We start from the raw sequence: 55,660 nt of genomic DNA on the forward strand, positions 1-55,660 counted from the left end.
TTCCGGGGATCGAGCCCAATCCGGCCTCCTTCAGCGCCGACAACCAGTCGTGGATGCTCTGGCCGCCACGGGAGGCACCGTTGACGATCTCCATCGGGCTGAACGCGTGGACATGCATCGACGGCACCCGCGCCTTGATGGCGCGGACCAGGTCGGCGTAGCCGGTGACGGGGAGTTCGGGGTCGATGCCGCCCTGCATGCAGATCTCGGTGGCGCCGTCGACGTGGGCTTCCCACGCGCGGTCGGCGACCTCGTCGGTGCTGAGGGTGAAGGCGTCCGCGTCGCCCTTGCGCTGGGCGAAAGCGCAGAAGCGGCAGCCGGTGTAGCAGATATTGGTGAAGTTGATATTGCGGTTCACCACGTAGGTGACCTCGTCGCCGGAGACCTCACGTCGCAGCGAGTCGGCCAGTGCGGCAACGGCTTCCATGTTCGCGCCGTCAGCGGTGGCCAGGGCCAGGTACTGATCGTCGGTAAGACCCGCCGGGTCCTTCTCGGCGGCGCGCAGCGCGTCGAGCACCTCGGAATCGAGCCGCTCGGGCGCGACGACGGCCAGGTCGCGGGCGTGTTCGCGAATCGTCTCCCAGTCGCCGAACGCGCCGACGACTTCCTGACCGAGCCCGGAATCGCTGCGGCTGTCGGTGTTGCGTCCCTCGGTGTCGATGGCGGTGTTCAGGTCGACGCGGCCGACCGAATCCCATGACTCGTCGGGTTCCTGCCACGGCAGGCCGACCGGCATGGCCTCGGGCCTGGCCAGGCCAGTCGCGGGGTCGGTGAGCGCGTCGACGTGCGCGCCGATCCGGGGATCGATCCAAGGATGGCCCGCGCGAACGTATTTCGGGTGCGCGGAGGTGCGCTCGACGAGGGTGAACCCGGCCGCCTCGGTGATCTCGCGCAGGGTGTCCAGATTCGGCCACGGGCGTTCGGGGTTGACGTGGTCGACCGTCACCGGCGACACCCCACCCCAGTCGTCGATACCGGCGTCGATCAGCGCCCGGCAATCACTGTGCGACACCAGGTTCGGCGGTGCCTGCACCGGAACATCGGGGCCGAGCAGCAATCTCGTCACCGCGACGGTCGCCAGGAACTCCGCCACGCCCGCATCGGGAACATCGCGCATGGCGGTGTCGTCCTTGGCGCGGAAGTTCTGCACGATCACCTCCTGGATGTGCCCGAACTCCCTGTGCTGCTTGCGAATCGCCATGATCGACTCGGCGCGTTCGGTGAGATTCTCACCGATGCCCACCAGGATGCCGGTGGTGTAGGGCACCGAGAGCCTGCCCGCGTCGGTGATCGAGCGCAGCCGGACCGCGGGATCCTTGTCGGGGCTGCCGTAGTGGCATTCGCCCTTGTCGGTGAACAGCCTGGTGGCGGTGGTTTCGAGCATCATGCCCATGGACTGGGCCACGGGCTTGAGGCGGGAGATCTCGTTCCAGCTCATCACGCCGGGGTTCAGGTGCGGCAGCAGGCCGGTCTCCTCCAGCACGAGGATCGAGACGGCACGCAGATAGTCGAGGGTGGAGTCGTAGCCGCGTTCGTCGAGCCACTGCGCGGCCTCGGGCCAGCGGTCCTCCGGCCGGTCACCGAGGGTGAACAGCGCTTCCTTGCACCCCAGCGCGGCCCCCTGGCGGGCGATCTCGAGCACCTCGTCGGGTTCGAGGAACATGCCCTTGCCCTCGGCGCGCAGCTTGCCGGGCACGGTGACGAACGTGCAGTAGTGGCACTTGTCCCGGCACAGCTTGGTGAGGGGGATGAACACATTGCGCGAATAGCTGATCGTGCGTGGGCGGCCCGCCGATTCCAGGCCCGCGTCGCGGACTCTGGCGGCGCTGGCACACAGGTCGACGAGGTCGTCGCCGGTGGCATAGAGCAGGACGGTGGCCTCGTCGACGTTCAACGTGACGCCGTCGCGGGCTCGGCGCAGGGCCCGGCGCATCGCTGCGGGACTCGGCGGCGACATCGGAACGCTCGGCTTCGGAAGGTCGGTCACCCCGTCGATCATGCGCTACTTCTTCCCCGGACGTGTGGTCGGCTGGTCACGGGCCCACGGCGGGCGCGGCGTGGTCGTCCTTGTCCGACGACAACCTCCACCGTGACCACGCGTATTCCCGACAGGGTGAACTCGTCGCACGCGCATGGAACCATGGGCAGCATGTCACTGCCGCGTTCCACCATCCTGGCCGAACCGGCCTGGCGTCCGAGTTCCAAGGCCAAGCTGCTGTGGGCGTTGGAAAACGCGATCGGCGTGGTGGTGTTGTTCATCGCGCTCGGAGTGTGGGCGGTGCTCGACGGGGACCGTCGGGGCTGGCAGGTGCTCGCCGGGCTGGCGCTCGTGGTGCTCGCGGTGGTCGCCGTCGTGGTGATCCCGGTGTGGCGGTACGCGGTGCATCGGTGGGAGGTCACCGACGAGGCCGTGTACACGCGGGTGGGGTGGCTGAATCAGGAGTCACGGGTCGCGCCGATCTCGCGGGTGCAGACCGTGGACACCGAGCGTGGGCCGCTGGAACGGATCCTGGGGCTGGCGACGGTCACCGTGACCACCGCGTCGTCGGCGGGGGCGGTGAAGATCAGTGCGCTCGACCTGCCGGTGGCCGAGGAGACGGTGCTGCGGCTGACCGCGATCGCCGCGCAGCACCGCGGGGACGCGACGTGATCCAGCCCGTCGAATGGCAGCGCCTCGACCCGCGCATGCTGCTGGTGTATCCGGTCAACGAGATCATGAAATACATTCCGGTGCTGCTCGGTTCGATCATCGTCGGCACGACCAGCGGTAATCCGCTGTGGAGCCTCATCCCGGTGGTGCTGGTCGCGGCGTTCGGTATCGCGCGCTGGTTCACCACGTCGTATCGGATCGACGCCGATCACGTGCAGTTGCGCAGTGGGATCGTGGCACGCCGGACCTTGTCGGTGCCGAGGCCGCGCATCCGGTCGGTGGACGTGGAAGCCGATCTGCTGCACCGGGTGCTGGGGCTGGCGGTGCTGGCGATCGGCACCGGAAAGCAGACCGACAAGGGCGAGGAGTTCAAGCTCGACGCGCTCGATACGAGCCAGATCCCGGCGCTGCGGGCCGAATTGCTCTCGCACACCGGGCAACACGCGCCCGACCACGTCGACGCGGCCGGGGCGCCGCATGTCTCGCGCCCTGACGCGCTCGCCGAGTCCGGGGTGGAGATCGGGCACTGGCGGGCGGCGTGGGTGCGCTACGCGCCGCTGTCGCTCACCGGACTGGCTGTCGTGGCACCCATCGCGGGGCTCGGCGCGCAGTACGGGGTGATCGACGTGCTGTCGAAAAGCGCTGTCGTCCAACATCTCGACGACGACACCGCGGCGATCGTCGCGATCACCATCGCCGGGCTGACCGTGCTGACGTTGGCGCTGGTGAACCTCGCCGCGTGCGCCCAGTACCTCGCCACCTGGTTCGGCCTGCGCGTGCTCGACAACGGCGCCACCCTGCACCTGCGCCACGGACTGTTCACCACCCGCCAGATCACCCTCGACCTGGCCCGCTTCCGTGGCGCCACCCTCAACGAACCGCTCCTGCTGCGCGCCGCCCGCGCCGCCCAGCTGGAAATGATCATGACCGGCGAGAACCCGCGCCAGAAGATCCTTCCGCAGGCGCCCCGCGTCGCCGTCGAACGCACCCTCGACGAACTGCTCCGCAGCCGCCGAGGCCCGCACGACCGAGCTTCGGCCGCACCGGGTTCGACCGCACCACAACCGATCACCGGTTCCGCCCTTGGCACCGTCGAGCTGCGCAGCCACGGACCCGCCGCCCGCCGTCGCCGCTACACCCGCGCCGCGTGGCCCGTCGGGATCGTTGTCGTCGCCATGCTCGCCGTCGTGCTCACGGGTGGTCACCTGGCACCGTGGGCCTGGCCCTTCCCGGTGGTGTTCGCCGTCGTCATGGCCCTGCTCGCCGAGGACCGCTACCGCGGCCTCGGTCACCGCGTGCTCCCCGGTACCACCGGCCCGACCTGGCTGATCACCCGCCGGGGCAGCCTCGATCGCAATCGGGACTGCCTCGAAGCGCCGGGCATCATCGGATGGACGGTGCGACAGACCTTCTGGCAGCGCCGTGCCGGACTCGCCACCGTCGTCGCGGCCACCGCCGCGGGCAAGAAGTCCTATCTGGTGGTCGACATCCCGATCGATCAGGCCGCGGCCCTGATCGAAGAAGTGGACCCGGGCCGACTCGGCACGGCACGCAGACCCGCCGCGCCCGATAGCCGCGCGGGCGACGCCGACTCGGCGTAGCGTTCGATTCGATCGCCGTGCCGCTGACGCTAGGGGTGATTCGTGCAGTTCACCGAGGTTATCGAGACCGCGGGCCAGGTGCTGGACGGGGCGGGGGTCGCCGCCATCGTTATCGGCGGGTTCGTCGGCACGGTCCGGTTCCTGCGGCAGTTGGCCATGCGCGAGGAGTTCGAACTCGCCTATCGCACCTATCGCCGGGGCCTCGGCCGGGCGATCCTGCTCGGACTGGAATTCCTGGTCGCGGCCGACATCATCCGCACGGTCGCCATCGCACCGACGTTCACCAGCGTGGGCGTGCTGGCCTTGATCGTGCTGGTGCGGACGTTCCTGAGCTACTCGCTCGAACTCGAACTGACCGGGCAGTGGCCGTGGCAGAAGCCGAAAGCTACCGGCTGAGGTTCGACCGGTAGTACAGGTACCCCGCGGGCGCGAGCACACCACAGGCGAACAGCAACAGGGTGCGGCCGTCGCTGCCGAGCATGATGTCGCCGCCCGGCCCGCGTGAGGCGCAGACCAGGAACCCGAAGACCCACACCACGATCGGGGCGAAGGTGAAGCCGATCCGGTCGGTCACCGATTCCATGCCGTAGACCAGCGCGATGTTGATGGGCGCGGCGAACAGCGCCACCACCGGAAACGCCAGCGAGCCGATGTAGAGGGGCAGGAACAGCACTTCGACGGCCAGGGTGATCAGCGCGTCGACGAACAGCAACACGACGATGAGTCCCGAGATCAGCGGATCCGCCACGCCGGAGATACGCGCGGACCGCAGCACGGCGGTGGGCTGATCGCGATCGGTCACCATACGCGTGAGTCTATTCGGCCGAAGCGCTCTGCTGTGCCGCGCGCGCCCCGGAGAACCGCCAGCCGATCAGCAGGGCGGGCACGATCACCAGCAGGCTCGCCACCGTCCAGGTCCCTACCGGGCGGTCGATCGCCATCAGGACCAGCACGGTGCACAGGAAGGCCAGCGTCGCCCAGCCGGTGTACGGCGCGCCCATCATCCGGAACGCGGGACGCTCGAGCTGCCCCCGCTTCCACAGGTGCCACATCCGCAGCTGACACAGCACGATGGTGGCCCACGACGCCAGGATGCCGAGCGAGGCCATGTTCAAGACGATCTCGAAGGCCTGATCCGGAACGAACCCGTTGAGCACCACCCCGAGCAGCGCGATGCCGAAGGTGAGCAGGATCCCGCCGTAGGGCACGCCGTGGCCGCTCATCACCGAGGTGAACCGAGGGGCGCTGCCGCGCATCGACATCGAACGCAGGATGCGCCCGGTCGAATACAGCCCCGCGTTGAGACTGGAGAACGCCGCGGTGAGCACGACGATATTCATCAGCGATCCGATGCCGGGCACGCCGAGCGCGGCGAAGAACGTGACGAACGGGCTCTCCCCCGCGTGATAGGCCGTGTACGGCAGCAGGAGTCCGAGCAACAGTAGCGATCCGACGTAGAACACCGCGATCCGCAGGATCACGGAGTTGATCGCCCGCGGCATCAGCTTCTCGGGATCCTTGGTCTCCCCCGCCGCCGTACCGACCAATTCGACGGCGGCATAGGCGAAGATCACGCCCGAGGTGACGAGCACCAGCGGCAGGATGCCGGTCGGGAACATGCCACCGTGCTCGGAGATCATCGTCGGGCCGGTCTGTTCGCCACGAATGGTGAAGCGCCCCAGCAGGAACACCGTGCCGATCACCAGGAAGGCACACAGCGCGGTCACCTTCACCAGCGCGGCCCAGAACTCCAGCTCACCGAATGCCTTGACGCTCACCAGGTTCACGATCAGCACGAGCACCAACGCGATCAGCGCCAGCACCCACTGCGGCACCGAGGTCATCGGCTGCCAGTAGTGGAAGTACAGCGCGATGGCGGTGGAGTCGGCGATGCCGGTCATCGACCAGTTCAGGAAGTACATCCAGCCCGCGACGAAAGCGGCCTTCTCCCCGAGGAATTCGCGCGCGTAGGAGACGAACGAACCGGAGGTCGGGCGGTGCAGCACCAGCTCGCCCAGTGCGCGCAGGATGAAGAACACGAACACGCCACAGACCGCGTAGACGACCCACAGCATGGGCCCCGCACTGGCCAGCCTGCCGCCGGAACTCAGGAACAGGCCGGTGCCGATCGCGCCGCCGATGGCGATCATCATCAGCTGACGTTTGCCGAGGGACTTGTGATACCCGGCGTCCTCGGCGTCGAGGTCCGATCGATCACCCACAGCGGTCATGACACGCCACCCATCGTGCGAGAACACCCGAGAACGCGGACACCGGAACGGTACCGGCAAGCGCCCCGAGCCGCGATGGCAACCCTGTGGCTAGCGACTCAATCGAGACCGGCGAACAGGTCGTGCTCGAAGCCGTCGGCGCCCACCTGGCCACAAATGCCACGTACCAGCCGGAAGTGCTCCTCCGGCAGCACCGGCAGCGCGATGTTGTTCGACAGAGCGAATTCCCGGCCACTCGGCGCGACGGTGACCTGGGTGGCGTGCGCGCGCATGGCGGCGCGCTTGGCCGAGACCGCGTCGGAGACGTCGACCACGGTGGTCACCCCGCTCGTCGACATGGCGGCCAGCTCGGCCTCGACCGGCAGACGCCAGCCCGCGGGCAGCGCGCCGGGCAGTTCGTCGACGGTGCGGCGAGCCAGCGCGGCGGTGTGCTGGCGCAGCAGATCGCCGTCGGTGACGGTCCAATAGAACTTGGGGACGTCCCATCCCTGCTCGGCAGCGGCCGCGACCGCCGCGGTGGTGATCTCGTGCGCGCGGATGTGGTCGGGATGGCCGTAGCCGCCGCGTGGGTCGTAGGTGACGACGACCCGGGGCCGCAGTTCGAGGATCACCGCGACGAGCGCGTCGACGGCGGCGTCACCGGAATTCACGAAGGCCCGCGGATTCGCCGCCGACGGCGTGCCCGCCATGCCGGAATCGCGCCACCGGCCGGGGCCGCCGAGGAACCACGGCTCGCCCGCGTCGAGGGCCGACAGCGCGGCGGTGAGTTCGCCGATGCGGTAACCGCCGAGCTGGTCGGCTTCGGCGGCGATCAGGCGTGACCACCGTTCACCGATGACCTCACCCTCCTCGCCGAGCGTGCAGGTCACCACGGTCACCGGGACGCCGCGGCGGCGGTAGTGCGCGATAGTGCCGCCCGTGGTGAGGGTTTCGTCATCGGGATGGGCGTGGACGAGGAGCAGGCCGCCGGTCTCGGTCACGGGATCCTCCGCCACTGTGCTGTATCACCGAAGATGCCGACCTGGATGGCGCCCGACAGCGACACACCGTCGACGCGCGGACCGGCCGCGGCGACGACGTTGTCCTGCACGATCGGCAACACGGTCGCCAGTTCCCACAGCCGTGGCTCGGATTCGGCCAGGATCCGCGGCACCTCGAACCCCCGCAGCGCTTCGTCGATCGAGGGTTGCAGGGTCGGATCGCACACACCGCCGATATTGCTGGGCGCCTTGCGATACGCCTCGGCCGCGGCCAATGCGGGACCTTCGGCACCTGCCGGTTCGACGGGCGGACAGCCGTAACGTGAGGCGAGCGCGGTGGCGGGGTCCCCGCCCGCGAGCTCCCAGCCGACGATGGCGTCGATCGAGGATTCGGTGAGGTCCTTGCCGTACAGCTCATCGGCGGCCAGGCCGCGAACGGTGGCATCGATACCGGCGCTGCGCAATTGGTCGGCGGCGGTATTGGCGACGGCCAGCGCCGACGCGTCCTCGGTGACGGCGCCGATCCGCACCGACAGTCCCTTGCCGTTGCGCGCCACCGAGCGCGGACGCGGCGCGGGCGAGGTGGGCGAGCCGGTCTGCGGCGTCTCCGGCGCACGGCCGTAACCGGCCTCGGCCAGCAGGGCGAACGCCTCCTCGGCGGTCATCCGCGGCGGCGCGGTGGGCACATAGCCCGGACTCGACGGCGAAAGTACTTGGGCGCGAGCGGGTTCCACCCAGCCACCGGTCTGCGCGCCGACGGTCGCCAACAGTGCGGGGTCGAGCAGCGCGAGCACGGCCTTGCGGACCCGGCCATCGGCGAGGTCGCCGGAGCGGCCGTTGAGCGCGAGTTGCAGTTCCCGAGCCTGCGGCATGATCGTGGTCCGCACCGACGGGATCGCGGCCAGTTGCGCCTGGGTCGCCACGCCGCCGTGCACGAGCGCCATCTGCGCGTCACCGGTGCGCAGCGATTCGGCCAGCTGCGAGGGCGTGCCGCCACGACGGAACTGGATCTGATCCGGGGACGCGGGCGTACCCCAGAACCGGTCGTTGCGTTCGAGCAGGATCTCGTCGCGTCCGCGATCGACCGATTTGATGGTGAAATTGCCGCCCGAGACCGGGATCTTGTCGACCAGCCCGCTGGTGAACCCGCCCGGTGAGTCCTTCACCAGGTGCGAGGGCAGCAGATTCGAGAACAGCTCACGCCAGGCCGGATAGGGCTGGGTCATGGTGACCGTGACCGTCTTGCCGCCGCCCGACGAGGCCACATCGGAGATAAGCCGGTAGCCGGCCGGGTCCACCACGCCGGGCTGGCTGATCATCTGCTGCCAGAGGAACCGGAAGTCCTCGGCGGCGATCGGAGCGCCATCGGACCAATTGGCCTGATTACGCAGGGTGTAGGTGATGGTGAACGGCTCCTGGGCCGTCACGTCGGCCGAGACGATCAGCGAGGTATCGGGCACCCAGTCGACCAGACCGGGATGCACGGGGCTCGGTGCGGCACGGAACGGGCTGGGCAGCACCATCGAACTCACCGCACTGGTCACCGGCGACTGATCCGAGCGCAGATGCGGGTTGAACCCGATTCCGATGTCGTCGATCGCCACGACGACGGTGTTCTTGCCCGGCTTGGCCTGGGTGGTCTTGGGCGAGTCGGAAGACTCGATCGGCGGTGGCGGATTCGCCGTGCAACCGGCCACGACCGCCGTCGAGGCAATCATCGCCAGCACCATCACGCGCCACCTTGCGCGCCGCCCCGAACTCACCTTGCGCACTCTACCCAACCCCTCGATCCACTGCCGTTCGGCCATATCAGGCCAACGAAAAGGCGTCGGCCGGGTCCGTTTCCGGTACCCGGCCGACGCCGTTCGACACTACTGCCGACTAGTTCGCGGCGGCCTTGTCGCGAGCCTTGCGACGCGACAGGTCGCGGGCCCGCTCGTTGGCGCCCAGCACCAGCTTGCGCACGCGGACCACCTCGGGGGTGACCTCCACGCACTCGTCCTCGGTGCAGAACTCCATCGCGAGCTCGAGGTCGAGCTGCAACGGCTTGGCCATGGTCTCGAAGGTGTCCGCGTTGGCGCTGCGCATGTTGGTCAGCTTCTTCTCGCGGGTCACGTTGATATCGAGATCCTCGGCACGCGGGTTGATACCGACGACCATGCCCTCGTAGGTGTCGGCGCCCGGCTCGACGAAGAACTGACCACGGTCGGCCAGCTGGATCATCGCGAACGGGGTGACGGTGCCCGCGCGGTCCGACACCAGCGAACCGGTGTGGCGAGCGCGGATCTCACCGGCCCACGGGGCGTAACCGTGGGCGACGGCGTTGGCGATGCCGGTACCGCGGGTCTCGGTGAGGAACACGGTGCGGAAGCCGATCAGGCCACGCGAGGGGACGATGAACTCCATGCGCACCCAGCCGGCGGCGTGGTTGCTCATCTGCACCATCTTGCCCTTGCGGGCGGCCAGCAACTGGGTGATCGCGCCCAGGTACTCGTCGGGGCAGTCGATGGTCAGCTCTTCGAACGGCTCGTGGGTCTTGCCGTCGACCTGCTTGGTGACCACCTGCGGCTTACCGACGGTGAGCTCGAAGCCCTCACGGCGCATCTGCTCGACCAGGATGGCCAGCGCCAGCTCACCACGACCCTGCACCTCCCAGGCGTCGGGACGGCCGATGTCGAGCACGCGCAGCGAGACGTTACCGATGAGCTCGGAATCCAGGCGCGACTTGAGCATGCGGGCGGTGAGCTTGTGGCCCTGCACCCGGCCGACCAGCGGCGAGGTGTTGGTGCCGATGACCACCGAGATGGCGGGCTCGTCGACGGTGATGCGCGGCAGCGCGACCGGGTTCTCCGGATCGGCGAGGGTGTCGCCGATCATGATGTCGGGGATACCGGCGATGGCGACGATGTCACCGGCCTCGGCGACCTCGCCGGGCTGACGCTCCACACCGATCGTCTGGAGCAGCTCGGTGATCTTGACCGTCTTGGCGCCGTCGGCGTTGATCCAGGTGACGTTCTGCCCCTTGCGCAGCTCGCCCGCGTAGATGCGGACCAGGGCCAGACGGCCGAGGAACGCCGACGCGTCGAGGTTGGTGACGTGGGCCTGCAGCGGCGCGTCCTTGTTGCTCTTCGGTGCCGGGATGTAGTCCATCAGCACCTCGAACAGGGCGTCGAGGTTCTCGGCGTCGGGAGCGGAACCGTTTTCCGGCTCGACCTTCGACGCCTTGCCCTCACGGCCCGAGGCGTAGAGGACCGGCAGGTCCAGCGCCAGCTCGGCGGCTTCGGCGGCCTCGTCGTCGAGGTCGGAGGCCAAGTCGAGCAGCAGGTCGTGCGACTCGGAGACGACCTCGGCGATGCGGGCGTCGGGACGGTCGGTCTTGTTGACGACCAGGATGACCGGCAGCTTGGCCGCGAGGGCCTTGCGCAGCACGAAACGGGTCTGGGGCAGCGGGCCCTCGGACGCGTCGACGAGCAGCACGACACCGTCGACCATGGACAGGCCGCGCTCGACCTCGCCACCGAAGTCGGCGTGGCCGGGGGTGTCGATCACGTTGATGACGGTGAGAGAACCGTCGGGGTTATGGCGATGGACGGCGGTGTTCTTCGCGAGAATGGTGATGCCCTTCTCGCGCTCGAGATCACCGGAGTCCATGACTCGGTCGACCAGCTCGGCTCGCTCAGCGAACGCGCCCGACTGACGAAGCATGGCGTCAACCAGCGTCGTCTTGCCGTGGTCGACGTGGGCCACGATGGCGACGTTGCGAAAATCGCGTGAAGACGACACGCCTCAATCCTCCTGCTGTTGATGTATTTGGCGCGCATTCATCTGGCATCGCGGCCTGTTACACCCTACCGGTACCGGAGCGGCGACCTCGTGTCAGGCTTTGTACTTAGGCTACGCTAACTCCCATGGGCAAGGTGAAGGCGAAGAAGGTCTCGAGCCTGAAGCCGAAGAAAAAGTGCTGTAGGAAGAAGACCCGCTGCTTCAAATGCCCCGTCGTCATCATGCGAATGAAGAAGGCCGAGGCCGCCGGAACGTGCGGCAAAGATCTCAAAAAAGCGCTGAAGCTGGCGCGCGCCAAGTAGGCGAGGCGTACAACCGAGGTATGGGTACTCCGTTGCTCTCCGCTCCCGAGCTCACCATCGCCATGGCCACTCTGCCGGAGTGGTCCCACGACGGTGACGCGATCACCCGCACCGTGCAGGCACCGAGCTTCCTCGCGGGAATCGAGACGGTACGAAAGGTCGCCGCGGCGGCCGAAGCGGCCGATCATCATCCCGATATCGATATCCGTTGGCGCACACTGCGTTTCACGCTGAGTACGCATTCTGCGGGTGGGCTCACCTCGCTCGATACGGCGATGGCGCACACCATCGACGACCTACTCGGCTGAGCCTGCGCTCGCGGGCACCTCGGCCGTGCGACGGCCGGGGAGTCGGTCGCGCAAAGTGTCGCGACCGCGCCAGATCAGCCAGCCGAGCAGTACGAACACGCCGATCACGTCGACCGCGCCGAGCCAGGCCAGCGGCCACGGGCGCGGGATGGTCCAGATCGTCGGCTGCGCGAACGAGAGCACCCACGGCACGCCCACCAGCATCGTCAGCACCCAGAACCCGGCGATGATCCGCGCCACGCGCTCGTCCCGCAACGGCCCGTAGAGCAGCCACAGCGCGGTCGGGATCAGCCAGACCCAGTGGTGTGACCAGGAGATCGGCGAGATCATCAGCCCGAACAGCTGCACCAGCACCAGGGTGCCGAGCCGGTCGTCGGGGCCGAGGGTGCGCCACGCGCAGAACGCCAGCACCGCCGTGACCGCGACCGCGGCCAGCCACCACGGCCCGGACTGCACGTCGTAGCCCAGAATGCGGCTCAGCGCGCCGCGCAGCGACTGGTTCCACACCGAGCCCACCGGGCCGATCCGGTCGGCGTCGCCGAGCAGGGTGCCGAAATAACGCTTCGCCTCGTGGGCATTGATGAGAAAGCTCACAGCGACAGTCAGCCCGAAGGCCCCCGCCGACCACAGCACCGTCGCCCAGCGCCGCCGCGCCACGAAGTACAGACCGGTGATGGCCGGGGTCAGCTTGATGCCGGCGATCACGCCGACGAGGGTGCCCGAGATCCACCACCGCGCACTGCGCACGGCCAGCATCGCGCCGAGCACCAGGAACACATTGACCTGGCCGTAGTCGATCGTGGTTCGCACCGGCTCCAGCCACACCCCGAGCGCGGTCCAGCCGACGGCCGCGGTGATCCACGGCGTCTGCTTCGCCTTCACCTCGCCGAGGAGCAGTTCGAAGCTGATCCGGATCACGCCGTAGAGCGCGGCGACGGTGGCCAGCATCCAGCCGACCGCCACCAGCGTGAACGGCAGATAGTGCAGCGGGAAGAACACCAGCGCCGCGAACGGTGGATAGGTGAACGGCAGCGGGAAGTCCGGCGTCACCTCGGAGTAGGTGAAGTCGTAGAGCCGATCGGTGAGCAGTGCGGCCGAGCCGTCCACGTAGACGTGCAGATCGACGACGTTGAGGCCGTTGGGGGCGAAGAGCATCCAGGCCAGCCTGGCGAGCACGGACAGTCCGAGCAGCGCGAGAGCCCATCGGAGGTGTCGGTTCAAGGCCAGGCTTTCGGTCGGATGGGTGGCGTCGCGCGCCATTTCGCGGTGCTCCGCTACTTTAACCAGGCGGCCGCGAGCCACCGGCGGCCACCGGCCACCCCGACACCATGGGTAACAGTTGCATCAACATCCCCAGGTGTAACACCGCTCAGGGCTAGCGTCGATGAACATGGTTTCGGCCGGTGAACCACTCCGGGCCCGGCGGCTGTACAACACGGCAGCGTTGTCCTTAGAGTGACCCCCGACATGTTGGGCTCGACAACCCTCGCCCATCGCAAAACCGAGGTAAGGACGGCTAGACAAGTGCTTCGTAGCCGAGGATCGCGGATCGCAACGACCGCTCTCGCCATCGCAGCAGGCGCAATGCTCGCCGCGCCTGCATCTATTGCCGCGCCCGCGCCTGCCCCACAGGCGGCGCCGGTCAGCGTCCCGATGGTGCCGGAGGGCGTCCCTGTCGACGCGCTAGCCGCCTTCGCCCCCGCCGTGGCGGGCCTGGTCGCAGGCCCCGCCGACGTCGCCAGCCCGCAGACCGCCCTGCTGGATCAGGCGCGCGTACTGCTCGCCACGCTGAACCTGCCGCCCGCCATCAAGGCCACCCTCGAGCGGATCATCACCTTCCTCGACGGCAGCGGCGGCGGCGGTCCCGAGCTCCCGCAGGACGGCCCGGCCATCGCGCAGTTCCTGTACCCGACGATCGGCAAGGGCTGCATCGGCGACGGCGCCGATTCGGTCGGCACCGCGCTCGCGGTCGCCGGTCCGGCGCAGCTGCCCCCGCCCGGCCCCGCCGCCGGACAGGCCGGTTTCGTGTTCACCGCGCTCGGCACCAAGGCCCCGACCGGCGAGCAGAACCCGCCGATGACGGTGCAGTGGCTCAACCTCGACACCCGCCAGTCCGCGATCCAGACGCTGACCGACGAGGCCAAGATCAACCCTGGCGGTCCGGCCACCCTGTCGGCCGTCGCTAACACCGGCCACGGCCGCGTGGTCGCGGTGATCTCGGGTTCGCTCACCACCGCCGCCGAGGGCGCCGCACCGCGCACCTGCACGTTCATGCCGACCCTTGGCTTCTTCACCGTCTAGGCTCCCCCGCCTCCCCGCGACTTCAGGCAGACCTGAGGTGCGGGGAGGTTTGCGTTGGCGGCTCGCGCAGGGTTCCCGCTGGATGAGCGGTGTGGTAGACCGAGACGATGGCGACCACGCACGATTCTTCCCGGAATGTTCGGTCGATCCGGAGCAGCCGCTCGATTCTCTCCTATCGATCCGAGGGGTCGATCCTGTCGATCGGATCGGCCTATTCGGTGTTGTCGATCGGCAGTGTCGGATCGGTACTGTCCATCGGCTCGATCGGGTCGTTCGGGTCCGCGATCTCATCGCTGTCGTTCGCCAGCGTCGGGTCGGCGCTGTCGGGCCTGTCGCGGTGGTCACTGATGTCGTGGCTCGGGAACCACTCCGCACCCGACACCAGGGCGCCGCTGTGCGTGATGCCCGACGATGAGCCCGACCTGCGTCACGGGTCGACGTGCCACTGCCAGACGTAACTCACCACTGGCCGTAGTCCTCGGCCAGCACCCGGTTCAGATCGACACCGATGCCGTCGATCGCGCGCTTGTCGATCTCGAATTGGTGCAGGTGCGCGGAGCCGTGCACGAATCCTCGCTCGGTGCCCCAATTGTGCTGCCAGAACCAGGAACCCAGGCCCGCGTCGAGTGCGCGGTCGATGGTCGGCGCGTTGGCGTAGATGCCGACGAGGTCGGGTCCGAGCACCGACTGCCAGCCCTCGATATAGGGCGCGATCATCTCCTCGAACTCCTCGTCCGAGGGATTGTCGTCGATCGAGGCGTAGATCGGCGCGGTATCGGGTCCGCCCGCGGCGGTGTGGATGGCCCAGCCGCGTTCGGCGTGCTCCTTGCCCGCTTCGAGGCCACCGCGCCAGTCGGCCGTCGGACCCTTGCCGAACTGGTAGTTCGACACGATCGACAGGCCGTGCGTCCACAGGTCCTCGACCTCGGCGGCGAGCAACGGTTTACCTTCCATCCACTCCGCGCCGGGCCTGCGCTCGGAGACGTAGCGGATGACGCCGATGTGCCCCTCGGCCGCGATCGACGCGGCGGAGGGAACCCCCGCGGCGTAGTCGACCATGGTGCCGAAGGACTGGGCGCGGGCAGGTGCGGCGGCGAGGCCGGCACCGATCGTGGCCGCGGCGGCGGCGAAGCCGAAGAACTTCCGCCGGGTCACCGGAACAGAACGCATCGCAGGACTCCTTCGCGCAACCCGACCTTCAACCGGTAAGCGAACCCGGCGCGCCTTCCCCGAATCTCGCGCGCCGGGAGTCTAGAACGTGCGACTCATTGCACCACAACCCCAGGCGCAACGCCAGAACCAACGGCAACATTCGCCCCACGAGTCACACGACTCAGGTAGCGCCGTCGATCGCCGCGCCCACATCGATGGTGCGGCCGGTCGGATCGGCCAGCTCGGTGCTGACCACCGCGACGACTTGCGCCACGACCTGCTTCTTGATCCCGGCCAGTCGGGCCAGGGTGGCCGCGCGCAGGCCCTTCGCGGTGAATTCCATCGAGATGTCCTCGAGCGCGGGCGGCGGCACCTCGATCACGATCTGGAGCGGCTCGGCGGCCCTTGCCGTGAGAACGAGCGGGATCTCCAGGTCGGCACGGTAGTGGTTGGCCTTGAGCACGTCGACGGTGATGTCGAGCCCCACCGGCAGCGTCATATCGAAGATCCGCAGGTCACCCGGCTCGCCGAGGCCACGGTCGATCACCCGTGGCTGCTCGATCGCCCCGCGCACGGTCACCGTGGCCGCGCCACGCGGGCCCTCCGACAGCGGTCCCACCTCGATCTCGCTGCCCGCCATCTGGCCGACCACGCCGTGCACACGATCCCTGGTGACGATGGTGGTGAAGAAGCGCAGACCGAATTCGCGGTAGTCGATCCATTCGAAGACGGTGTCGTTGCGATGCGGTGAGCGGTAGCCGTCCAGGATCGCCTCGATGTCGAAGACGCGCTCCGAACGGACCTTCGGATCACCCACGATGGCGTTGACCCGGTTGGCGACCTCGCGCTGCACCAGGCCCGCGATCGGGTCGAGCAGCATCTCCCACGCACCGTCGATGGCCTCGGCGCGCAACGTGAAGCTGACGTCCTTGGCCGTCACCGGGGCGACATCGATCACGACCAGCAGCGGGGCGGCGGTGCGGGCGTGCAGCGTGAGCCCGATCTCCACCACGGCGGCCAGGCGCAGTTTGCGTCCGCCGAGAACCAGGTTCACGGCCAGGGTCAGCGGGACCCGCACGCCGAAGCTCAGCGCGTCACCGGGCGTGCGGGTGACCACGGGGGTGCCCAGCGTGCCCTCGGCGACGAAACCGGCCAGTCCGGCGGGCCCGAGCGAGAACGGTCCGATCTTCACGCCACGCCCGGTCATCCCCGACACGGCGGCGGCGATGCGCTCCTCGGTCACCGCGTAGGTGACGAACCGTTCGCCGAAATCGGCGTACTCGATCCACATCGGGTCACGACGTGGCTCTTCGTCCACCTTCACACGCACATCGAACACGGTACGTGACGTCGGCGAACCCGCTGCTGGTGGCACAACTCCCCCGTCCTGCCGATGAGGGGGAAGCAGGACGGAGGAGCCGGCAACGGCGCTGCCGGGCGCCGCGAGTTCCATGGTACGGGTATCAGCGTGGTACCGCCGTCCAGGATCATCGCAGTTGTCTTGAGCGCCAATCGATTTCAGAATCGCCCGTAACCGACCAGATCAGCGGTTTCGGCCGGGGTGATGGTACGCACCCGAACCCCGCCCAGTTCGTTGCCGCCGATGGTGGTGATCGTGTCCCCTTCGGCCTTCAGCACGATGTTGGTGTGCTGACCGAGTGGGCTGTCGGGACCGTAGAGCACCACGTCGCCGGTGCGTGGGCGGTAGCCGACGTCGGGGCGGGTGAATCGGCCGACCTGCTGGTAGTACTCCTGCAGCGTGTACACGCCGGGGATGCGCCAGGACCCGGAGTTCGGGTTCGCCAGCGGCCTGCCCGCCTCGCGCATCGTCCAGCTCACGAAGTCGGCGCACCAGGCCTCCTGGACGCCCTCGGCGTACTTCGGGCCGTCGCCGGGCTGCTCGTATTCGCGGCGCAACACGTCCACGAGCACGATCTGCTGCTCGTCGAGACTTTCGCTGTCGAGCGCGGGGAACTGATCGCCCCAATCGTGCTGCCACCACACCAGTCCGACAGCCACGACCGTCGCGGCCGCCAGCAGCCCGGAGATTCCGACGATCCAGGACGTGCGCCGTCCAGGTCGTTCGGCTTGAATCTGCGTCATCGCCCCCCGCTCTCGTTCATCCTTCTGACCTATTGGACGAATCACGAGCGCTTTCGGTTCCCGATCACGCGTGTTTTCCGAAGCGGACGGGCGACGACCGGATGGACCCCTGCGCCACCCGGGTATCAGCCCGGCAATCGCTCTCGGCGCGCGCCATCGAGTGCGCGCCGTCCCCTCCGGCGATATTCGTCCGCGCAGAGGTGGAATCGAACACTATCCGCTCCGGAAAACACTGGCCCGACCAGCACTGAACCGATAATCGGCCTGGTGTGCGTCGGTCGGACGGCCACGCGCTGTCCCGCCCGGCTGTGATGAGTTTTGCGAAACCTTTACCCTCGGTCAAGCTGAACGACTGTCCCAATTTGTCCCACCGCTCCGAAAGAGGTCACCCGCGTGGAGAACCCGCATCCACCGATCGCGCGCTACCTGCGTGAACGCCGCGAGTCGGCAGGACTGACCCGTGCCGCTCTCAGCACCCTCGCAGGCATCTCCCCAGGACTCATCCAGAAGATCGAACAGGGCACGCGCACACCGACGCTGGAGGCCCTCACCGCACTGTTCGACGCACTGGAAGTGCCCGACCTGTTTCGCGACCACCTCGTGGCCCTCTCGCTGTCGGATCGCTACGACAACTCGGTGCCGGTGCCGACTATCGATGTGCCTGCCGCCGACCGCGTCCTGCTCGACGCGATCCCCTACCCCGCCAGCCTGCAGGACTATTCGACCTTCGACATCCTGGCCGCGAATGCGGCGTGGACACGCTTCTTTCCCGGCCTCGTCCCCGGCACGACCCTGCTCGAATGGATGCTGCTCGATCCGCGGGCACGTATCGCGATGATCGACTGGCACCTGCAGGTTCACCTGTGTGTCTACGGTTTTCGGGTGATGAGCCCCGGCGTCGTTCCGCAGAAACGCATCGACGAACTCATCGCGGCCTGCTCGCAAGCGCCGGAATGGACCGAGTTCTGGACCACGGAACCGATCGCGCCGACCCACCTCGACCGACCGGTGCAGCGGATCCGCGAGCCGGACACGAACAAGGTCGTGACGATGATCATGCACGCCCTCGAACCGATGATTCCGCGCCGAGACTGGGCCCTTGTCGCGTTCTGCCCGGTGCCCGACGAGAATTAGTCGCGCTTGCCCATCGGGATGCACACGGTCAAGGCGATCGCCGCGACCGCACCCGCCATCGCGATGAAGAACGCGGTGTGGAACGCCGACCGGGTCGGCACCATGTGCGGGCCGAGCTGCATGGTCATGTGCGCGAGCACGACGCCCATCACCGCCGCCGAGGTCGAGGTGCCGATGGAACGCATCAGCGAGTTGAGGCCGTTGGCGGCGCCGGTCTCGCTCAGCGGCACCGCACCCATGATCAGCGCGGGCATGGCCGCGTACGCCAGGCCGACGCCACCGGCGACGATGACCGCCGACAGCATGATCTGCCACACGGTGTCCATCATCACGACCGCGCACAGGTAGCCGATTCCGATCACGGCCGAGCCGAGCGCCAGCGTGAACTTCGGGCCCTTCTTCGCCGACAGCCGCGCCGAGACCGGCGAGAGCAGCATCATCACCAGACCGGTCGGCGCCATCGCCAGGCCCGCGACCACCATCGACAGACCGAACCCGTAGCCGGTCTGCTCGGGAGCCATGAGCAGCTGCGGGAACGTCAGCGACATGCCGTAGAGCGAGAAGCCGACCGCGATCGAGGCCATATTGGTGAACAGCACACGCGGGCGGGCCGACACACGCAGGTCGACGAGCGGCGCGGTGCGGCGCAGTTCATAGGCGCCCCAGCCGAGGAAACTCACCAGCGACAGACCGAACAGCGCGAGGATCGAGCCGCTGGCCCAGCCCCAGTCGGCGCCCTTGGTGATGCCGATCAGCAAGGTGAGCAGGGCGATCGAGAGCCCGATCGCACCACCGAAGTCGAAGCGTGAGGGCGTGCGCACCGGCGATTCCGGCACGAACACGAAAACCAGCACCGCGCACACCACACCGAGTCCGGCCGCGGTCCAGAACAGCATGTGCCAGTTCGCGTTCTGCGCGATCAGCGCCGAGAACGGCATGCCGACGGCACCGCCGACACCGAGGGTCGCGCTCATCACGGCCATCGCGCCGCCGACCTTCTCGGGCGGGAGTTCGTCGCGCATGATGCTGATCCCCAGCGGGATCGCGCCCACCGCGATGCCCTGCAGGGACCGGCCGATCACCTCGGGCAGCAGTGAGCTCGCGGTCGCGCAGACCACCGAGCCGACGATCATGAAGCCGAGATTGGTGACGAGGATGCGCCGCTTTCCGAACATGTCGCCGAGTCGTCCGGCGATCGGCGTCGACACCGCGCCGGCCAGCAGGGTGGCGGTGACCACCCAGGAGGCATTGGACGCCGACGTGTTCAGCAGGGTCGGCAGCGACGGAATGATCGGGATGACCAGCGTCTGCATGAGTGAGACGACGATGCCGACCGTACTGAGCACCGCGATCAGCACGGCCGGGGCCGGGCGTCGGGCTTCGGAGGTGGCCGGTGCGGCCTCGGCGGTTACAGACACGAAATTGCACAGTACACAGCATGTGCATAGTACACAATTTGGTTCCGCGGTGACCCACACGACATAGTTGGCACATGCCCGATTCCGGCCCCGCCGACGACACCCCCTTCACCCGCCTGGTGTTCGAGCTGAACCTGATCTCGCGGCACTTCCCCACGACCACCCGCAGACGTCCCGGTTTCCTGCTCGACCGATCGGCGTTCCTCATCCTGACCCGGCTCGATCTCGGCGAACCGCTGAGCCTGCGCGAGTTGTCGGAGGCCTTTCAGCTCGACATCTCCACCATCAACCGCCAGGTCGGCGCGATGCTGAAGCAGGAACTGGTGCAACGGGTTCCCGATCCCGACGGCGGTGTCGCCCGCAAGGTCACGATGACCGCCGACGGCAAGGCCGCGCTCGAAGCCGACCGACGCCACCGCAGCAGCGATATCGGCAAGGTCGTCGCCGACTGGGACGCCGACGATGTCACCGAGCTCAGCAGGCTGATGCGCAAGTTCAACCGGTCGGTCGAACAGCTGGAGGAAAACCCGTGGCCCAGACCGCCGCACAGCGACAGCTGAGCGCGATAGGCTGCGCGGCGTGGTCACTCACCGGTCTACCCGCCCGAGCTGGCTTTCCTGGGACAACTACTTCGTCGGCGTCGGCGGACTGGTCCTCGGCCTGTGTTTCGGCACCTGCGCCGCGCTGATCGCCGGGCCAGGACACAATCTCGCGGCGATCGTCCTCGTCGCGCTCGCCGCGCTCTGCGTCCTGCCCGCGCTGCTGCGCGCCCTCGGCGAACTCAGCGTGTGGGTGCGCCTGGCGATCCTGCTGATCGGCTTCGCGCTGCTGCTGCCCGCGATTCTGCTCAGCGGCGAGGTGCGCGACTGGGCAGCGGAGCGCTGGGAAAAAGCCTGGAACTAGCTGTTGCGCAGCGGGACCGAGAGCAGCATGCGCAGCGTGTTGTGGATGAACTGCGTCGACTGCCAGGTGAGGTAGGCGCCCGCCGCGGTGGCCGGACCGATCGACGCCGAACCGGACGCCGACCCCGATGCCAAGTCCGCGGAACCGCTGGCCGAACCGGAGGCCGACCCCGAACCCGGAAGTGCCGCAGCGGTTCCCGCTGAACCGAGCAGTCCGATCAGCACCGTTGCTCCCACCACTGCAACTCGAACGGCGTACGGCTTGGACGTTTCACGACCGGACAACATCAGATGAATCCCACTCTGTCGAAAAGCATTGCGAATGCCCAGTATTCACACCAGAACTCACCGCCAAACCTAATTCGCCGGGATTGCCCCGTTATCAGGTTCGCGCGGTGAGTTCGTCGGTATGCCCGACCCCGGATTTATGGTGCGCCACAGCAGGTGGGAGCGCCAGACCACGATTTTCGGGGCATTGCGAACAGACCGGCCGGATCGGTCACGTCACCGTCGGCTCGGCCTGCCTCGGCAGATTCGGGTTCTATCGCCTCGACCACCGGCGTGTGGGAGCTGCGATCTCCTCACGCTCTCGTGCCGCCGCGGCCAATTCCGAACCACGTTCGCGCGCCGTATCGACCAGATACGTGCCTCGTTCGCGCGCGGCTTCGGCCAGCTCGGGCCCCTTCTCCTTGGCGACGTCGGCAATCTGGGCACCACGGGTGCGCGCCGCCTCGGCCACCTCGGGGCCACGATCCTTGGCCACCTCGACCAGATGGGCGCCACGGCTGCGCACGGCCTCGGCCACCTCGGGGCCACGATCCTTGGCCACCTCGACCAGATGGGCACCGCGGCTGCGCACCGCGTCGGCCAGCTGCGGCCCACGTTCCCGGGCGATCTCGGCCAGCGCGGTGCCACGCTCGTTCGCGACCTCCGCCAGATGGGCGCCCTGCTCGTGGGCGACATCGGCGAGATGCGCGCCACGAACCTTGGCCGCGGCCGCGATGGCAGCGCCTTCGGCCGCGATGCGTGGCTCCTCACGCGAGAACGCCCGCCGTGCCCGCCAGCCCAGTGACGGCTTGCCCTCGGTGTCGGCCGCCGCGATCATCAGCCCGCCGAGCAACCCGAGGTCCTTCAAGAACCCCACCCGCTTGGCCGCCCTGCGGTCCGGGTCGCTCTCGGCCCAGAAGTCCTGCTCGGTGACGGTTCCCGGCACCACGGTCGCGGCCAGCACAAGGGCCGCGGGCCGCGGCGCGCGGCCGCTGGCGAGCAGCAACCCACCAACCACCTGCGCCGCGGAGTTCACGCGCACGAATTGACTCGGATCGTCGGGCACCCGTGCCGCCAGTGCGTCGGGCAGGCCGGTCCTGCCCTTCTCGGCCAGCGCGTTGGCGGCGGCGGCGCGGGGCTTCTGATTCATCAACCCGTTCACTCCGGCGGCCACGAATGTGGTCCCCAGCAGTGCGCGAGCAATGCGTCGAACTGGCTTGATCGGCATCGTCGATCCCTTCGTGTCTACGACTGGGAAAACGGCTCCCTACATTCGACTACCCGGGTCTTCCCATCACAAACGATGGACGCAACCGGGCATGCCCTGTTCAGTGACTAGCGTCGACCGGGTGCCCGACAACACCGTCCAAGCCGCCTACACCGCCATCCACGCCCTCTACATCGACCTCTTCGGCTCCCCTTCCGACCTCGCTCCCGACGACGCGGCCTTCGCCCTGACCCACCTGGCTCCCGGCCCCGTCCTCGACCTCGGCTGCGGCCCCGGCCACTTCACGAAATTCCTCACCGACGCGGGTGTCCCCGCCACCGGCATGGACCTGGTCCCCGAATTCATCGCCTACGCGCGAGCCGCCTACCCGGACATCCCGTTCGAACTCGGCTCGATCCGCGAACTCGATGTCCCCACCGCCTCCGTCCCGGGCATCCTCGCCTGGTTCTCGCTCATCCACATGACCCCCGCCGAACTCCCCACCGTGCTGGCGGAATTCCACCGGGTGCTCACCCCGAACGGCCGCCTGGTGATCGGCTTCTTCGAGTCCACCGACACCGTCGAACCCTTCCCCCACAAAGTCACTACCGCCTACCGCTACCCCACCGATCAGCTCTCCGAAATCCTGCGCGAGGCCGGATTCACCGAGGTCGACCGCCTCCATCACCCCGCGGAGGGAGACGTCCGGCCCCACTCCGCCCTGGCGGTCGTCAAGTCGTGAAACCACGCCACCGGCGCCTGGGTGACACGGATCGCCATTCTTGACTAAATTTTCAGTCAGGATATACGGTTCTCGACAACGGAAGGAGAACCCGATGCGACGACGCACGTTCGTCCAGGCCACGATGGCCGCGTTCAGCGCACTGGTGGCCGGCTGCGACGACAGTGGAGACAGCGACGAAAGGACCTGGCTCATGCCGGAGGAGGGGCAGCCGCACGAGCGCACCTGGATGGCTTTCGTGGCCGACGAACAGATCTGGGGCGCGAAGCTGGTGCCGGAGGTGCAGCGCAACCTGGCCACCATCGCCACCACGATCGCCCGCTTCGAACCGGTCTCGATGCTGGTGCGCCCCGGCGATCTGGCGCGGGCGCAGAGCCTGATCGGCAACGCGAACGTGGAGCTGATCGCCACCGACCTCGACGACCTGTGGATGCGCGACACCGGCCCGGTGTTCGTGCGAAACGGAAACGCCAGGGCCGGTGTGGATTTCAACTTCAACGGCTGGGGTGAGAAGCAGGATTACGGCGCCGATGCGAAGGTGGCGCAGTTCGTCACCGGCCGCGCGGGCGTCGAGACTCTGCACACCGATCTGGTGCTCGAAGGCGGCGCGCTCGAGGTCGACGGGGAGGGCACGGCGATCATCACCGAGAGCTGCGTGATCAACAACAATCGCAACCCCGGCTGGAAAAAGGTCGATGTCGAAGAGGAACTCGAGCACCTGCTCGGTATCGAGAAGGTGATCTGGCTTCCCGGCATCGCGGGCGAGGACATCACCGACGGGCACACCGATTTCTACGCCCGCTTCGCCGGACCCGGCGTGGTCGTCGCCGGACTCGACAACGACCCGGATTCCTTCGACTACGACGTCACCCGTCGCCATCTCGACATCCTGCGCTCGGCGACCGACGCGCACGGTCGCCCGCTGCGAGTCGAGGTGCTCGAAGGTCCGGCCACGGTGCGCGAGCAGTTCGCGGACGACGACTTCGCCGCGGGCTACATCAACTTCTACGTCTGCAACGGCGCCGTCGTCGGCCCCGAATTCGGTGATCCGGTGACCGACGCCGCCACGAAATCCACCCTGGAGCGGCTGTTTCCCGGCCGGGAGGTGGTGCAGATCAACATCGACGGCATCGCCGCTGGTGGCGGCGGTATCCACTGCACCACCCAGCAGGAACCCGTCGGCTGAGCCCGGCAGCGGCCCCACCGCCGCGATCACGTGCGCCTACTGTGAGGAATCGTGTCGGACCGTCGTACCCAGATCATGGAAGCCGCCGTCCGCGTCATCGCCGAGGACGGCGTACGCGGCCTGCGCGTGGAGAAACTCGCCGCCGCGGCCGAAGTGTCCACCGCGTTGATCTACTACCACTTCAAGGATCGCGCGGGCATCCTGCGAGCCGCGCTCGAACACATCAACCACCGCGCCCAGACCTACACCGACGCCGCCGACACCACGGATCCACGCGCACAGGTCGAGCACATGCTGCTGCTCGAACTCCAAGACACCGACCGAGTCCGCGAAACCAGCGTCGCCTGGGGCGAACTGCGCGCCAGCGCGGTCTTCCACCCCGACCTCCGCGCGCCGCTGTGCGCCACCACCGAAGCCTGGAACGCCGACGTGGAAACCCTCATCCGCCGGGCCCAACAATCCGGCGCCGTCGCCCCCACCGTCGACGCCGCCCTCACCGCGGAACGCCTCACCACGCTGGTGGAAGGCCTCAGCGAACGCTGGCACAGCGGCTCTCTGCCCCTCCCCCGAGCTCGCGAAATCCTTATCAGCGCAATAGAGCTCGAATTCGGCAGGGCCTAGCCGGCTGCGCAAGGAGTCCTCGCTCGATCGGCCGAGGACACGTCACTCGTTGACGGCGTCCGCGATCCGCTGAGCAGCCTCACCAGGGGTGAGCAGTGTGGTGTCGATGACCTCGGCCTCGCTGTGCAGCCACGTACGGGCAGCCTCCGCGTAGGGCTCGAGATACGCGAGACGGAATGCCGAAGGACCGAGAACGGTGTCGCCCTGGATGCGTCCACGGAGGGTGTCCTGGTCCGCGTGGAGGACGAAGTGCCGTACCGGGATCGCATGCCGCGCGAGCCCGGTACTGATCTCGCGCCAGTACTGCTCGACCAGCACGGTCATCGGCATCACCAGCGTGCCGCCGGTGTAGTCGAGAATGTGCCGGGCGGTCTCGACCACGAGCGGCCGCCACGGTGGCCAATGCTGGAAGTTGTTCGTCGCGGGCAGCCCCGGCGTGACGTCCATGAGCGTCTCGCCGACCTTCTCCGCATCGAACACCCGCGACTCCGGAATCAGCTGTTGCACAAGCCCACTGGTCGTCGTCTTACCCGCGCCATGGGTCCCGTTTAGCCAAACGATCACAGCATCGGACCGTAGCAGCTACCTCCTGATATCATTGATATCAGGAGGTAGCGACCATGACAGATATCCTCATTCGGGACGTCCCGGAAGCCTCGATCCGCGAAGTCGACCGCCGCGCCGAAGAGTTGGGAATCTCTCGGGGGGAGTTCTTGCGGCGTTGGCTCGCGCGGGACTTTCAGCGAACTGTGCCTGTCACCGTCGGCGACCTGAATCGTGTCGCCGAGCTCGCACAGGACCTGGACAACCCCGAGGTCATGAGGCGCGCGTGGTCGTGAGTCCACGCCCGTGGCTGATCGACAAATCCGCCCTCGTCCGCATCGGCGCCGCGCCGGACGCGCACGTATGGGCCGACCGCATCGAACGTGGGATGGTTCGCATCGCCACGGTCACCCTGCTGGAAACCGGCTACTCCGCACGCACCGCGACAGATCTCGCCCAGCTGCTGGATATGCCCCCGCTCGCGAACATGCCGGTCGAATACCAGACGCCCACGGCGGAAGACCGCGCGCTGGAAGTACTCCGAGAACTCGCCGTACGTGGTCATCACCGGGCGCCTTCGATCCCTGATCTCCTGATCGCCGCGATTGCCGAACGCTCGAAACTCACCGTCCTCCACGCCGACAAGGACTTCGAGCTCATCGCCGACGTCACCGGCCAATCCGTCCAGCGTCTCCAGTTCGACGAGAGCTGATACGGCGGCGGTGGCCGGCTGACTCAGGCTGCGAGGGCCAGCTGGGCGCGGGCGGGCTGGTCGGCGCGGGCGACCAGGCGGGCGATGGCCTGGGCGACCTGGGCGGGCTGTTCGAGGATGACCGAGTGACCCGCGCCGTCGATCTGGACGAAGTCGGCGTAGTCGACGGCGGCGGCCATGGCGACCGAATGCGACGGCGGCGTCATCAGGTCGGCGGAGCCGCACAGGATCATGGTGGGGATGGTCGAGAGGGTGGCCAGTGCGGCGGTGCGGTCGAAGGTCTTGAAGGCGCTCAGGAAGGTGGCCATGGTCACGATCGACGTCGCGTTGTGCATCGCTTCCGCGAGCGCGAGCACGCGCTGGCTGACCTTGCGATCACCGAACTCGGCGGTGCGCACGACCGGGGCGAAGACCTTGCAGGCCAGTACCTTCGCGTGCTGCATCAGACGCGGTGCGCGCCGCACCGCGGCCTGGAAAACCGGGACGATCGGGTTGTGCAGCAGTCGGCCGAAACCCGCGTCGGCGAGCCCGCTCGCGGCGGTGGCGACGAGACCGACACCGACGATGCGGGTCCCGACCTCGTGCCGGTACTGGTCGACGTAGGTCAGCACGGTCATCCCACCCATAGAATGCCCGACCAGCACGACCGGCCCGGTCAACGCGACAACGTCGAGCACGTCGTGCAGATCATGACCGAGCTGTTCGATGTTGTAGGTCTTCCTCGACGCGATAGCGGAGTCGCCGTGCCCGCGATGGTCGTAGCAGACGACCTTGGCACCGGAGTGCTCGCGCAGCAGCGCGTCCCGCACATCCGTCCACGATTCGGTCCGCAGGCAATGCCCGTGAATCAGGACAACCGTCAGGTCCGCATGCCGTTCGCCGTACTCACGAACCGCGAGCTCCACCCCGTCACCGGTCGACACCGCGACACGACGCTCCGCCGAGTGGGCGATTGTGCTGATGTTCGACATCGGAGCCTCCGGGTTCGCGGGGTGGTGACAACATCCACTCTGCGCCGAATCGGGGCCCCTCATCAGGGCCCCGAGTACTGAGCCGGCTCCCCCGAGGGTGCACAGAACACCACCTTGGTGCCGCGGCCGCGTCAGCTCCGTTCGACGGCGAGCCACAACTCGCACGTCGCGGTGCTGAAGTCGTCGGCCCGTTCGAGCACCGAGACGATGGACGGACCGGGACGCAGTCGCCACGGGTTCGAGGGGAACCACTCCGTCGCTGTCGACCGTCATCCGTCGCCGACGGATGTAGTCGGACAACGGCATCGCCGCCAAAGACGAGAACATCCGTCGCAGGTGGTACTCGGTAGTTCCCGATCGCGAGGCGAACGCATCGACGTCGACCTCCGCACCGAGGTGCTCTTCCACCACAGTGACGAGGTGGTTCGTTCAGAACGAGGTCACACGCGGGTCAGCCGATGGGCGAGTGGCTGCGGACGCGCGGGCCGGTGTGCGCGGGAAGGTGCTGATAACCGTGCAGGGTGAACAGCGGCCGGCGGGTGGGCGGATCGGTCAATCGCAGGTCCGGAAACGTCTCGAACAGCGCGCGCAGGGCATGCGCCGCTTCCATCCGGGCCAGACCGGCGCCGAGGCACACATGGCTGCCGCTGCTGAAGGACAGATGATTCTTGGCGTTGTCCCTGCTTATGTCGAACCGGGACGGGTCGGTGAACACGGCGGGGTCGCGGTTCGCGCCGGCCAGCGACAGCACCACGGTCGACCCCTCGCGCAACCGGACACCACCGACCTCCAGCGCCGTCCTGGTGGTGCGAGCGGTGGACTGCACCGGCGGATCGATCCGGAGGATCTCCTCCACCGCGTTGGGCCAGAGTTCCGGCTCGGCACGCAACCGGGCCAGCTGTTCGGGGTGCTGGAGCAGCCAGACGATGCCCTTGCCGATCAGGTTGACCGTGGTCTCGAAGCCCGCGGCCATCAGCAGGGTCGCCGACGCGCACAGTTCGTAGGTGGACAGATCACCCGAGGTGACCATGCTGCTGAGGATATCGTCGCCGGGCTCGGCGCGGAGTCGCCCGAGGTGCTCGACGAGGTACCCGTGCAGTCGCTCCGAGGATTCCATCGCCCGCTGGTGGGTCTGCCACGAGATCCCGAGGTCGAGCAACGGACTGATCTCGTCACCCCAGTGCAGGAACATCTCGCGGTCGGCGTCCGGGAAGCCGAGCATCTCGGAGATGATGGCGATGGGCACCTGCGCCGCGTACCGCGTCACCAGGTCGGTTGGCCCGTCCTCGGGCAGCGCCGAGAGCAGTTCCCCGGTGACCGTCTCGATCCTGTCGCGCAGCCGGGCGATGGCACGCGGGGTGAACGCCGCGGAGACCGGTTTGCGCATCCGGCTGTGCTCGGGCTCGTCGACCACCAGCATCGACGGCGGATCCATCAGATTCGGGGGAAGGGGCCGATGCTCCAGCGCGCGCATCACCGGCCCCGGCACGCCGAACACAGTCGGTATACCGACACCGAAACGGTTGTCGCGCAGGATTTCCCGGACCATATCGTGATCGAAGGTGATCCATACCGGAAGGGCCCGGATCAACCCGCCCTCCCCGCGCATCTCCTCGATCAGTGCGTACGGATTCTCGATACCCTCCGCGCCACCGATCAATCGAGCGAACGGATTGCCACGACGGAGCAGAATCTTCTTGAACAGCAGAACCAACCCGTGATTGTTGAACCACCGATACATGTAATGCGGTTTCATCGAGCCCTCCGTCGTTGAGCCGGCGCATCCTGTGGGTGCAACGAATATCACACGGATGTAACGAACATCACAGGCCACGCGGGGCCGACGGAATGGGATCTCGAGACGACGAGGAGGTAGCACGGTGTCCGACGAGCGACCGAGGTCGAGCAGCACGGGACAGCGCTGATCAAGACCTCACCGAAGGCAGATCATGCGCCTGCAGCTTCGCCGATTGACCGCAGGCGCAAGGGATTACACGTTGAAGCGGAAGTCGCAGACGTCGCCGTCGTGCATGACATATTCCTTGCCTTCCATGCGGACCTTGCCCGCGGCCTTGGCAGCGGCCATGGAACCTGCTTCGACCAGGTCGTCGAAGGCGACGAGTTCGACCTTGATGAACCCGCGTTCGAAATCGGTGTGGATGACGCCGGCTGCCTTGGGGGCGGTGTCGCCCTGGTGGATGGTCCAGGCTCGGGATTCCTTGGGGCCTGCGGTGAGGTAGGTCTGCAGTCCGAGGGTGTGGAAACCGGCGCGGGCGAGGGCGTGCAGGCCGGGTTCGGTCTGGCCGATGGATTCCAGGAGTTCGAGGGCGGACTCGTCGTCGAGTTCGAGGAGTTCGGCTTCGACCTTGGCGTCGAGGAAGACGGCGTCGGCGGGGGCGACGGAGGCCTTCAGCTCAGCGATCTTGGCTTCGTCGGTGAGGACGGACTCGTCGGCGTTGAAGACGTAGAGGAACGGCTTGATGGTGAGCAGGGAGAGCTCACGCAGCAGGTCGGCGTCGATCTTCTTGCCCGCGGCGAACAGCGTGGTGCCCTCGTTGAGGAAACCCTCGGCGACCTTGGCCGCGTCGAGCAGGGGCTTGCGGTCCTTCTTGACCCTGGCTTCCTTCTCGAGGCGCGGGATGGCCTTCTCGAGGGTTTGCAGATCGGCGAGGATGAGCTCGGTTTCGATGACCTCGATGTCGGCGGCGGCGTCGACCCGGCCGTCGACGTGGATCACGTCGTCGTCGGCGAACACGCGCACGACCTGGCAGATCGCGTCGGCCTCACGGATATTGGCGAGGAACTTGTTGCCGAGTCCGGCGCCTTCGGAGGCGCCCTTCACGATGCCGGCGATGTCGACGAACGACACCACCGCGGGGACGATCTTCTCGGAACCGAAGATCTCGGCGAGCTTGTTCAGGCGCGGGTCGGGCAGCGGGACCACGCCGACGTTGGGCTCGATGGTCGCGAACGGGTAGTTCGCGGCCAGCACGTCGTTCTTGGTCAGCGCGTTGAACAGCGTCGACTTTCCGACATTGGGCAGGCCGACGATTCCGAGGGTGAGGCTCACTGTGTTTATCTTGCCGCACCTGCGGCGCGGCGGGTTCGCGGCCCCCTTGTGGCCCGCTGGTCAGGCACCTGACCAGCGAGCCGGACCGCGAACGGCCCTCCCGAAGGATCTGTCAGGGAACGAGGACGACCTTGCCCAGGTTGGCGCGCTGCTCGATGACCGCGTGCGCGGCAGCGGCGTCGTCGAGGGCGAACTCGGCATGCACGACCGGGTGCAGCAGGCCGGAGGCGTAGTACTGCCAGACCTCCTGGCGCAGGTCCTCGTAGCGAGCCGGGTCGCGCTGGGCGAGACGGCCGATCCGGAAACCGGTGAGGGATTTGCCGCCCGCGAGGAGATCTTCGGTGTCGATGAGGCCGCCGCCGGTGCCGTAGGTGACCGCGCGACCTCCTTCGGCGAGACCGGCGAGGGTGCCGCCGAGGCCGGTGCCACCGACACCGTCGAGGGCGTAATCGGCCTGCTTGCCGCAGTGCAGCTGGTCGTAGGTGAACACCTCGTCGGCGCCGAGTTCACGCACGAAATCGACCTTCGACTCGTCGGAGACCGCGCCGACCACCCAGCTCGCGCCACGCACGCGGGCCAGCTGCACCGCGAGGTGGCCGACACCACCCGCGGCGGCGGTGACCAGGGCGGTTTCGCCCTCGCGCGGTACGGCGGTGCCCAGTGCGCCGAGAGCGACGAGACCGCTGCGCATCAGGGCGACGGCGTCGACGGCGGACGCGCCGTCAGGGATAGCCGAGACCTGGTCGATCGCGAGGACGACGTACTCGGCGTACGCGTCAGCCGTGCACAGGCCGACCACGCGGTATCCGGCGCTGTAGCCGTCGACCCCGTCACCGACCGCGACGACCTCACCGGCCACCTCGGCGCGGACCTGCTCAGCGTCGCCACTGATCCGACGAATCGCCGACAGGGTCACCCCGATCGCCTCGACCCGCACCAGCAGCTCACCGGCACCGGGCACCGGCACCTCGGCCGCGACGACTTCGAGCGCCTCCGAACCACTGCCGCGCTCGTATTGAACCCGCCGCATGACACCTCCTACGTAAATTGAGCGAAGGCGCAAGATTAACCGGCTGACCTCGCGTTTCCACAGACCGTGAGCCCGTGAGTGCGAAATCTCACCGCCTCCGCCGCGCTGCGGAGAGCACCTTCACGGTCCGGTTACCCCGCGGCGATGCCCGAGATGCGTGGGCAATCCCACACGCCCGGCGTAGCGTTGCCGTATGGAGGCGACCACGGAGGTGGTGACCGCGGCCCCCGCGCCGGTGCTGGCAGCGTTCATCGACCGGTACGTGGGCTATCGACTCGCGGGTTTCGAGCCGGGCTTGCATCGCGGCCTCCCCTCACGGCACATGACGTTCATCGTCGCCATCGGCCCGACCATCGACGTCGTCGAGCAGACCGACCCGCACCAGGCCCCCGGCAGCTACCGCTGTGTCTTGAGCGGCCTGCAGGCGAGCCCGGCGATGATCGCGCACACCGGCTTTCAGGAAGGTGTCGCGATCGAGCTGACCCCGCTGGGGTGCCGGGTGCTGTTCGGCATGCCCGCGAGCGAACTGTGGGACATGTCGATCGAATGCTCCCAAGCACAAAGCACTCTGGGCGATCAACTCGCCGATGCCGTGCAGTCGCACCAGGATTGGCCGAGCCGGTTCGCCGCGTGCGATCGAGCCTTGACCGCCGCGGCACGCACCGACACGCTGGCCGGACCCGAATTGACGTGGGCCTGGCACGCTCTCGTGAAAACCGGCGGCACCTGCTCGATCACCCCGCTCGCCGATCGGATCGGCTGGACCCGCCAGCACCTGACCCGCAAGTTCACCGCCGAATTCGGCGCGAGCCCCAAGCTGGCCGCGCGGATCATCCGATTCGAGCGAGCCAAGCGCATGCTGGCAGGCACCCCCTCCTATGTCTCCATCGCCCAGATCGCGACTACCTGTGGCTACTACGACCAGGCGCACCTGAACCGCGACTTCGCCGAGCTGGCGGGCGTGGCCCCCACCGCCTGGCTCGCCGAGGAGATTCCATCCGTCCAAGACCCGAACGGCCCATAAGCGCGAGGCTGAACACATGGACACCACAGCTGACAACCGGACCACCATCTGGCCGTGCCTCGCCTTCGACGACGCCCGCGCCATGATCGAGTTCCTCACCACCGCCTTCGGTTTCGAAGCGACCGCGGTCTACGCCAGGGAAAACGACGACTCGGTCGTCGAACACGGTGAACTGCGTTGGCCGGGCGGCGGCGGCATCATGTTCGGCTCCACCGGCCGCGACGACACCCCGTTCGGCACCCGGCCACCGGGCGTCGCCAATCTCTACCTCGTCACCGACAACCCCGACGCGCTCTACGACAGGGCGAAGGCCGCCGGCGCGACGATCATCCGCGACCTGCGCGACGAGGACTACGGCTCCCGCGGCTTCAGTGCCGCCGACCCGGAAGGCAACCTCTGGAGCTTCGGAACGTACCGAGGCGAATGACCTGCTGAACAAAATTTCATTCTGCGCACGATCGTGTGCGAACCTCTCCGTCGCAGTTCGGCGATCGGCTACGTTGTCGATTGCTTCACCCGAGGCTCTGCGCGTTATACAGGAGAGTTGAGTCAATGGCGACCATCGAACATCTGCGGACCGACCCGGACTTGCCTCCGGTCGGTGTCGTCGATCGCACGCCGATCACGCCCGCCAAGAAGGCCGTGTTCGCGGGGATCGCCGTTCTCGGCGCCGTCGCGTGGGCGATCATCGCGTTCGTGCGCGGCGAGTCCGTGAACGCGGTGTGGATCGTGATCGCGGCGGTCTGTACCTACATCATCGCCTACCGCTTCTACGCGCGGTTCATCGAGTGGAAGATCACCAAGCCACGCGACGACGTGGCCACGCCCGCCGAAATCTATGACAACGGCAAAGATTTCATGCCGATGGACCGGCGGGTGCTCTACGGGCACCACTTCGCCGCCATCGCGGGCGCAGGCCCGCTGGTCGGTCCGGTACTGGCCGCGCAGATGGGCTATCTGCCCGGCACCATCTGGATCGTCGTCGGCGTGGTGTTCGCCGGCGCGGTGCAGGACTACCTGGTGCTGTGGGCCTCGACCCGTCGACGCGGCCGCAGCCTCGGCCAGATGGCGCGTGACGAGCTCGGCGTCGTCGGCGGTGTCGCGGCGATCGTGGCGATCCTGGTGATCATGACGATCCTGCTGGCGGTGCTGGCGCTGGTGGTGGTGAACGCGCTCGGTGAGAGCCCGTGGGGTGTGTTCTCCATCGCGATGACCGTCCCGATCGCCCTGTTCATGGGCGTCTATCTGCGGTATCTGCGCCCGGGTGCGGTCGGCGAGGTCTCCGCGATCGGCATCGTGTTGCTGCTGGCCGCGATCATCGGCGGCGGCTGGGTATCCGAAACCGAGTGGGGCGCTGACTGGTTCACCCTGTCGCGCACCACCATCGCGTGGTGCCTGATCGCCTACGGCTTCATCGCCTCGGTGCTGCCGGTGTGGCTGCTGCTCGCCCCGCGCGACTACCTGTCGACGTTCATGAAGGTCGGCACGATCGTGCTGCTCGCCGTCGGCATCCTGATCACGATGCCGGTGCTGAAGGCGCCCGCCGTCTCCGAATTCGCGCACACCGGCAACGGTCCCGCGTTCGCGGGCAGTCTGTTCCCGTTCCTGTTCATCACCATCGCCTGCGGTGCGCTTTCGGGTTTCCACGCGCTGGTCTCCTCCGGCACGACGCCGAAACTGATGGCCAAGGAATCCAACGCCAGGATGATCGGCTACGGCGGCATGCTGATGGAGTCGTTCGTCGCGATCATGGCGATCATCACCGCCTCGATCATCGACCAGCACCTGTACTTCGGCATGAACGCCTCGGCCGGACTCACCGGCGGCACGGCCGAAGGCGCCGCCAAGTTCACGAATTCGCTCGGCCTGTCCGGTCCGCCCGCCACGCCGGAACTGTTCACCGACGCGGCCGCCGAAGTGGGCGAGAAGTCGATCGTCTCGCGCACCGGTGGCGCACCGACCCTGGCGGTCGGCATCTCCGAGGTCTTCTCCCAGTTCCTCGGCGGCTCGACGATGAAGGCCTTCTGGTACCACTTCGCGATCATGTTCGAGGCGCTGTTCATCCTCACCACCATCGACGCGGGCACGCGTGTGGCGCGCTTCCTGGTCTCGGACGCGCTCGGCAACTTCGGCGGCGGATTCAAGAAGTTCCGTGATCCGTCGTGGCGGATCGGCGCCTGGCTGTGCTCGCTGATCGTGGTCGCGGGCTGGGGTGGGGTGCTGCTGATGGGCGTCAACGACCCGTTCGGTGGCATCAACGCGCTGTATCCGCTGTTCGGCATCGCCAACCAGCTGCTCGCCGCGATCGCGCTCACCGTGGTGCTCACGATCATTGTCAAGCGCGGGCAGTGGAAGTGGGCGTGGATTCCCGGTGTTCCGCTGGCCTGGGATCTGCTGGTCACGATGACCGCGTCCTGGCAGAAGATCTTCTCCGACGATCCCAAGCTCGGTTACTGGAAGCAGCACAGCCTGTGCCAGGCGGCCAAGGACGCGGGCAAGGCCTGCCTGACGGCCAAGACGCCCGAGCAGGTCGACATCGCGATCCGCAACACCTTCATCCAGGGCACGCTGTCGATCGTGTTCGCGGTGCTGGTGCTGATCGTCACCGTCGTCGGTGTGCTGGTGTGCGCGAAGGCGATTCGTACGGGCACGGTGACCAGCACCGAGTCCGAGGAACAGCCGTCGAAGATCTTCGCTCCGAGCGGTTTTGTCGCCACCTCCGCCGAGAAGGACGTGCAGAAGGAGTGGGACGTGCTGATCGCCGAGGGCAAGGTGAGCGCGCCCGGATCGGCGCACGTCTCTTGAGTGTGATCAGGGACGCGGACGGCCGGTTCAGTGGATCGGCCGTCCGCGCCCCGGCGGTCCCCGCGGCCACTGGGCCCCGCGAGATTCTCCGACGCGTCTGGGCGGCGATGCGTGGCGTCGCCCGCTGGTACAGCGCGATCAACGGCGGCCAGGATTACCAGCGCTATGTCGACCACTTTCGTCGCACGCACCCGGGGGCCCCGGTGCCGTCCGTGCGCGACTACTGGCGCGAACGCTATGCCGAAGCCGAGCGCAATCCCACCAATCGCTGCTGCTGATCGCGGTTCGAGGCACGCGGGATCGGTGGCCGATTTCCGCTAGCACCCCGTTCCGATGGGTGCCATTGTGGAACTCGTGACCATCACTGCTTTGGACTTCGAGGGCTGCTACCGGGCGGTCTCCACCCGCGACTCCCGCTTCGACGGGCAGTTCTTCACCGCGGTGCGCACGACCGGCATCTACTGCAGGCCCTCGTGCCCGGCGATCACACCCAAGCGGGCCAATGTGTCGTTCCTGCCCACCGCGGCGGCGGCTCAGCAGGCCGGCTATCGCGCCTGCCGCCGGTGCCTGCCCGATGCCGCGCCCGGGTCTCCCCTGTGGAATGTGCGGGCCGACCTGGCCGCGCGCGCCATGCGGCTGATCGGCGACGGGGTGATCGAGCGCGGTGGGGTGCCCGGGCTGGCCGCCACCCTCGGCTATTCGCAGCGCCAGCTCACGCGCGTGCTCACCACCGAACTCGGGGCCGGGCCGCTCGCGCTGGCCAGGGCGCATCGCGCGCACACCGCTCGGCTGCTCATCCAGACCACCGAGATGCCGATGTCGGATATCGCGTTCGCGGCGGGGTTCGCCAGCATTCGGCAATTCAACGACACCGTGCGCGAGGTCTTCGCGGTGAGTCCGACGACGATGCGGACCGAATTACGCCGGTCGCCGCGCGCCGATGTCGTCGCGCCCGGCACGCCCGGATTGCTGACGTTGCGGCTGCCGTACCGCGAGCCGCTCGACACCGGGTGGCTGACCTGGTTCCTCTCGGCGCACGCGGTGCCCGGGATGGAACTGTGGGAGGACGGCGTGTACACGCGCAGCCTGCGTACTCCGCACGGGCACGCGACGATTCGGCTGTCGTTCCAGCCGGGGCATGTGCGGGCGGAGTTGGCGTTGCGGGATATGCGAGATCTGGCGCCGACCGTGGCGCGGGTGCGGCATCTGCTCGATCTGGACGCGGATCCGATGGGGATCGACGGCGCGCTCGGCATCGATCGGTCGGCGGGAGCCGGTGAACACGGTGGTGAGCGCGAGTTCACGCCGGGCATCCGGGTGCCGGGATGCCTCGAGGGCTCGGAATTGTTGTTGTGCACCATGATCGGGCAGCAGATCTCCGTGCGGGCGGCCCGAACGCATATCGCGCGGCTGGTGGATGCGCTCGGTGAGCCTATCGACGGGCCGGTGCCGCGACTGTTTCCCACGGCTGAGGCGGTCGCCGAACACGGCGCCGAGGTGCTGACCGGGCCCGCGCGCCGGGTAAGGGCGATCGTGGCGGCGGCGCGAGCGATCGCGGACGGCGAACTGGTCCTGCATTCCGGGCGTACCGCCGACGACCTGCGGCGGGACCTGCTCGCACTCGAGGGGGTCGGGCCGTGGACGGCCGACTACGTCACCATGCGATCGCTGGCCGATCCCGACATCCTGCTCGACACCGACCTGGTCCTGCGCCAAGGAGCCGCGCAGGCCGGGATCGACCTCGCCGACACCACCCGCTGGGCGCCGTGGCGCTCCTATCTGTCCATGCACTTGTGGAAGACCGCGCTCGAACATCGTGGCGCGCTTGTCCGTGAACCTTCTCCTCAGGAAGCGAAAAACCATGACTGACACTGCTCTTCGTCTCGCCGATGTCGCCACCGTCAGCACGCCGATCGGCCCGTTCACCACCATCGTCGATGCCGACGGCGCCGTGCTCGCCTCGGGCTGGACCGGCGACCCGACCACACTGACCGGCTTGATCCACGCGACATTGCGCCCGGCCGAACTGCGGCAACGGGATTCGCTCGGCGCGGTGACCAAGGCAGTCGTCGGCTATCACGCAGGTGATCTCACCGCGATCGACGCGATCGCGGTGCGTCAACAGTCCGGCGAATTCCTCGTCCATGCCTGGGAAGTCCTGCGCAAGGTACCGGCCGGTGAACCGGTCACCTACACGGAGTTCGCCGGACTCTCCGGGCGTCCGGCAGCCACGCGGGCCGCGGCCAACGCCTGCGCGCGCAACTCCGCCGCGCTGTTCGTGCCGTGCCATCGTGTGCTGCGGATCGGCGGGGCGCTCGGCGGGTTCCGATGGGGGCTGGAAGCCAAGGCCTGGTTGCTCGCGCACGAAAGCTAGCATCGGCGGGCAATCAGGCCAGTGATCGACGATTGGCTCTTTTTTTCAGGTCCAGTAGGCCGGATTCTGTTACCTATGCTCACTCGTCGATTGGTCGCGCTGTACGTCGGTTTGTGGTTGTACGGCACCTCGATGGCAGTGATGATCCGAGCAGGACTCGGGCTCGACCCGTGGGACGTGTTCCACCAAGGGGTCGCAGGGCACGTGCCGTTGAGTTTCGGTGTGGTGACCGCGCTGACCGGGATCGCCGTGCTGCTCGCGTGGATTCCGCTGCGGCAGCGGCCGGGGCTGGGGACCGTCAGCAATGTGGTGGTGATCGCGATCGCGGTCGACGCCGGGCTGTGGTTGATCCCCGCCGTGGACGGCTTGTGGCTGCGGGTGCTGGCCATGCTCGCCGCCGTGGTGGTGAACGCGGCGGCGACGGTGCTCTACATCGGCGCGGGAATGGGTCCAGGTCCGCGTGATGGACTGATGACTGGACTGGTCGCACGGACCGGTTGGCCGGTGTGGTCGGTTCGGACCGGGATCGAGGTCTCGGTGTTGACCACCGGGTGGTTCCTCGGCGGCAGCGTGGGAATCGGCACGCTGGTCTATGCCTTCGGAATCGGTCCGCTGGTCCAGCTGATGATCCCGTTCGCCGACGGCAAGCTTCCCGGATTCACACCGCTCGCGCGTCACGAAAAGGTGCCATCCGTGGAGCTTCCACAGGCTCCCGCCGCGCCGTGACAGCGCGGTGGTGACGGCATCTCCGGGCGGGCTAGGCGACGGTGGCTTCCAGTCGCGATCCTGCCCGGCCGCGCACCACGTGGAGGCGGCTGGGGATGCGCTGGCGCATTTCGTCTACGTGGCTGACGACGCCGACCACCCGGCCGTTCGCGCGCAGTTCGTCGAGGACACCCATGACGGCGTCGAGGGTGTCGGCATCGAGGCTGCCGAAGCCTTCGTCGATGAACAGGGTGTCCAGGACCAGCCCGCCGGTTTCGGCGGCGACCACGTCGGCGAGGCCGAGCGCCAATGCCAGGGAGGCCATGAAGGTTTCGCCGCCGGACAGCGTTTTCGCCGAGCGGATCGCGCCGGTGTAGTCGTCGCGGACATCGAGCCCGAGGCCGCCGCGCCTGCCCCGTGGGCCCGCCTTGTCCGAGTGGACGAATTCGTAACGGCCACCGGACATCCGGCGCAGACGCAGTGATCCCGCGACCGCGACCTCTTCGAGCCGTGCGGCGAGAACATAGGAGCGCAACGACATTCGCCGGTTGTTCTCGCCCCTGCCCGCGACCACTTCCGCCAGGCCCGCCAGCTCGTCGAAGACACGCTGCTCGGGCGCGATCCGCTCGACCTCACCCCACAGCTGCGTCCCCAGCTGCTCGAGCTGGGCGACTCGCTCGGTCGCCGCCGACCGGTCCGCCACCGCCGCGGTGAGCGCGCTCTGCGCTTCGGTGAAGCGCTGCTCGAGCGCGTTCAGATCGCCCGGCGTCTGCTCGGCGACAGCCTGGATCCGCGGCTCGGCGAGCACCGTCTCGGCATGTGCGCGGGCCCGGTCCGCGGCGGTGAGTTCGGCTTCGATCGCGGCCTGCTGCTGCGCCGTCCGCGCGACGGCGGTGACGACCTGGGCGTAGGCAGTCAGCAGGGCGATGTCGTCGCGAGGTGGTGCCGGTTCGACCGCCGGGACATCATGGACCGGCTCGTCGTCGACTTGCTCGGCATCGAGGGGTTCGTCATCGAAAAGATCGAACAGGCTGGGCATTTCGGGCTCGCTACGGATCGCCCGAGCTCGGCCGCCACTCGCCTCTTCGCGGCCCGTACTCGCCGACTCCTCGGTGCCGCGCTCGCCTGCAGCGGCCGGCTGGGCCTCAACATCCGAATCCACGGTCGAATCCGCACCAACACCGGTCTCGGCAACGACGCCCGTCCCGGTGACGACAACCGCCTCCGAGACAACGCCCGGCTCGGGAATGACGCCCGTATCTGCGTCGGTATCGGCGGCATCGACCGCAGTTCGGCCGGCGGTACGACTCGTCGATTCGTGTGCCTCTCGCTGCGCACTCTCCTCGTATCCCTCCGGGACGAGACCTGCTGTGCGGGCGAGGTTTTCCACGCGGGTGGCGATGGTGCGAACGGCGTCGCGGGCGGTGGCTTCCTCGGTGCGGGCGGCGCGGAGGGTGGTGGCGGCGGTGATGAGGGATTCGAGGCGGGTGGTGCGGGCATCGACGGTGGTGTCGGCGCCCGCGGCGGCACGCAGGCGGGTGGTGAGTTCTTCGAGGCGCGTGCGGGTGGCGGCGATGTTGGCCGTGGTGGTGCCGAGGCGGGCGTCCAAGTCGCGGGACTGGTCGTGCAGGGCGGCTTCCTCGGTGCGCAGGGCCTCGAGGCGGCTGGTGAGGGCGGGGGCGCGCTCGGCGGCTTCGGCCGTGTCGTCGAAGCGGTGGGTGGCGGTGCGGACCGCGTCGGCGAGGGCGACGGGGTCGGCGTCGCCACCGCGCGCGGTCAGCGCCTCGATCTCGCGTTCGATGGCGCTGATGCGTTCGGCGATGCGATCCCGCGCGGCCTCTGCGACCTGTTCGGCCGCCAGCGCGGCGTCCTCGGCCTCCTTGGACACCGCGTCGTCGGTGGGCTGGGCGGGCTCCGGGTGGTCGGCGGACCCGCAGACCGTGCACGGCGCACCCTCGGTGAGCGCGCCCGCGAGTTCGGCGGCCATGCCCGCAAGGCGGCGGGTGCGCAGGTCGAGAACACGCTCCCTGGCGTCGAGGTGGGTGCGCCAGGCGGAGTCGTGTTCACCGCGCGCGGTGTCCAAAGCCGGTCGGCGACGGGCGATCTCGACAGCGGCGGCCGCCGAGTCCTGCCATTTGGTCAGCTCGTTACGAACCCCGGGCAGTGCGGCGGCCGCGTCGGTGGCCTCACGGAGCTGTTCCTGAACAGAACCGATCGCTGTCGGCAGTTCGACCCGGCGCTGCGCCAAGTCCGCCGCACGCCGCGTGAGCTGGGCGGATTCTCGCTCGTGAACGGCGAGATCGTCGGCGAGCCTGCGTGCGATCACCGCATCCGCGCGCACCTCACCGAGCACACCGAGCAGCGCGTTCCACTGACTGATCGCCGCATCGAGATCACCATGGACCTCCACGGCGCCGCCGGCGCTGTTCGGCTCGTCCAGCCCGACGGTCAGCAGGCCCACACCCGCGATATCGGCTGCCGCCGGGGCCCTCAGACGATCGGCCAGATCAGCTGCGGCGCCGCGGGTGGCGGCTTCCGAGCGACGCAGGCCACGGACCGCGGAGCGCGCCTCGTCGATGGCATGGACGACGGGTTCGGCCAGGCGGGCTCGATCGAGTTCGCGTTCGAGTTCGGCGCGGCGAGGAGCGGACGCGGTGTAGGCGGCCAGTTCGGTGTGGGCCGCGGCCATGCGGGTGCGCAGCTCGGTGACGCGGCGTTGCTCTTCGGCTTCGGTGCGGGCCTCGGCCGATTCTTTGTGGCGCAGTTCGGCATTCGTGGTCGCCTCGGCGAGGGCGGTACGCGCGGTGGCCAGCAGTTCCTGAGACCACGTCACCGAGTCCTGGATGCCGATCGATTCCGCGCCGCCGTAACCCGCCGCCATGCCGACCTTGGTGATCAGGCGGTCGATGCCCTGCCTGCGCGTGGTGAGTTCGCTGTCGGCCGCGCGTCGCCGATCCGACAACCATTTCTCGGCGGTACCGAAACGTTGGGTGTCGAAGAGCTTTTCGAGCAGTTTCTCGCGGTCCTCGTTCTCCGCCCGCAGGAATTTGGCGAAGTCACCCTGTGGGAGCAGCACCACCTGGAAGAACTGGTCGGCGCTCATGCCGAGCAGGCGCAGCACCTCGTCGCCGATATCGGTGATGCGCGAGAGGTTCTCACCGCTGCCGTCGAGCCAGGTGAGCGTGGCCTGGGGTTGCAGGAGGCGGGTTCCGGTGCCGTTCTTCTTCGGACGCTCGAATTCGGGCGAGCGGGTCAGGCGCAGCAGGCGGCCGCCGAGCGTGGCCTCGAGCACGACGCTCGGTGGTGTCTGCGGATCGGCGTGGTCGGAGTGCAGGCGCTTGCTCTCACCGCGCGCCCCCGGCACCTTGCCGTAGAGGGCGAAGGCGATGGCGTCGAGGATGGTCGTCTTGCCCGCGCCCGTGTGCCCGTGGAGCAGGAACAGCCCGTCGGCGCCGAGTGCGTCGAAATCGACGACGGTGGTCTCGGCGAACGGTCCGAACGCGGTGAGTTCGAGCCGGTGCAGCCTCACGCGATGCTCCCGGCGACGAGCGCCGACGTCACGAACCCGGCGCGTGGTCTCACGCAGTCAGCTCCGACGGCACCGACTCCTGGGCGGATTCGGCTCGGCCCGAGTCGGTTTCGCGAACCGCCGCGGCCAGCGCCCGCTCCACCCATGCCATCTCCCCCTTGCTCGGTGTGCCACGCACGTCGGTCAGGAAGCTCGCCGCGACCTCGGTGTCGCGACGACCGTGCACCCGCTCGCGGTAGTGCAACTCCGGATTGCCTTCCGGTCGTGCCCATTCCACGTGTACCGCGTGCGGGAACCGCTCGCGCAGCTTACGCATCGGGTCCACCGGACGGGTGGTGTCGGTGATCGTGGCCGACACGTAATGCTCCTCGGCCGCTGCGTATTCGGCGTCGGTGAGCAGGGAATCGATGGTGCCGGTGAGCCTGCTGAGCCCGCGCACCAGCGGCAGCTCGTGACGGTGCACCGCCGCGAGGCCTTTCGCGTCGAGGTCGACGATCCACACCGCCTTGCGATGTGAGCTCTCACCGAACGAATACGGCAGCGGGGATCCGCAGTAGCGCACCGACTCCGAGAGCGTCTGCGGCGAATGCAGGTGTCCCAGCGCCACATAGTCGATGCCGTCGAAGGCCGACATCGACACCGTCTCCACCCCGCCCACCGAGATGGACCGTTCCGAACCCGTCGCCTCGCCGCCGATCACGAACGCGTGTGCCAGGACCACCGTGCGCGTACCGGATCTGGCGGCGATGTCCGCGCGAATCCGGCCCATCGCGGCATCGAGGATCTCCGCGTGTGAGTGCGCCTGGGGCACACCGAGTTCGGTCCGGGTGATCTCCGGTTCCAGGTACGGGATGCCGTAGAAGGCCACGTCGCCGTCGTCGTCGGACAGCACGATCGGCCGGTGCGCGTCGGCGACCCTGGTGCACAGGTGCAAGCCACCGGCCGCGGCGAAGCTCGCGCCCGCGCCGAGCCTGGCAGGCGAGTCGTGATTGCCCGAGGTGGCCACGATCGTCGCGCCCGCCGCCCGGATCGCCTCGAATCCACGATTGCAGACCCCGATGGCATCGGCATTGGGGATGGAGCGGTCGTAGATGTCGCCGGGCACCACCACCACATCGACCGATTCGGCCGCGACCAGCTCCGCGACGGCCGACAGCACCCGCGCCTGATCGGCCAGCAGGTCGACACCGTGAAAGGTGCGCCCGATGTGCCAGTCGGAGGTGTGCAGGATCCGCATGTCGCGAACCGTAGGGCACACCCCCGACAGAATTCAATCGACGCACCACACGCGTGTAATTCATCGGCGTGGCGCGCGAGGCCGCGCACACACCGCCGGGATGTCCGGGGATCCGCCGCCGCCATGCCCGGTTTGCCGGGGAATTGCGAACTTGTCGGTGGCCTCGGGCAGTATCGCCTCCCATGACCGCTTCGATGCTCGTCGCGCTCGTCTTCGTCTTCGCCGCGGGCTTCGGCCTCGGCTGGTTGGGGCATTCCGCCCGGGGTGGCCAACGCGCCGCCACCGCGGAGGCCCGGCTCGCCGCGGCCGGAGACAATCAACGGTTGCTGCAGCAGTCGCTGCACTCGGCCAACGAGGATGCGGCGCGCAGGCATTCGGCCGCGATCGGCGCGATGGTCGATCCGCTGCGTGACGCGGTCGGCGCATTGGAACAGCAGATCCGGCAGGTCGAACACCATCGGATCGACGCGTATTCGGGATTGCGCGAGCAGGTCGCGGGCATGCAACGCACCTCGCATCGGCTCTCCGATCAGACCGGTCAGCTGGTCGCCGCGCTGCGGGCGCCGCAGGTGCGCGGTCGGTGGGGTGAGATCCAACTGGAACGCGTGGTCGAACTCGCCGGCATGACCCGGCACTGCGACTTCGATACCCAGGTCTCCCGGCCCGGCGGCGACGATCGGGGTGTGGTCCGGCCCGACATGGTGGTGCGGCTGGCAGGCGGCAGGCACATCGTCGTCGACGCGAAGGTGCCCTTCTCGGCGTACCTGGACGCGGCGACCACCGACGATCCCGGCGCACGCACCCAATTGCTGGCCCGCCACGCCAAGCACCTGCGCGCCCACGTCGACCAATTGGCCGACAAGGCGTACTGGGCGGCCTTCGATCCGGCGCCCGAGTTCGTCGTGCTGTTCGTGCCCGGCGACCCGTTCCTCGATGCCGCGCTCACCACCGATGCCGACCTCTTGGAGTACGCGTTCGGCCGGAACGTGATCCTGGCAACCCCCACTACATTGATCGCGCTGCTACGGACGGTGGCGTTCAGCTGGCGGCAGGAAGCGCTCTCGCGCGATATGGCAACGGTGCAGCAACTGGGCAAGGAGCTCTACACCCGGTTGGGCAAGGTCGCCGAGCATCTGGACAATCTGGGCGTGAATCTCGGTAAGGCCGTAGCGGCTTTCAACGCGACAGTGGGTTCGGTGGAGTCGCGGGTCATGGTCACCGCGCGCCGGATGCACGATCTCGGCATCGCCGATCAGGAGCTCCCGGCAATCCGGCTCACCGAGACCCGACCACGCGTCGTCGCGTTCGCCGACGTCGAGGATCGCGTCTGAGATCCCCGTGCCGTGGCGCCCACAGGGCCGATGTGCAGTTAGTGTCATAGTGTGGCTGCTTCCCAACGTGCGCGACCCCGGGTGCCCGCGCCGCAACGTTCGATCGTGCCCTCGGTACCCGGCATCCCCGCCTGGGCCGCGATTCTGCTCGCCGCGGGTGCGACAGGTCTCGGGTTCCTGATCGACGGACTCGGCGGCGAGACCTATCCGACCGGCACGTTCTCGGCGCTGTATGTGCTCGGCTGCGTGCTCGCTGTCTGCGCGGTGCGCTTTCGCGGCCTCTTCTCCACCATGGTGATGCCGCCCCTGCTGCTGTTCGTCGCGGTGCCCCTGGCCTGCCAGCTGCTGGGTGGGCGCGCCACCACGTCGATCAAAGACGTGCTGATGAACCTGATCATCCCGCTTGTGGAGCGCTTCCCCACGATGGCGCTGGCCACCGTGCTGGTGCTGGCGATCGGCGGAGCCAGGATCGCGATCGCCAAGCGCGCACCCCAGACCGCTCGCCCCACCCCGGAGCGCCGGACCGAACGCAAGCCGGTCAAGCGCCGTCGCCCCGAGTCGACCCCCGACCTCGCCACCGCCGCCCGCAAGCGCCCGCGCCGCGGCACCGCGGTACTGGACGAGCCCGACACCGAGGTCGATATGGCGAGCCCGGCTCGCCGACCCCCCAGGCCCACCGAACCGAAACGGGCGCCCGCCGCTGCCAGGCCCCGCGAGCCCCGCGCCGCCCGCGGTGAACCACGCGCCGCCCGCGCGTCCGCCGCGCCGCGCGAAGCCGAACCGGCCCGCGTCCCGCGCCGCCGCGGCGAAGCACCCCCGCACCCGCAGCCGAACGTGCGCTATCGCGACCGGGCCGACTCCGCCCGCACGGAACGACGTCGCCCCGACAGCGTCTGAGAACGAAGAATCCCCGCCGAGATCGATCGGCGGGGATTTTCTTTGTTCAGATCAGGGGGTGTCAGCTCTGCGAAGGCGCGTCCCGGCGGGCCGGGCGGAGCTCACGGGGCAGGGAGAACACGAGCGTCTCGTTGGCCGTGGTCACCGGCTGGACCTCGCCGAAACCGTGCTCGGCCAGCAGGTCGAGGACCCCGGTCACCAGGATCTCCGGCACCGAAGCGCCGGAGGTGATGCCGATGGTCTGCACACCGTCGAGCCAGGCCAGATCGACCTCGCGCGCGTAGTCGACCAGATACGCCGCCTTCGCGCCCGCGCCGAGCGCCACCTCGACCAGTCGCACCGAGTTCGACGAGTTGCGCGAACCGACCACGATCACCAGGTCGCATTCGGGCGCCATCGCCTTGACCGCGGTCTGCCGGTTGGAGGTGGCGTAGCAGATGTCGTCGCTGGGCGGGTCCTGCAGCGTCGGGAAACGTTCGCGCAGCCGCTCGACGGTCTCCATGGTCTCGTCGACCGAGAGGGTGGTCTGCGACAACCAGATCACCTTCGACGGGTCGCGCACGGTCACCTTGTCCACCGAGTCGGGCCCGTCGACCAGCTGCACGTGCTCGGGCGCCTCACCGGCGGTGCCCTCGACTTCCTCGTGGCCTTCGTGGCCGATCAGCAGGATGTCGAAGTCGTCGCGGGCGAAACGCTTGGCTTCCTGGTGCACCTTGGTGACCAGCGGACAGGTGGCGTCGATGGTGCGCAGGTTCCGTTCGGCGGCTGTCTCGTGCACAATCGGCGCGACCCCGTGGGCGGAGAACACGACCAGCGCGCCCTCGGGCACCTCGTCGGTCTCGTCGACGAAGATCACGCCCTGCTCACGTAGCGTTTCCACGACGTGGCGGTTGTGCACGATCTCCTTGCGCACATAGATCGGGGCGCCGTGTTTCTCGAGAGCCTTCTCCACGGTCTCAACGGCACGGTCGACGCCTGCGCAGTAGCCGCGCGGCTCGGCCAGCAGCACGCGCTTGCCACCGGCAGCATTCGCGCCCGCGGAGCGCGTGATACCGACGTTCAAGGGGATTGCCGAGGTCATAGTCCACAGCTTACGTGCGCGCGACAGGCTCGATCAGGTCGGATCAAGGGGCGAAAGTCACACAACACGGGCCTGGACCTTTGCATCACACCCGGTTTGCGGCAGGCTGGAGTCATGTTTCGTCCTCCGTTCCTGGCCAGGGTGGCCGCCGGCGCCGCCGTGTATGCCTTAGAAGAGACCCGGCGACTGCCCGTCGCCGCGGTCAATTTCCCGATCACCGCGCTCAGTCGCGTGCTGCAGACCACGATGCATCTGCAGCAGTTCGTCACCAGCCTCGCGCTCAAGGGTGACGGTGTGTTCGAGCGGCTGGGTTCGGCTCCGGCCGAGCAGCCCGCGTGGGCCACCTTCGACGAGGACCTCGAGCCCGCGCCCGCCACCAACGGCCACACCAGCCGCTTCGACCTGTTCGAAGCGGCGGAGGCCCCGCAGACCAACGGCAAGGTCGTGCCCGCGTCCCTGCTGCTGCTCGAGACCGAGGACGAGGTCATCGAGCCCGCCGAGGAGCCCGCCGCGGAGGAGGTCGTCGCCCCCGAGGTCGCGATCCGCTACGACTACCCCGCGATGACGCTGGCCCAGCTGCGCGCCCGGCTGCGGATGCTGACCGTCGAGGAGCTGGCGCAGCTGCTGGCCTTCGAACAGCAGACCCGCGCCCGCGCCCCCTTCGTCACGATGCTCACCAACCGCATCGCCACCGTCCAGGCGCAGTAACAGACTGTCCGTCGAAGCGGCCGCCATCCGACACCTCGGATGCGGCCGCTTTTTGGTTGTGTCGGTGGCCGCGCGTAGAACTGACCTATGACTCAGGACGGCGTCGCGCAGACCGGCGCTCCGGCGAATTCGGCGGAGCAGCCGTATCCGGTGCGCTCGGTCGCGGTGAAGGTCGCCCAGTGGATCGAGCGGCTCGGCAGCATCTGGGTGGAGGGGCAGGTCACCCAGATCAATCTGCGCCCCGGCACCCGCACCGCGTTTCTGGTGCTGCGTGATGCGTCGGTGGACATGTCGCTGTCGCTGACCTGCGACCCCGACCTGTTGCGCAGGCTGCCGGTGCCGTTGACCGAGGGCAGCCGCGTGGTCGTCTACGGCAAGCTGCACTTCTTCACCGGCCGTGGCACGGTCTCGTTGCGGGTCACCGAGATTCGCGCGGTCGGCATCGGTGAGCTACTGGCGCGGATCGAGCGGTTGAAAGCCCTCTTGACGGCCGAGGGCCTGTTCGATGCCCGGCTCAAGCGGCCGCTGCCGTTCCTGCCCGCGACGATCGGGCTGATCACCGGGCGGGCGAGCGCGGCCGAACGCGATGTCCTGTCCGTGGCCCAGAACCGGTGGCCCGCAGTCCGATTCGTCATCCGCAATACCGCGGTGCAGGGTCCGACCGCGGTGCCGCAGATGCTCGAAGCGCTGGCCGAACTCGATCGCGACCCCGACGTCGAGGTGATCGTGCTGGCGCGCGGCGGTGGCAGCGTCGAAGATCTGCTGGCCTTCTCCGACGAAGCACTGTGCCGCGCGGTCGCCGCCGCCCGCACCCCGATCGTCAGCGCCATCGGCCACGAACCCGACAACCCCCTGCTCGACCTGGTCGCCGACCTGCGCGCGGCCACCCCCACCGACGCCGCCAAACGCATCGTCCCCGATGCCGCCGCCGAACTGGCCGGGGTCCGTGAGATGCGGGCGCGCTCGGCGGCCGCGTTGCGCGGCTGGGTCCAGCGCGAGGAACACACCATCGCGCAGTTGCGATCGCGCCCCGTCCTCGCCGATCCCCTGCGCGAGCTGAATCACCGTCACGACGAGCTGGAACGCTTGCGCACGGCCGCGAGACGCACCGTCGACCAGCTGCTGCGCAGCGAGTCGACGACCACCCTGCACCTGCGCGAGAAGCTGACCGCGGTGGGTCCGGCCGCCACCCTGGCCCGTGGTTACGCTGTCGTGCAGCGCGTCGCCGGTCCCGAACGGCATGTCGTGCGTTCGATCGATGACTCCCCCGCGGGCAGCCAGCTCCGCATCAGGGTCGCCGACGGAGCCGTCACCGCCGCGGCACTGGGCACCCAGCGACTGACGCCAGAGACCACCGACGAGAAGAGGACGTGACCGTGGCCGACGCCGGTTCCGAGAACACCGCTGCCGACACCCTGGCCGAGATCGCGGCCTTCGGCTACGAACGCGCCCGCGACGAGCTCATCAACGTGGTGAAGATGCTCGAACAGGGCGGCCTCGACCTGGACGACTCGCTGGGGTTGTGGGAGCGCGGCGAAGCCCTGGCCACCCGCTGCGAACAGCATCTCGCCGGTGCGCGCCGCCGCGTGGAAGACGCCCTGTCCCGCGCCGACCTCGACACCGCCGACTGAGTACGCGCACCGACATTCCGCTTTTACCGCCGCGAAACACCGGCCGGGCACGCTGTTGCTCGGTCGGTCCGACGAGGGATCGCCCTCCGCGCGACGCACGGAGAGTTCGAATGACGGAGTACGGCCGATGTCACCCACCGATTCGCTGACGAGCCTGCGCGCCGACCTGGGTCCCATCACGTTTTCCACCGACACGCGCAAGCTGCGCACCAAGAGCCGTGACCGGTTCGCGCAGAGTCCGGTCCTGCGAGACCTGTTGCGCGGGCGCAATGCCGAGATCTTCATCGCGCCGCGCGACAAGGACGAGTTGCGTACCGCGGTGGCCGCCTGCGCGCGTCATCGCATCCCGGTCACCGTGCGTGGGGCCGGTTCCGGGCAGTTCGGTCAGGGTGTGCCGCTGCGTGGTGGCGCGGTGATCGATGTCACCGCCCTCACCGGCGTCATCGGCTGGCACGGCGAACCCGGCAGGCGCGTGCCGACCACGGTCCGGGCGCTCGCAGGCACCGTCGTGGCCGATATCGACGCCGCGATCCGCCCGTCCGGCTGGGAGCTGCGGATGCATCCATCGACGGCGCACCAGGCCACTGTCGGCGGCTACATCGCGGGTGGGCACGCGGGTATCGGCAGCTGTCGCTGGGGCATCCTGCGCGATACCGGCAACATCACCGCGCTGGAAGTGATGACGGTCGAGGAGCACCCGCGGCTGATCGAGTTGCGCGGGCGCGATGTGAACACCGTGCACCACGCGTACGGCGCGAACGGGATCATCACCGAGGTCGAACTGCCGGTGGCCCCGGCCTGGGAGTGGCACGAACTGGTCGTCTCGTTCCCGGATTTCGCGCAGGCGGCCCGCTTCTCGGTCGACATCTGCCGCAGCGACGGTGTGCTCACGAAAGTGGTTTCGCCCCATGCGCATCCGCTCCCGCAGTACTTCCCCGAACTCGCCGGGTTGATTCCCGACGGCGAGTCGATGGTGCTGCTGATGGCCGCCGTCCAGTCGGTGCCGAATGTGGAGGATCTGGTGCAGGACAACGGCGGCCGGATCCGGTACCGCTGCCTCGAGGGCAAGGGCAGCTACGGTTCGCCCCTCTACGAGTTCACCTGGGGCCATTCGATGCTGCGCTACCAGCGGCACAACAACGAGCTCACCGGGCTGATGGCCCTGTTCCCGCAGCGGGATCTGTACGAGTCGATCGTCGGCGTCCACCGTGAATTCGCGGAGTTGGGGCCGTTGCATGTGGAGATGAAGCGGATCGACGGCGGTCTGTCGTGTCAGGGCTCACCGGTCTTCGCCTTCGAGAGCCAGGAGCACTTGGCGGCGACCACCGAGCGGTTGCAGCGGGCGGGGTTGTTCATCGCAAACTCGCACACGCCCGTCCTCGGCGCGGGCGGCATGAAGCCGTGGGGCCCGAAAGAGGCTGCCGCCAAACGTGAATTCGACCCTTACGGCCTCCTGGCCCAGGGCAAGTCCGACGATGCCGAGGACACCATCACCACCTCGACCGCGCTACCCAACAGCGGCTGGTCCTACCGACTCAGCTGAGGCTACTTCTTCGCCAGCGGTTGAGCTGTCGTGATCGCCGTCGCGAGCGTGGTGAAGGCGGCCTCGTTGCCCGCGCCGGTGATCAGGATCCGTACGCCGCCGAGGTCGGCGATCCAGCCGGTTTCCTCGGTCGGTTCGGAGTAGACGACCCATTTCTGCCCGGCCACTTCCTGCGTTCCGGTCGGATAGCGGGAGCCGAGTTGCTGCCGCGACAGCGCCTCCTCGGAGGCGTCGGTCTGCGAATACCGCATGTAGGTGCCCTGCGGCGTGATGTAGCCGACCGTGCTCACGGCACCGCCACCCGCGGTGGCGATGGTGTCGCGGCTGCCCGAGTTCGACACCCAGCCCTGCGGCAACGCCGGCTTGCGGATCGGGAACGACAGGGTCTTCGCGTCGGAGGTCAGCGCGGCGTCGGCGTCGAAATGCGGGATCTGACCCTGCGTCGGGCCGTTCGTCGCCACCGTGCACTGGCTCGCCACCCCGGCCAATACCACCGCGGCCAGCACCAACGGGATCAACGACCAGAACAGATCGCGGTAGTCGTTGAAAATGCGGTGCTTGGTCTGTGCCACGGCTACCAGTATCCACTCGAGCCCTGACCAGGCCGCCCAGGGGTCGTCGCAGGAGGTCGTGCACGAGCGTGCCGTTTCGAAATGCGACAATGCCCCCGTATCACCAACGCCAAGGAGGCACTCCGCAATGACGCCCACCTCGCCCGTCCCCAGCCGCCGCGAGGCACCCGATCGCAACCTCGCACTGGAGCTGGTCCGCGTCACCGAGGCAGGCGCGATGGCGAGTGGCCGTTGGGTCGGCCGTGGCGACAAGGAAGGTGGCGACGGCGCGGCGGTCGACGCCATGCGTCAGCTCGTCAGCTCGGTGTCCATGAAGGGCATCGTCGTCATCGGCGAGGGCGAGAAGGACGAAGCGCCGATGCTCTACAACGGTGAGCTCGTGGGCGACGGCACCGGTCCCGAGGTCGACTTCGCGGTCGACCCGGTCGACGGCACCACCCTGATGTCGAAGGGCTCCCCCGGCGCCATCTCGGTGCTCGCGGTCGCCGAGCGCGGCGCCATGTTCGACCCGTCCGCGGTGTTCTACATGCACAAGATCGCCGTCGGCCCCGATGCCGCGGGCTCGATCGACATCACCGCCCCGATCGGCGAGAACATCCGCCGCGTGGCCAAGGCCAAGCGGCTGTCGGTGTCCGACCTGACCGTCTGCATCCTGGACCGTCCCCGCCACGAGGACACCATCCAGCAGGCACGCGACGCGGGCGCCCGCATCCGCCTCATCTCCGACGGTGACGTCGCCGGCGCCATCGCCGCCGCGCGTCCCGAGTCCGGCGTCGACATCCTGGTCGGTATCGGTGGCACCCCCGAGGGCATCATCGCCGCGGCCGCGCTGCGCTGTCTCGGCGGCGAGCTGCAGGGCATGCTCGCGCCGAAGGACGACGAAGAGCGTCAGAAGGCGATCGACGCTGGCCACGATCTGGACCGCGTGCTCTCGACCACCGACCTGGTCTCCGGCGACAACGTGTTCTTCTGCGCCACCGGCGTCACCGACGGCGACCTGCTGCGCGGCGTGCGCTACTACGGCGGCGGCGCGTCGACCCAGTCGATCGTGATGCGGTCCAAGTCGGGCACCGTCCGCATGATCGACGCCTACCACCGTCTGACGAAGCTGCGCGAGTACTCCTCGGTCGACTTCGACGGCGACGACAGCGCGAACCCGCCGCTACCGTGATCCGGGGCTGGGCGTCCCTATAGTCGAACTATGGCAGCGCCCAGCACCGCCCTGGTCCTCGGCAACGGCGGAATCGCCGGTATCGGCTGGCAGATCGGCATGATCGCCGGACTGGCCGAGGCCGGGGTGGACCTGCGGTCGGCCGATCTCGTGATCGGCACCTCCGCGGGCGCGGTCGTCGGGGCGCAAATCCGCAGCAAGCTCTCGACCGACGAGCTCTACAAGCGGCAGCTGGGGCGACTCAACTCCGAGATTCCGAACCGGCTCTCGGTCAAGCAGTTGGCCAGGTGGGCATTCGTCGCGGGCACCGCGCCCAGCGAAACCACCGCGGCGCGCCGGGTCGCGAACGCTTCGCGCGGCAAGTCGACGATCGATCCCGTGCTGCGGCTGGCCGCGGTGTCCTCGCGCCTACCCGAGCAGGTGTGGCCGACGCAGCCGTTGTGGATCACCGCGGTCGACGCCGACACCGGCGTGTTGAAGGTCTTCGACCGCGACAGCGACGTCTCACTCGCCGAGGCGGTCAACGCCAGTTGCGCGATCCCGTTCGCCTGGCCGGAGGCGTCGTGTCACGGGCACCACTACCTCGACGGTGGGGTCCGCTCCCCGCTGAATCTGGATCTGGCGAAGGGCTACGACCGGATCGTGGGCCTCGCGTCCAACATTCTCACCCCGCGCCGCAGCGGAAAGATCTCCACCCAGCTCGCCCACCTCGGCTCGGCCAGGGTCACGGTGATCCATCCGGACCAAGCCGCGCGCAAGGCCATCGGCCCCAACGAGCTCGACCCGCAGCGCGTGCACGGCGCCGCACTGGCCGGTCACACCCAAGCCAGGGACTTCGCCGGCGAGGTGCGCGCGGTCTGGCCCGCCGACTGAGTCCGGCGAGTATTCCTGCCGCGGATGTGGGATTTCGCGCTGGTGTGTGGCCACCATTCGCGGTGTTCTCGTCCTAGGGTCGAACTATGGCTGACGACGACGGGCAGTACCGGATCGAGCACGACACCATGGGAGAGGTTCGCGTCCCTGTCGACGCCCTGTGGCGGGCGCAGACACAGCGGGCCGTCGAGAACTTCCCGATCAGCGGGCGAGGGCTCGAGCGCGCCCAGATCCGGGCGCTGGGCCTGCTGAAAGCCGCTTGCGCGCAGGTCAACAAGGATCTGGGCCTGCTCGATCCGGTGAAGGCCGACGCGATCATCGCCGCGGCGGGCGAGATCGCGAACGGTGAGCACGACGACCAGTTCCCGATCGACGTGTTCCAGACCGGTTCGGGCACGAGCTCGAACATGAACGCCAACGAGGTGATCGCCTCGATCGCCGCACGCAACGGGGTGAGCGTGCACCCCAACGACGACGTGAACATGTCGCAGTCCTCCAACGACACCTTCCCCACCGCGACCCACCTGGCCGCCACCGAGGCCGTGATCACCGAACTCGTTCCCGCGCTGGACCATCTGCGCCTGGCCCTGCTCGACAAGTCGCAGCAGTGGCGCACCGTGGTGAAGTCGGGCCGCACTCACCTGATGGACGCGGTGCCGGTGACACTCGGGCAGGAATTCGGCGGCTACACCCGCCAGATCGCCGCGGGTATCGAGCGCGCGATGGCCACCCTGCCGCGCCTCGGCGAGTTGCCGATCGGCGGCACCGCGGTGGGCACCGGACTCAACGCGCCCGCCGGATTCGGCGCGAAGGTCGTCGCGGAACTGGTGCGTACCACGGGAATCGACGCGCTGCGCGAAGCGCATGATCATTTCGAGGCCCAGGCAGCGCGCGACGGACTCGTCGAGGCCTCCGGCGCGCTGCGCACCATCGCGGTCAGCCTGACCAAGATCGCCAACGATATCCGCTGGATGGGTTCGGGCCCGCTCACCGGGCTCGGCGAATTGCAGCTGCCGGACTTGCAGCCGGGGAGCTCGATCATGCCCGGCAAGGTGAATCCCGTTCTGCCCGAGGCGGTTACGCAGGTGGCGGTGCAGGTGGTCGGCAACGACGCGGCGATCGCGTTCGGCGGGGCGAGCGGGGCGTTCGAGCTCAATGTCTACATTCCCGTGATGGCTCGCAACCTGCTCGAGTCGATTCGCCTGCTGGCCAACGTTTCTCGCTTGTTCGCCGACAAGTGCGTGAGCGGCCTCGTCGCCAACGAGGAGCACCTGCGGACCCTCGCCGAATCGTCGCCGTCGATTGTCACCCCGCTCAACTCGGCCATCGGCTACGAGGAAGCGGCGGCGGTCGCCAAACAGGCGCTGCGCGAGAAGAAGACGATCCGGCAGACCGTCATCGACCGCGGGCTCGTCCCGGACAAGCTGTCGCTCGAAGAGCTCGATCGCAAGCTCGACGTGCTGGCGATGGCCGACGTCGACCGGGCGCGGTAAAACGAAACCCGGCCACGCACCCCCGACCTCGAGGAGGGGCGTTCGCGGCCGGGTCGCCGGTCAGGTGCCGCGGCGTAGGCGACGAAGGAGCAAGCCGCGGTGCCTGACCGGCGGCCCCTCGGGGCCGCGAACACGCGGCCCCAGCCGCTATTTATACGGCGCGAGTTCCGCGCGAGCCTTTTCGCCTTCTTCGCTGAAGTCGGTGCGGGAGAAGATGTTCCAGCGCTGCAGCAGCGGCTTGAACACCAGCTCGCCCTCCTTCGCGGGGTCGTAGATGCCCGCCTCGGCCAGCGCCTCGTCGCTGGATCCGCCACCGGGCAGATCCACGTGCGGCACCCGGAAGTCGGCGGACCGATCCGCGATCGCGCGCACCGCCTGGTCGGGAACCAGGTCGAGGGCGGCGGCGACGAGCACGGCGAAGAACTCGGCCTGCAGTTCGTCGTCGGCGGCCAGCTTCTCGGCCATCGCGGTGACGATCGGGTTCTCCCCGATCGCGGCGGTGTTGCGATGGCGGATCGCGGCGGCGGCCTCTTCGAACGCGCAGGTGGCCAGCACGTCGATCAGGTGCATCGGCGGCCGGTTGAAACCGTCGGTCATGTGCTGCATGCGGGCCCGCTCGAGCGCGACCGGGTCCACCGCACGGGTGAGCATGAGGTAGTTGCGGATCATGATCTCGTGGCGGTTCTCCTCCGCCGTCCACCGGCCGACCCAGCGCCACCAGGGACCGGTGCGCAGGTGCTTGCCGAGCTCACGGTGGTAGGAGGGCAGATTGTCGGCGACCAGGACACTCACGGTCAGCGCGAGCCGGGCGGTATCGCTGAGCTCGGACTGTTCCGGGGTCCAGTCCTCGCCACCGAGGAAGGCGAAGTTGCGCCCGTCCGACCACGGCACCTGCTCGTGCGGCTGCCAGCCCTCGGCCACCTCGATATGGCGACGCAGGTTGATTTCCACCTCGTCCGCGAGCGAATCCAGCAGCTCGCGGTCGGTCAAAGTTTTCTGCACCCCGACAACTTAGTACCTCGTGCGCAAGCGCGGGGACCCACGGGGTGAACCGGGCCCCCGCGCTGGGCGGAGCGCGACGCTGACGTGGGACCCGACTACTTCGGGGTCACCGTGGTCTCGCCGTTGACCCAGGTGATGGTGCCACCGGTGAAGTCGCTCTGCTTGCCTCCGGGGATGTCCTTCTCGTCGCTGGTCGGGTAGCCCAGCGTGCCGTTGGCGCCGCCGTTCTCCTCCCAGGCCTCGCGGATGTCACCCCACACGATGTAGGCGCCGGTATTCTTGCTCCAGTAGATGGTGCCGCCGGTGAAGTCCTGGTACTCGCCGCCGTCGGGGCCGGATTCCTGGGCTTCTTCCGGTGCGCCGAGCGGGCTGCTCGCGCCGCCGGCCGCCACGTACTTCTTGTACACCTCGCCGGCGATGACGATGTCACCGTTCGGGGTGGAGACGGTGGTCGATTCGCCTGCCATGCC

At 68.3% G+C, this 55,660-nt stretch carries 55 protein-coding genes (2 of these 55 cut by a window edge); 31 read left to right on the forward strand and 24 right to left on the reverse strand.

Annotated elements, in window-relative coordinates:
* On the reverse strand, window positions 1-1,999 hold the 5' portion of the coding sequence (locus ACFVJ5_RS25320) for a bifunctional FO biosynthesis protein CofGH (RefSeq protein WP_379223647.1). Its footprint begins 602 nt before the window's first position; the window shows 1,999 of its 2,601 coding nt (coding positions 1-1,999); the start codon lies at window positions 1,997-1,999; its stop codon lies beyond the left edge, outside the window.
* A 150-nt stretch (window positions 2,000-2,149) separates the two neighbouring features.
* On the opposite strand from ACFVJ5_RS25320, the gene ACFVJ5_RS25325 reads away from it, so the two are divergent.
* From ACFVJ5_RS25325 to ACFVJ5_RS25335, 3 genes are read left to right on the forward strand one after another with little or no spacing between them, the layout of a single operon-like run.
* Window positions 2,150-2,650, forward strand: coding sequence for a PH domain-containing protein (locus ACFVJ5_RS25325; RefSeq protein WP_379223649.1), 501 nt, complete (start codon window positions 2,150-2,152; stop codon window positions 2,648-2,650).
* Window positions 2,651-2,685: 35 nt separating this feature from the next.
* Window positions 2,686-4,251: a PH domain-containing protein gene (locus ACFVJ5_RS25330; protein ID WP_379223964.1), complete on the forward strand. Its 1,566-nt coding sequence runs from the start codon at window positions 2,686-2,688 to the stop codon at window positions 4,249-4,251.
* Window positions 4,252-4,293: 42 nt separating this feature from the next.
* The gene (locus ACFVJ5_RS25335) at window positions 4,294-4,647 is read left to right on the forward strand and encodes a DUF1622 domain-containing protein (protein WP_379223650.1); all 354 of its coding nucleotides are present in this window, start codon (window positions 4,294-4,296) and stop codon (window positions 4,645-4,647) included.
* On the opposite strand, the gene ACFVJ5_RS25340 is transcribed toward ACFVJ5_RS25335, so the two are convergent.
* From ACFVJ5_RS25340 to typA, 5 genes are all read right to left on the reverse strand, one after another.
* Entirely contained in the window at window positions 4,637-5,056 is a 420-nt protein-coding gene (locus ACFVJ5_RS25340; protein WP_379223652.1) for a hypothetical protein, read from the reverse strand. The two genes, ACFVJ5_RS25335 and ACFVJ5_RS25340, sit on opposite strands and share 11 nt — an antisense overlap.
* Before the next feature lie 10 nt (window positions 5,057-5,066).
* Complete coding sequence (locus tag ACFVJ5_RS25345) at window positions 5,067-6,482, reverse strand: amino acid permease (protein WP_379223654.1); 1,416 nt, start codon at window positions 6,480-6,482, stop codon at window positions 5,067-5,069.
* Between the two features lie 98 nt (window positions 6,483-6,580).
* Window positions 6,581-7,462, reverse strand: coding sequence for an N-acetyl-1-D-myo-inositol-2-amino-2-deoxy-alpha-D-glucopyranoside deacetylase (gene mshB, locus ACFVJ5_RS25350; RefSeq protein ID WP_379223656.1), 882 nt, complete (start codon window positions 7,460-7,462; stop codon window positions 6,581-6,583).
* On the reverse strand, window positions 7,459-9,180 hold the full coding sequence (locus ACFVJ5_RS25355; RefSeq protein ID WP_379223658.1) for an ABC transporter family substrate-binding protein: 1,722 nt from the start codon (window positions 9,178-9,180) through the stop codon (window positions 7,459-7,461). The genes mshB and ACFVJ5_RS25355 overlap by 4 nt, the downstream gene beginning before the upstream one ends.
* A 163-nt stretch (window positions 9,181-9,343) precedes the next feature.
* Window positions 9,344-11,245 carry a translational GTPase TypA gene (gene typA / locus ACFVJ5_RS25360; protein ID WP_358064503.1) on the reverse strand — a complete coding sequence of 634 codons (1,902 nt, stop codon included), beginning with the start codon at window positions 11,243-11,245 and terminating at the stop codon, window positions 9,344-9,346.
* Window positions 11,246-11,370: 125 nt separating this feature from the next.
* Between typA and ACFVJ5_RS25365 the strand changes: the two genes are divergently transcribed.
* On the forward strand, window positions 11,371-11,547 hold the full coding sequence (locus ACFVJ5_RS25365; protein WP_194826542.1) for a hypothetical protein: 177 nt from the start codon (window positions 11,371-11,373) through the stop codon (window positions 11,545-11,547).
* Window positions 11,548-11,567: 20 nt separating this feature from the next.
* Complete coding sequence (locus tag ACFVJ5_RS25370) at window positions 11,568-11,855, forward strand: 4a-hydroxytetrahydrobiopterin dehydratase (RefSeq protein ID WP_379223660.1); 288 nt, start codon at window positions 11,568-11,570, stop codon at window positions 11,853-11,855.
* Here ACFVJ5_RS25370 and ACFVJ5_RS25375 read toward each other — a convergent pair.
* A complete protein-coding gene (locus ACFVJ5_RS25375) occupies window positions 11,844-13,115 on the reverse strand; it encodes a mannosyltransferase (RefSeq protein ID WP_379223662.1) in 1,272 nt (423 codons plus the stop codon). The genes ACFVJ5_RS25370 and ACFVJ5_RS25375 overlap by 12 nt on opposite strands.
* A gap of 324 nt (window positions 13,116-13,439) precedes the next feature.
* On the opposite strand from ACFVJ5_RS25375, the gene ACFVJ5_RS25380 reads away from it, so the two are divergent.
* Both ACFVJ5_RS25380 and ACFVJ5_RS25385 read left to right on the forward strand, forming a co-directional pair.
* Window positions 13,440-14,156: a hypothetical protein gene (locus ACFVJ5_RS25380; RefSeq protein ID WP_379223664.1), complete on the forward strand. Its 717-nt coding sequence runs from the start codon at window positions 13,440-13,442 to the stop codon at window positions 14,154-14,156.
* Window positions 14,157-14,263: 107 nt separating this feature from the next.
* Window positions 14,264-14,614 (forward strand): hypothetical protein, encoded by a 351-nt coding sequence (locus tag ACFVJ5_RS25385; protein WP_379223665.1) that lies wholly within the window; start codon window positions 14,264-14,266, stop codon window positions 14,612-14,614.
* Window position 14,615: 1 nt separating this feature from the next.
* Here ACFVJ5_RS25385 and ACFVJ5_RS25390 read toward each other — a convergent pair whose 3' ends face one another.
* From ACFVJ5_RS25390 to ACFVJ5_RS25400, 3 genes are all read right to left on the reverse strand, one after another.
* Complete coding sequence (locus ACFVJ5_RS25390) at window positions 14,616-15,326, reverse strand: DUF1906 domain-containing protein (RefSeq protein ID WP_379223667.1); 711 nt, start codon at window positions 15,324-15,326, stop codon at window positions 14,616-14,618.
* Window positions 15,327-15,489: 163 nt separating this feature from the next.
* A complete protein-coding gene (locus ACFVJ5_RS25395) occupies window positions 15,490-16,638 on the reverse strand; it encodes a hypothetical protein (RefSeq protein WP_379223669.1) in 1,149 nt (382 codons plus the stop codon).
* 188 nt (window positions 16,639-16,826) lie between these two features.
* Window positions 16,827-17,411, reverse strand: coding sequence for a CHAP domain-containing protein (locus tag ACFVJ5_RS25400; RefSeq protein WP_379223670.1), 585 nt, complete (start codon window positions 17,409-17,411; stop codon window positions 16,827-16,829).
* A gap of 393 nt (window positions 17,412-17,804) precedes the next feature.
* Between ACFVJ5_RS25400 and ACFVJ5_RS25405 the strand changes: the two genes are divergently transcribed.
* Window positions 17,805-18,545 carry a helix-turn-helix domain-containing protein gene (locus ACFVJ5_RS25405; RefSeq protein WP_379223672.1) on the forward strand — a complete coding sequence of 247 codons (741 nt, stop codon included), beginning with the start codon at window positions 17,805-17,807 and terminating at the stop codon, window positions 18,543-18,545.
* Here ACFVJ5_RS25405 and ACFVJ5_RS25410 read toward each other — a convergent pair.
* Window positions 18,542-19,963: an MFS transporter gene (locus ACFVJ5_RS25410; protein WP_379223674.1), complete on the reverse strand. Its 1,422-nt coding sequence runs from the start codon at window positions 19,961-19,963 to the stop codon at window positions 18,542-18,544. The genes ACFVJ5_RS25405 and ACFVJ5_RS25410 overlap by 4 nt on opposite strands.
* Window positions 19,964-20,037: 74 nt before the next feature.
* Between ACFVJ5_RS25410 and ACFVJ5_RS25415 the strand changes: the two genes are divergently transcribed.
* Together ACFVJ5_RS25415 and ACFVJ5_RS25420 are read left to right on the forward strand one after the other, a co-directional pair.
* The gene (locus ACFVJ5_RS25415; RefSeq protein ID WP_379223675.1) at window positions 20,038-20,523 is read left to right on the forward strand and encodes a MarR family winged helix-turn-helix transcriptional regulator; all 486 of its coding nucleotides are present in this window, start codon (window positions 20,038-20,040) and stop codon (window positions 20,521-20,523) included.
* Between the two features lie 19 nt (window positions 20,524-20,542).
* Window positions 20,543-20,866 (forward strand): hypothetical protein, encoded by a 324-nt coding sequence (locus tag ACFVJ5_RS25420; RefSeq protein ID WP_379223677.1) that lies wholly within the window; start codon window positions 20,543-20,545, stop codon window positions 20,864-20,866.
* On the opposite strand, the gene ACFVJ5_RS25425 is transcribed toward ACFVJ5_RS25420, so the two are convergent.
* Together ACFVJ5_RS25425 and ACFVJ5_RS25430 are read right to left on the reverse strand one after the other, a co-directional pair.
* Window positions 20,863-21,102, reverse strand: a complete 240-nt coding sequence (locus tag ACFVJ5_RS25425; RefSeq protein WP_379223679.1) for a hypothetical protein — start codon at window positions 21,100-21,102, stop codon at window positions 20,863-20,865. The genes ACFVJ5_RS25420 and ACFVJ5_RS25425 overlap by 4 nt on opposite strands.
* Before the next feature lie 304 nt (window positions 21,103-21,406).
* Window positions 21,407-22,360 carry a DoxX family protein gene (locus tag ACFVJ5_RS25430; protein WP_379223681.1) on the reverse strand — a complete coding sequence of 318 codons (954 nt, stop codon included), beginning with the start codon at window positions 22,358-22,360 and terminating at the stop codon, window positions 21,407-21,409.
* 121 nt (window positions 22,361-22,481) lie between these two features.
* Here ACFVJ5_RS25430 and ACFVJ5_RS25435 point away from each other — a divergent pair, with 121 nt between their 5' ends.
* From ACFVJ5_RS25435 to ACFVJ5_RS25445, 3 genes are all read left to right on the forward strand, one after another.
* Window positions 22,482-23,081, forward strand: coding sequence for a class I SAM-dependent methyltransferase (locus ACFVJ5_RS25435; protein ID WP_379223682.1), 600 nt, complete (start codon window positions 22,482-22,484; stop codon window positions 23,079-23,081).
* A 94-nt stretch (window positions 23,082-23,175) separates the two neighbouring features.
* Window positions 23,176-24,267, forward strand: coding sequence for an agmatine/peptidylarginine deiminase (locus tag ACFVJ5_RS25440; RefSeq protein ID WP_379223684.1), 1,092 nt, complete (start codon window positions 23,176-23,178; stop codon window positions 24,265-24,267).
* 51 nt (window positions 24,268-24,318) lie between these two features.
* Window positions 24,319-24,888: a TetR/AcrR family transcriptional regulator gene (locus ACFVJ5_RS25445; RefSeq protein WP_379223686.1), complete on the forward strand. Its 570-nt coding sequence runs from the start codon at window positions 24,319-24,321 to the stop codon at window positions 24,886-24,888.
* Window positions 24,889-24,930: 42 nt separating this feature from the next.
* Here the strand turns inward: ACFVJ5_RS25445 and ACFVJ5_RS25450 are convergent, their stop codons facing one another.
* Window positions 24,931-25,452, reverse strand: a complete 522-nt coding sequence (locus ACFVJ5_RS25450; protein ID WP_379223687.1) for an ATP-binding protein — start codon at window positions 25,450-25,452, stop codon at window positions 24,931-24,933.
* Window positions 25,453-25,508: 56 nt separating this feature from the next.
* Here ACFVJ5_RS25450 and ACFVJ5_RS25455 point away from each other — a divergent pair, with 56 nt between their 5' ends.
* Together ACFVJ5_RS25455 and ACFVJ5_RS25460 are read left to right on the forward strand one after the other, a co-directional pair.
* Window positions 25,509-25,727: an antitoxin gene (locus tag ACFVJ5_RS25455; protein WP_379223689.1), complete on the forward strand. Its 219-nt coding sequence runs from the start codon at window positions 25,509-25,511 to the stop codon at window positions 25,725-25,727.
* Window positions 25,718-26,143, forward strand: coding sequence for a PIN domain nuclease (locus ACFVJ5_RS25460; protein WP_379223690.1), 426 nt, complete (start codon window positions 25,718-25,720; stop codon window positions 26,141-26,143). Before ACFVJ5_RS25455 ends, ACFVJ5_RS25460 begins: the two co-directional genes overlap by 10 nt.
* A gap of 23 nt (window positions 26,144-26,166) precedes the next feature.
* Here ACFVJ5_RS25460 and ACFVJ5_RS25465 read toward each other — a convergent pair whose 3' ends face one another.
* From ACFVJ5_RS25465 to ACFVJ5_RS25480, 4 genes are all read right to left on the reverse strand, one after another.
* Entirely contained in the window at window positions 26,167-27,114 is a 948-nt protein-coding gene (locus ACFVJ5_RS25465; protein ID WP_379223692.1) for an alpha/beta fold hydrolase, read from the reverse strand.
* Window positions 27,115-27,565: 451 nt separating this feature from the next.
* Window positions 27,566-28,870 (reverse strand): cytochrome P450, encoded by a 1,305-nt coding sequence (locus ACFVJ5_RS25470; protein WP_379223694.1) that lies wholly within the window; start codon window positions 28,868-28,870, stop codon window positions 27,566-27,568.
* A gap of 234 nt (window positions 28,871-29,104) precedes the next feature.
* Complete coding sequence (ychF, locus tag ACFVJ5_RS25475) at window positions 29,105-30,184, reverse strand: redox-regulated ATPase YchF (protein WP_358120547.1); 1,080 nt, start codon at window positions 30,182-30,184, stop codon at window positions 29,105-29,107.
* A gap of 112 nt (window positions 30,185-30,296) precedes the next feature.
* Window positions 30,297-31,214 carry a zinc-binding alcohol dehydrogenase family protein gene (locus ACFVJ5_RS25480; RefSeq protein WP_379223696.1) on the reverse strand — a complete coding sequence of 306 codons (918 nt, stop codon included), beginning with the start codon at window positions 31,212-31,214 and terminating at the stop codon, window positions 30,297-30,299.
* Between the two features lie 193 nt (window positions 31,215-31,407).
* Here ACFVJ5_RS25480 and ACFVJ5_RS25485 point away from each other — a divergent pair, with 193 nt between their 5' ends.
* From ACFVJ5_RS25485 to ACFVJ5_RS25515, 7 genes are all read left to right on the forward strand, one after another.
* Window positions 31,408-32,238, forward strand: a complete 831-nt coding sequence (locus ACFVJ5_RS25485; protein WP_379223698.1) for a helix-turn-helix domain-containing protein — start codon at window positions 31,408-31,410, stop codon at window positions 32,236-32,238.
* A 16-nt stretch (window positions 32,239-32,254) separates the two neighbouring features.
* Window positions 32,255-32,665 (forward strand): VOC family protein, encoded by a 411-nt coding sequence (locus ACFVJ5_RS25490; RefSeq protein WP_379223700.1) that lies wholly within the window; start codon window positions 32,255-32,257, stop codon window positions 32,663-32,665.
* Window positions 32,666-32,790: 125 nt separating this feature from the next.
* Window positions 32,791-35,043, forward strand: coding sequence for a carbon starvation CstA family protein (locus ACFVJ5_RS25495; RefSeq protein WP_379223702.1), 2,253 nt, complete (start codon window positions 32,791-32,793; stop codon window positions 35,041-35,043).
* A 2-nt stretch (window positions 35,044-35,045) separates the two neighbouring features.
* Window positions 35,046-35,321, forward strand: coding sequence for a YbdD/YjiX family protein (locus ACFVJ5_RS25500; RefSeq protein ID WP_379223965.1), 276 nt, complete (start codon window positions 35,046-35,048; stop codon window positions 35,319-35,321).
* Between the two features lie 55 nt (window positions 35,322-35,376).
* Window positions 35,377-36,912, forward strand: a complete 1,536-nt coding sequence (locus ACFVJ5_RS25505) for an AlkA N-terminal domain-containing protein (RefSeq protein WP_379223703.1) — start codon at window positions 35,377-35,379, stop codon at window positions 36,910-36,912.
* Window positions 36,905-37,417, forward strand: coding sequence for a methylated-DNA--[protein]-cysteine S-methyltransferase (locus ACFVJ5_RS25510; RefSeq protein ID WP_379223705.1), 513 nt, complete (start codon window positions 36,905-36,907; stop codon window positions 37,415-37,417). The genes ACFVJ5_RS25505 and ACFVJ5_RS25510 overlap by 8 nt, the downstream gene beginning before the upstream one ends.
* A 75-nt stretch (window positions 37,418-37,492) precedes the next feature.
* A complete protein-coding gene (locus tag ACFVJ5_RS25515; RefSeq protein WP_379223707.1) occupies window positions 37,493-38,143 on the forward strand; it encodes a YitT family protein in 651 nt (216 codons plus the stop codon).
* A gap of 31 nt (window positions 38,144-38,174) precedes the next feature.
* Here the strand turns inward: ACFVJ5_RS25515 and ACFVJ5_RS25520 are convergent, their stop codons facing one another.
* Both ACFVJ5_RS25520 and ACFVJ5_RS25525 read right to left on the reverse strand, forming a co-directional pair.
* Window positions 38,175-41,651 (reverse strand): AAA family ATPase, encoded by a 3,477-nt coding sequence (locus ACFVJ5_RS25520; RefSeq protein ID WP_379223708.1) that lies wholly within the window; start codon window positions 41,649-41,651, stop codon window positions 38,175-38,177.
* Between the two features lie 49 nt (window positions 41,652-41,700).
* Window positions 41,701-42,888 carry an exonuclease SbcCD subunit D gene (locus ACFVJ5_RS25525; protein ID WP_379223710.1) on the reverse strand — a complete coding sequence of 396 codons (1,188 nt, stop codon included), beginning with the start codon at window positions 42,886-42,888 and terminating at the stop codon, window positions 41,701-41,703.
* A gap of 182 nt (window positions 42,889-43,070) precedes the next feature.
* Between ACFVJ5_RS25525 and ACFVJ5_RS25530 the strand changes: the two genes are divergently transcribed.
* Entirely contained in the window at window positions 43,071-44,219 is a 1,149-nt protein-coding gene (locus ACFVJ5_RS25530; RefSeq protein ID WP_379223712.1) for a DNA recombination protein RmuC, read from the forward strand.
* 51 nt (window positions 44,220-44,270) lie between these two features.
* Window positions 44,271-45,116: a DUF6542 domain-containing protein gene (locus ACFVJ5_RS25535; RefSeq protein WP_379223714.1), complete on the forward strand. Its 846-nt coding sequence runs from the start codon at window positions 44,271-44,273 to the stop codon at window positions 45,114-45,116.
* Window positions 45,117-45,177: 61 nt separating this feature from the next.
* Here the strand turns inward: ACFVJ5_RS25535 and ACFVJ5_RS25540 are convergent, their stop codons facing one another.
* The gene (locus ACFVJ5_RS25540) at window positions 45,178-46,197 is read right to left on the reverse strand and encodes a 4-hydroxy-3-methylbut-2-enyl diphosphate reductase (protein WP_379223716.1); all 1,020 of its coding nucleotides are present in this window, start codon (window positions 46,195-46,197) and stop codon (window positions 45,178-45,180) included.
* A gap of 114 nt (window positions 46,198-46,311) precedes the next feature.
* Between ACFVJ5_RS25540 and ACFVJ5_RS25545 the strand changes: the two genes are divergently transcribed.
* From ACFVJ5_RS25545 to ACFVJ5_RS25560, 4 genes are all read left to right on the forward strand, one after another.
* Window positions 46,312-46,905, forward strand: a complete 594-nt coding sequence (locus ACFVJ5_RS25545) for a lipid droplet-associated protein (protein WP_378638119.1) — start codon at window positions 46,312-46,314, stop codon at window positions 46,903-46,905.
* An 87-nt stretch (window positions 46,906-46,992) separates the two neighbouring features.
* Entirely contained in the window at window positions 46,993-48,279 is a 1,287-nt protein-coding gene (gene xseA, locus ACFVJ5_RS25550) for an exodeoxyribonuclease VII large subunit (protein ID WP_379223718.1), read from the forward strand.
* On the forward strand, window positions 48,276-48,536 hold the full coding sequence (locus tag ACFVJ5_RS25555) for an exodeoxyribonuclease VII small subunit (protein WP_379223720.1): 261 nt from the start codon (window positions 48,276-48,278) through the stop codon (window positions 48,534-48,536). Before xseA ends, ACFVJ5_RS25555 begins: the two co-directional genes overlap by 4 nt.
* Window positions 48,537-48,663: 127 nt before the next feature.
* Window positions 48,664-50,079, forward strand: coding sequence for an FAD-binding oxidoreductase (locus ACFVJ5_RS25560; RefSeq protein ID WP_379223722.1), 1,416 nt, complete (start codon window positions 48,664-48,666; stop codon window positions 50,077-50,079).
* Window positions 50,080-50,081: 2 nt separating this feature from the next.
* Here the strand turns inward: ACFVJ5_RS25560 and ACFVJ5_RS25565 are convergent, their stop codons facing one another.
* The gene (locus tag ACFVJ5_RS25565; RefSeq protein ID WP_379223724.1) at window positions 50,082-50,651 is read right to left on the reverse strand and encodes a DUF4245 domain-containing protein; all 570 of its coding nucleotides are present in this window, start codon (window positions 50,649-50,651) and stop codon (window positions 50,082-50,084) included.
* A 127-nt stretch (window positions 50,652-50,778) separates the two neighbouring features.
* Between ACFVJ5_RS25565 and glpX the strand changes: the two genes are divergently transcribed.
* The 3 genes from glpX to ACFVJ5_RS25580 all read left to right on the forward strand — a co-directional run bounded on the left by glpX (window position 50,779) and on the right by ACFVJ5_RS25580 (window position 54,188).
* Window positions 50,779-51,822: a class II fructose-bisphosphatase gene (gene glpX / locus ACFVJ5_RS25570; RefSeq protein ID WP_378636334.1), complete on the forward strand. Its 1,044-nt coding sequence runs from the start codon at window positions 50,779-50,781 to the stop codon at window positions 51,820-51,822.
* Between the two features lie 30 nt (window positions 51,823-51,852).
* Window positions 51,853-52,695 carry a patatin-like phospholipase family protein gene (locus ACFVJ5_RS25575; RefSeq protein ID WP_379223726.1) on the forward strand — a complete coding sequence of 281 codons (843 nt, stop codon included), beginning with the start codon at window positions 51,853-51,855 and terminating at the stop codon, window positions 52,693-52,695.
* A gap of 86 nt (window positions 52,696-52,781) precedes the next feature.
* A complete protein-coding gene (locus ACFVJ5_RS25580; RefSeq protein ID WP_379223728.1) occupies window positions 52,782-54,188 on the forward strand; it encodes a class II fumarate hydratase in 1,407 nt (468 codons plus the stop codon).
* Window positions 54,189-54,335: 147 nt separating this feature from the next.
* Here the strand turns inward: ACFVJ5_RS25580 and ACFVJ5_RS25585 are convergent, their stop codons facing one another.
* Together ACFVJ5_RS25585 and ACFVJ5_RS25590 are read right to left on the reverse strand one after the other, a co-directional pair.
* The gene (locus ACFVJ5_RS25585; RefSeq protein WP_379223730.1) at window positions 54,336-55,190 is read right to left on the reverse strand and encodes an acyl-ACP desaturase; all 855 of its coding nucleotides are present in this window, start codon (window positions 55,188-55,190) and stop codon (window positions 54,336-54,338) included.
* A 95-nt stretch (window positions 55,191-55,285) separates the two neighbouring features.
* Window positions 55,286-55,660, reverse strand: partial view of an esterase gene (locus ACFVJ5_RS25590; protein WP_379223731.1) — the 3' portion only. Its footprint extends 252 nt past the window's final position; the window shows 375 of its 627 coding nt (coding positions 253-627); the start codon falls outside the window, past its right edge — the gene reads right to left on this strand; it ends in the stop codon at window positions 55,286-55,288.

The organism is Nocardia sp. NPDC127606, assembly GCF_042671725.1.
Classification (GTDB): domain Bacteria; phylum Actinomycetota; class Actinomycetes; order Mycobacteriales; family Mycobacteriaceae; genus Nocardia.

What these genes read in the sequence shown, in the direction of transcription:
- xseA (WP_379223718.1), top strand. Translation starts at nt 46,993, where the DNA reads ATGACTCAGGACGGCGTCGCGCAGACCGGCGCTCCGGCGAATTCGGCG.
- ACFVJ5_RS25365 (WP_194826542.1), top strand. Translation starts at nt 11,371, where the DNA reads ATGGGCAAGGTGAAGGCGAAGAAGGTCTCGAGCCTGAAGCCGAAGAAA.
- ACFVJ5_RS25530 (WP_379223712.1), top strand. Translation starts at nt 43,071, where the DNA reads ATGACCGCTTCGATGCTCGTCGCGCTCGTCTTCGTCTTCGCCGCGGGC.
- ACFVJ5_RS25580 (WP_379223728.1), top strand. Translation starts at nt 52,782, where the DNA reads ATGGCTGACGACGACGGGCAGTACCGGATCGAGCACGACACCATGGGA.
- ACFVJ5_RS25340 (WP_379223652.1), bottom strand. Translation starts at nt 5,056, where the DNA reads ATGGTGACCGATCGCGATCAGCCCACCGCCGTGCTGCGGTCCGCGCGT.
- ACFVJ5_RS25330 (WP_379223964.1), top strand. Translation starts at nt 2,686, where the DNA reads ATGCTGCTGGTGTATCCGGTCAACGAGATCATGAAATACATTCCGGTG.
- ACFVJ5_RS25560 (WP_379223722.1), top strand. Translation starts at nt 48,664, where the DNA reads ATGTCACCCACCGATTCGCTGACGAGCCTGCGCGCCGACCTGGGTCCC.
- ACFVJ5_RS25430 (WP_379223681.1), bottom strand. Translation starts at nt 22,360, where the DNA reads ATGCCGATCAAGCCAGTTCGACGCATTGCTCGCGCACTGCTGGGGACC.
- ACFVJ5_RS25385 (WP_379223665.1), top strand. Translation starts at nt 14,264, where the DNA reads ATGGCGACCACGCACGATTCTTCCCGGAATGTTCGGTCGATCCGGAGC.
- ACFVJ5_RS25485 (WP_379223698.1), top strand. Translation starts at nt 31,408, where the DNA reads ATGGAGGCGACCACGGAGGTGGTGACCGCGGCCCCCGCGCCGGTGCTG.
- ACFVJ5_RS25400 (WP_379223670.1), bottom strand. Translation starts at nt 17,411, where the DNA reads ATGACGCAGATTCAAGCCGAACGACCTGGACGGCGCACGTCCTGGATC.
- ACFVJ5_RS25545 (WP_378638119.1), top strand. Translation starts at nt 46,312, where the DNA reads ATGTTTCGTCCTCCGTTCCTGGCCAGGGTGGCCGCCGGCGCCGCCGTG.
- ACFVJ5_RS25515 (WP_379223707.1), top strand. Translation starts at nt 37,493, where the DNA reads ATGCTCACTCGTCGATTGGTCGCGCTGTACGTCGGTTTGTGGTTGTAC.
- ACFVJ5_RS25415 (WP_379223675.1), top strand. Translation starts at nt 20,038, where the DNA reads ATGCCCGATTCCGGCCCCGCCGACGACACCCCCTTCACCCGCCTGGTG.
- ACFVJ5_RS25375 (WP_379223662.1), bottom strand. Translation starts at nt 13,115, where the DNA reads ATGGCGCGCGACGCCACCCATCCGACCGAAAGCCTGGCCTTGAACCGA.
- ACFVJ5_RS25490 (WP_379223700.1), top strand. Translation starts at nt 32,255, where the DNA reads ATGGACACCACAGCTGACAACCGGACCACCATCTGGCCGTGCCTCGCC.
- ACFVJ5_RS25390 (WP_379223667.1), bottom strand. Translation starts at nt 15,326, where the DNA reads ATGCGTTCTGTTCCGGTGACCCGGCGGAAGTTCTTCGGCTTCGCCGCC.
- ACFVJ5_RS25440 (WP_379223684.1), top strand. Translation starts at nt 23,176, where the DNA reads ATGCGACGACGCACGTTCGTCCAGGCCACGATGGCCGCGTTCAGCGCA.
- ACFVJ5_RS25575 (WP_379223726.1), top strand. Translation starts at nt 51,853, where the DNA reads ATGGCAGCGCCCAGCACCGCCCTGGTCCTCGGCAACGGCGGAATCGCC.
- ACFVJ5_RS25505 (WP_379223703.1), top strand. Translation starts at nt 35,377, where the DNA reads ATGGGTGCCATTGTGGAACTCGTGACCATCACTGCTTTGGACTTCGAG.
- ACFVJ5_RS25510 (WP_379223705.1), top strand. Translation starts at nt 36,905, where the DNA reads ATGACTGACACTGCTCTTCGTCTCGCCGATGTCGCCACCGTCAGCACG.
- ACFVJ5_RS25540 (WP_379223716.1), bottom strand. Translation starts at nt 46,197, where the DNA reads ATGACCTCGGCAATCCCCTTGAACGTCGGTATCACGCGCTCCGCGGGC.
- ACFVJ5_RS25345 (WP_379223654.1), bottom strand. Translation starts at nt 6,482, where the DNA reads ATGACCGCTGTGGGTGATCGATCGGACCTCGACGCCGAGGACGCCGGG.
- ACFVJ5_RS25495 (WP_379223702.1), top strand. Translation starts at nt 32,791, where the DNA reads ATGGCGACCATCGAACATCTGCGGACCGACCCGGACTTGCCTCCGGTC.
- glpX (WP_378636334.1), top strand. Translation starts at nt 50,779, where the DNA reads ATGACGCCCACCTCGCCCGTCCCCAGCCGCCGCGAGGCACCCGATCGC.
- ACFVJ5_RS25465 (WP_379223692.1), bottom strand. Translation starts at nt 27,114, where the DNA reads ATGTCGAACATCAGCACAATCGCCCACTCGGCGGAGCGTCGTGTCGCG.
- ACFVJ5_RS25470 (WP_379223694.1), bottom strand. Translation starts at nt 28,870, where the DNA reads ATGAAACCGCATTACATGTATCGGTGGTTCAACAATCACGGGTTGGTT.
- ACFVJ5_RS25355 (WP_379223658.1), bottom strand. Translation starts at nt 9,180, where the DNA reads ATGATTGCCTCGACGGCGGTCGTGGCCGGTTGCACGGCGAATCCGCCA.
- ACFVJ5_RS25455 (WP_379223689.1), top strand. Translation starts at nt 25,509, where the DNA reads ATGACAGATATCCTCATTCGGGACGTCCCGGAAGCCTCGATCCGCGAA.
- ACFVJ5_RS25370 (WP_379223660.1), top strand. Translation starts at nt 11,568, where the DNA reads ATGGGTACTCCGTTGCTCTCCGCTCCCGAGCTCACCATCGCCATGGCC.
- ACFVJ5_RS25325 (WP_379223649.1), top strand. Translation starts at nt 2,150, where the DNA reads ATGTCACTGCCGCGTTCCACCATCCTGGCCGAACCGGCCTGGCGTCCG.
- ACFVJ5_RS25525 (WP_379223710.1), bottom strand. Translation starts at nt 42,888, where the DNA reads ATGCGGATCCTGCACACCTCCGACTGGCACATCGGGCGCACCTTTCAC.
- ACFVJ5_RS25380 (WP_379223664.1), top strand. Translation starts at nt 13,440, where the DNA reads ATGCTCGCCGCGCCTGCATCTATTGCCGCGCCCGCGCCTGCCCCACAG.
- ACFVJ5_RS25480 (WP_379223696.1), bottom strand. Translation starts at nt 31,214, where the DNA reads ATGCGGCGGGTTCAATACGAGCGCGGCAGTGGTTCGGAGGCGCTCGAA.